This window comes from Cellulomonas sp. WB94, assembly GCF_003115775.1.
In the GTDB taxonomy this organism is placed as follows: Bacteria; Actinomycetota; Actinomycetes; order Actinomycetales; family Cellulomonadaceae; genus Cellulomonas_A.
In genome coordinates this window covers 395937-452466 of record NZ_QEES01000002.1, presented here as the reverse complement: position 1 = coordinate 452466, position 56530 = coordinate 395937, and the positions used below count along the sequence as shown (strand labels likewise).

The 56530-nt window shown below is 73.6% G+C and carries 51 protein-coding genes and 2 pseudogenes (2 of these 53 only partly in view); 34 read left to right on the top strand and 19 right to left on the bottom strand.

The features are described from left to right. The 3 genes in view from DDP54_RS03225 to DDP54_RS03215 are tightly spaced (at most 28 nt apart) and all read left to right on the top strand, a layout consistent with a single transcriptional unit that may run on beyond the window. Nucleotides 1–528, top strand: the 3' portion of a protein-coding gene (locus tag DDP54_RS03225; protein ID WP_109130530.1) for a DMT family transporter. It extends 390 nt beyond the left edge of the window; the window shows 528 of its 918 coding nt (coding positions 391–918); its start codon lies beyond the left edge, outside the window; its stop codon occupies nt 526–528. 9 nt (nt 529–537) lie between these two features. Further along, a complete protein-coding gene (locus DDP54_RS03220) occupies nt 538–1308 on the top strand; it encodes a DUF6390 family protein (protein ID WP_242448193.1) in 771 nt (256 codons plus the stop codon). A 28-nt stretch (nt 1309–1336) separates the two neighbouring features. After that, complete coding sequence (locus DDP54_RS03215) at nt 1337–2302, top strand: HoxN/HupN/NixA family nickel/cobalt transporter (RefSeq protein WP_109130529.1); 966 nt, start codon at nt 1337–1339, stop codon at nt 2300–2302. Nucleotides 2303–2380: 78 nt separating this feature from the next. On the opposite strand, the gene DDP54_RS03210 is transcribed toward DDP54_RS03215, so the two are convergent. From DDP54_RS03210 to DDP54_RS03195, 4 genes are all read right to left on the bottom strand, one after another. Further along, entirely contained in the window at nt 2381–5053 is a 2673-nt protein-coding gene (locus tag DDP54_RS03210; RefSeq protein WP_109130528.1) for a hypothetical protein, read from the bottom strand. A gap of 1 nt (nt 5054) precedes the next feature. Continuing rightward, the gene (locus DDP54_RS03205; protein WP_242448192.1) at nt 5055–5696 is read right to left on the bottom strand and encodes a hypothetical protein; all 642 of its coding nucleotides are present in this window, start codon (nt 5694–5696) and stop codon (nt 5055–5057) included. A 228-nt stretch (nt 5697–5924) separates the two neighbouring features. Then, nucleotides 5925–7088: a M15 family metallopeptidase gene (locus tag DDP54_RS03200; RefSeq protein ID WP_109130527.1), complete on the bottom strand. Its 1164-nt coding sequence runs from the start codon at nt 7086–7088 to the stop codon at nt 5925–5927. Beyond that, complete coding sequence (locus DDP54_RS03195; protein ID WP_197711298.1) at nt 7089–7877, bottom strand: aldo/keto reductase; 789 nt, start codon at nt 7875–7877, stop codon at nt 7089–7091. A gap of 9 nt (nt 7878–7886) precedes the next feature. Between DDP54_RS03195 and DDP54_RS18880 the strand changes: the two are divergent. Both DDP54_RS18880 and DDP54_RS18875 read left to right on the top strand, forming a co-directional pair. Continuing rightward, a pseudogene (locus DDP54_RS18880) lies at nt 7887–9221 on the top strand (proline dehydrogenase family protein); the annotation flags it as partial. Nucleotides 9222–9529: 308 nt separating this feature from the next. Continuing rightward, complete coding sequence (locus tag DDP54_RS18875; RefSeq protein ID WP_347338491.1) at nt 9530–11326, top strand: aldehyde dehydrogenase family protein; 1797 nt, start codon at nt 9530–9532, stop codon at nt 11324–11326. Between the two features lie 39 nt (nt 11327–11365). On the opposite strand, the gene DDP54_RS03185 is transcribed toward DDP54_RS18875, so the two are convergent. After that, complete coding sequence (locus DDP54_RS03185) at nt 11366–11656, bottom strand: hypothetical protein (protein ID WP_109130526.1); 291 nt, start codon at nt 11654–11656, stop codon at nt 11366–11368. 14 nt (nt 11657–11670) lie between these two features. Between DDP54_RS03185 and DDP54_RS03180 the strand changes: the two genes are divergently transcribed. The 12 genes from DDP54_RS03180 to DDP54_RS03125 all read left to right on the top strand — a co-directional run bounded on the left by DDP54_RS03180 (nt 11671) and on the right by DDP54_RS03125 (nt 23949). Then, nucleotides 11671–12447: an alpha/beta hydrolase gene (locus tag DDP54_RS03180; protein ID WP_197711297.1), complete on the top strand. Its 777-nt coding sequence runs from the start codon at nt 11671–11673 to the stop codon at nt 12445–12447. Nucleotides 12448–12535: 88 nt separating this feature from the next. Next, nucleotides 12536–13546 (top strand): glucose-6-phosphate dehydrogenase (coenzyme-F420), encoded by a 1011-nt coding sequence (gene fgd, locus DDP54_RS03175; protein ID WP_109130525.1) that lies wholly within the window; start codon nt 12536–12538, stop codon nt 13544–13546. Nucleotides 13547–13657: 111 nt separating this feature from the next. Beyond that, the gene (locus DDP54_RS03170; RefSeq protein WP_109130524.1) at nt 13658–14815 is read left to right on the top strand and encodes an LLM class flavin-dependent oxidoreductase; all 1158 of its coding nucleotides are present in this window, start codon (nt 13658–13660) and stop codon (nt 14813–14815) included. After that, the gene (locus DDP54_RS03165; RefSeq protein WP_109130523.1) at nt 14812–15444 is read left to right on the top strand and encodes an FMN reductase; all 633 of its coding nucleotides are present in this window, start codon (nt 14812–14814) and stop codon (nt 15442–15444) included. Before DDP54_RS03170 ends, DDP54_RS03165 begins: the two co-directional genes overlap by 4 nt. An 89-nt stretch (nt 15445–15533) precedes the next feature. Next, the gene (nrdI, locus tag DDP54_RS03160) at nt 15534–16010 is read left to right on the top strand and encodes a class Ib ribonucleoside-diphosphate reductase assembly flavoprotein NrdI (RefSeq protein ID WP_109130522.1); all 477 of its coding nucleotides are present in this window, start codon (nt 15534–15536) and stop codon (nt 16008–16010) included. Between the two features lie 158 nt (nt 16011–16168). Further along, complete coding sequence (locus DDP54_RS03155) at nt 16169–17557, top strand: nitrate/nitrite transporter (RefSeq protein WP_109130521.1); 1389 nt, start codon at nt 16169–16171, stop codon at nt 17555–17557. Next, complete coding sequence (locus tag DDP54_RS03150) at nt 17557–19770, top strand: molybdopterin oxidoreductase family protein (protein WP_109132313.1); 2214 nt, start codon at nt 17557–17559, stop codon at nt 19768–19770. The genes DDP54_RS03155 and DDP54_RS03150 overlap by 1 nt, the downstream gene beginning before the upstream one ends. Beyond that, entirely contained in the window at nt 19767–21317 is a 1551-nt protein-coding gene (locus tag DDP54_RS03145; protein ID WP_109130520.1) for an FAD-dependent oxidoreductase, read from the top strand. The genes DDP54_RS03150 and DDP54_RS03145 overlap by 4 nt, the downstream gene beginning before the upstream one ends. 83 nt (nt 21318–21400) lie before the next feature. Further along, nucleotides 21401–22627 (top strand): gephyrin-like molybdotransferase Glp, encoded by a 1227-nt coding sequence (glp, locus tag DDP54_RS03140; RefSeq protein ID WP_109130519.1) that lies wholly within the window; start codon nt 21401–21403, stop codon nt 22625–22627. Continuing rightward, the gene (locus tag DDP54_RS03135; protein ID WP_109130518.1) at nt 22624–23385 is read left to right on the top strand and encodes an NTP transferase domain-containing protein; all 762 of its coding nucleotides are present in this window, start codon (nt 22624–22626) and stop codon (nt 23383–23385) included. Before glp ends, DDP54_RS03135 begins: the two co-directional genes overlap by 4 nt. Continuing rightward, on the top strand, nt 23382–23711 hold the full coding sequence (locus DDP54_RS03130) for a DUF6457 domain-containing protein (RefSeq protein WP_109130517.1): 330 nt from the start codon (nt 23382–23384) through the stop codon (nt 23709–23711). Before DDP54_RS03135 ends, DDP54_RS03130 begins: the two co-directional genes overlap by 4 nt. A 1-nt stretch (nt 23712) precedes the next feature. After that, on the top strand, nt 23713–23949 hold the full coding sequence (locus tag DDP54_RS03125) for a MoaD/ThiS family protein (RefSeq protein ID WP_109130516.1): 237 nt from the start codon (nt 23713–23715) through the stop codon (nt 23947–23949). Nucleotides 23950–24020: 71 nt separating this feature from the next. On the opposite strand, the gene moaA is transcribed toward DDP54_RS03125, so the two are convergent. The 5 genes from moaA to DDP54_RS18495 form a co-directional block, all read right to left on the bottom strand. Beyond that, nucleotides 24021–25010: a GTP 3',8-cyclase MoaA gene (gene moaA, locus DDP54_RS03120; protein WP_197711296.1), complete on the bottom strand. Its 990-nt coding sequence runs from the start codon at nt 25008–25010 to the stop codon at nt 24021–24023. Next, complete coding sequence (locus tag DDP54_RS03115) at nt 25010–25507, bottom strand: MogA/MoaB family molybdenum cofactor biosynthesis protein (protein WP_109130514.1); 498 nt, start codon at nt 25505–25507, stop codon at nt 25010–25012. Before DDP54_RS03115 ends, moaA begins: the two co-directional genes overlap by 1 nt. Before the next feature lie 65 nt (nt 25508–25572). Further along, on the bottom strand, nt 25573–26475 hold the full coding sequence (locus DDP54_RS03110; protein ID WP_109130513.1) for a universal stress protein: 903 nt from the start codon (nt 26473–26475) through the stop codon (nt 25573–25575). Between the two features lie 133 nt (nt 26476–26608). After that, nucleotides 26609–26833: a hypothetical protein gene (locus tag DDP54_RS18500; protein ID WP_242448191.1), complete on the bottom strand. Its 225-nt coding sequence runs from the start codon at nt 26831–26833 to the stop codon at nt 26609–26611. Further along, nucleotides 26830–27129, bottom strand: coding sequence for a flavodoxin domain-containing protein (locus tag DDP54_RS18495; protein WP_242448190.1), 300 nt, complete (start codon nt 27127–27129; stop codon nt 26830–26832). The genes DDP54_RS18500 and DDP54_RS18495 overlap by 4 nt, the downstream gene beginning before the upstream one ends. Nucleotides 27130–27281: 152 nt before the next feature. On the opposite strand from DDP54_RS18495, the gene DDP54_RS03100 reads away from it, so the two are divergent. From DDP54_RS03100 to narI, 6 genes and pseudogenes are all read left to right on the top strand, one after another. Next, entirely contained in the window at nt 27282–28085 is an 804-nt protein-coding gene (locus DDP54_RS03100; protein ID WP_109130512.1) for a helix-turn-helix domain-containing protein, read from the top strand. A gap of 139 nt (nt 28086–28224) precedes the next feature. Further along, nucleotides 28225–29535, top strand: a complete 1311-nt coding sequence (locus tag DDP54_RS03095) for an MFS transporter (protein WP_109130511.1) — start codon at nt 28225–28227, stop codon at nt 29533–29535. A 67-nt stretch (nt 29536–29602) separates the two neighbouring features. Next, nucleotides 29603–33372 (top strand): annotated as a pseudogene (locus tag DDP54_RS03090) (nitrate reductase subunit alpha). After that, on the top strand, nt 33372–35042 hold the full coding sequence (narH, locus tag DDP54_RS03085; protein ID WP_109130510.1) for a nitrate reductase subunit beta: 1671 nt from the start codon (nt 33372–33374) through the stop codon (nt 35040–35042). Before DDP54_RS03090 ends, narH begins: the two are co-directional and overlap by 1 nt. Continuing rightward, complete coding sequence (narJ, locus tag DDP54_RS03080; RefSeq protein ID WP_109130509.1) at nt 35042–35722, top strand: nitrate reductase molybdenum cofactor assembly chaperone; 681 nt, start codon at nt 35042–35044, stop codon at nt 35720–35722. Before narH ends, narJ begins: the two co-directional genes overlap by 1 nt. Next, nucleotides 35719–36468 carry a respiratory nitrate reductase subunit gamma gene (gene narI / locus DDP54_RS03075; protein ID WP_109130508.1) on the top strand — a complete coding sequence of 250 codons (750 nt, stop codon included), beginning with the start codon at nt 35719–35721 and terminating at the stop codon, nt 36466–36468. Before narJ ends, narI begins: the two co-directional genes overlap by 4 nt. Before the next feature lie 30 nt (nt 36469–36498). Here narI and DDP54_RS03070 read toward each other — a convergent pair whose 3' ends face one another. Next, nucleotides 36499–36921 carry a molybdenum cofactor biosynthesis protein MoaE gene (locus tag DDP54_RS03070; protein ID WP_242448189.1) on the bottom strand — a complete coding sequence of 141 codons (423 nt, stop codon included), beginning with the start codon at nt 36919–36921 and terminating at the stop codon, nt 36499–36501. A gap of 57 nt (nt 36922–36978) precedes the next feature. Here DDP54_RS03070 and DDP54_RS03065 point away from each other — a divergent pair, with 57 nt between their 5' ends. Beyond that, a complete protein-coding gene (locus DDP54_RS03065) occupies nt 36979–37476 on the top strand; it encodes a thioredoxin domain-containing protein (RefSeq protein ID WP_242448188.1) in 498 nt (165 codons plus the stop codon). Nucleotides 37477–37482: 6 nt separating this feature from the next. On the opposite strand, the gene nhaA is transcribed toward DDP54_RS03065, so the two are convergent. Together nhaA and DDP54_RS03055 are read right to left on the bottom strand one after the other, a co-directional pair. Next, nucleotides 37483–38856 (bottom strand): Na+/H+ antiporter NhaA, encoded by a 1374-nt coding sequence (gene nhaA, locus DDP54_RS03060; RefSeq protein ID WP_109132311.1) that lies wholly within the window; start codon nt 38854–38856, stop codon nt 37483–37485. A 106-nt stretch (nt 38857–38962) separates the two neighbouring features. Further along, nucleotides 38963–40570, bottom strand: a complete 1608-nt coding sequence (locus DDP54_RS03055) for a molybdopterin-dependent oxidoreductase (RefSeq protein ID WP_109130506.1) — start codon at nt 40568–40570, stop codon at nt 38963–38965. Nucleotides 40571–40623: 53 nt separating this feature from the next. Between DDP54_RS03055 and DDP54_RS03050 the strand changes: the two genes are divergently transcribed. Beyond that, nucleotides 40624–41439, top strand: a complete 816-nt coding sequence (locus DDP54_RS03050) for an SDR family oxidoreductase (protein ID WP_109130505.1) — start codon at nt 40624–40626, stop codon at nt 41437–41439. A gap of 19 nt (nt 41440–41458) precedes the next feature. Here DDP54_RS03050 and DDP54_RS03045 read toward each other — a convergent pair whose 3' ends face one another. Together DDP54_RS03045 and DDP54_RS03040 are read right to left on the bottom strand one after the other, a co-directional pair. Continuing rightward, the gene (locus tag DDP54_RS03045; protein WP_109130504.1) at nt 41459–41905 is read right to left on the bottom strand and encodes an HIT family protein; all 447 of its coding nucleotides are present in this window, start codon (nt 41903–41905) and stop codon (nt 41459–41461) included. An 81-nt stretch (nt 41906–41986) separates the two neighbouring features. Next, nucleotides 41987–42565, bottom strand: a complete 579-nt coding sequence (locus tag DDP54_RS03040) for a DUF1697 domain-containing protein (RefSeq protein ID WP_109130503.1) — start codon at nt 42563–42565, stop codon at nt 41987–41989. A 169-nt stretch (nt 42566–42734) separates the two neighbouring features. Between DDP54_RS03040 and nirB the strand changes: the two genes are divergently transcribed. Genes nirB through DDP54_RS03015 form a run of 5 tightly spaced genes read left to right on the top strand, consistent with a single transcriptional unit; the run spans nt 42735 to nt 48889 of the window. Continuing rightward, nucleotides 42735–45386, top strand: coding sequence for a nitrite reductase large subunit NirB (nirB, locus tag DDP54_RS03035; RefSeq protein WP_109130502.1), 2652 nt, complete (start codon nt 42735–42737; stop codon nt 45384–45386). Continuing rightward, nucleotides 45383–45763, top strand: a complete 381-nt coding sequence (gene nirD, locus DDP54_RS03030; RefSeq protein WP_109130501.1) for a nitrite reductase small subunit NirD — start codon at nt 45383–45385, stop codon at nt 45761–45763. The genes nirB and nirD overlap by 4 nt, the downstream gene beginning before the upstream one ends. Further along, on the top strand, nt 45760–47013 hold the full coding sequence (gene cobA, locus DDP54_RS03025; RefSeq protein ID WP_109130500.1) for a uroporphyrinogen-III C-methyltransferase: 1254 nt from the start codon (nt 45760–45762) through the stop codon (nt 47011–47013). The genes nirD and cobA overlap by 4 nt, the downstream gene beginning before the upstream one ends. A gap of 20 nt (nt 47014–47033) precedes the next feature. Then, on the top strand, nt 47034–48131 hold the full coding sequence (locus DDP54_RS03020; RefSeq protein WP_109132310.1) for a uroporphyrinogen-III synthase: 1098 nt from the start codon (nt 47034–47036) through the stop codon (nt 48129–48131). Further along, complete coding sequence (locus DDP54_RS03015) at nt 48128–48889, top strand: CbiX/SirB N-terminal domain-containing protein (protein WP_109130499.1); 762 nt, start codon at nt 48128–48130, stop codon at nt 48887–48889. Before DDP54_RS03020 ends, DDP54_RS03015 begins: the two co-directional genes overlap by 4 nt. Nucleotides 48890–48893: 4 nt before the next feature. Here DDP54_RS03015 and DDP54_RS03010 read toward each other — a convergent pair whose 3' ends face one another. Beyond that, nucleotides 48894–49463 carry an NYN domain-containing protein gene (locus tag DDP54_RS03010; protein WP_109130498.1) on the bottom strand — a complete coding sequence of 190 codons (570 nt, stop codon included), beginning with the start codon at nt 49461–49463 and terminating at the stop codon, nt 48894–48896. A 441-nt stretch (nt 49464–49904) separates the two neighbouring features. On the opposite strand from DDP54_RS03010, the gene DDP54_RS03005 reads away from it, so the two are divergent. Next, the gene (locus DDP54_RS03005; protein WP_109132309.1) at nt 49905–50411 is read left to right on the top strand and encodes a flavodoxin domain-containing protein; all 507 of its coding nucleotides are present in this window, start codon (nt 49905–49907) and stop codon (nt 50409–50411) included. Nucleotides 50412–50470: 59 nt separating this feature from the next. Here the strand turns inward: DDP54_RS03005 and DDP54_RS03000 are convergent, their stop codons facing one another. Continuing rightward, complete coding sequence (locus DDP54_RS03000; protein ID WP_242448187.1) at nt 50471–51373, bottom strand: serine/threonine-protein kinase; 903 nt, start codon at nt 51371–51373, stop codon at nt 50471–50473. A gap of 209 nt (nt 51374–51582) precedes the next feature. Between DDP54_RS03000 and DDP54_RS02995 the strand changes: the two genes are divergently transcribed. The 3 genes from DDP54_RS02995 to DDP54_RS02985 all read left to right on the top strand — a co-directional run bounded on the left by DDP54_RS02995 (nt 51583) and on the right by DDP54_RS02985 (nt 54032). Next, nucleotides 51583–52833, top strand: a complete 1251-nt coding sequence (locus DDP54_RS02995) for a ferrochelatase (protein ID WP_242448186.1) — start codon at nt 51583–51585, stop codon at nt 52831–52833. After that, entirely contained in the window at nt 52830–53609 is a 780-nt protein-coding gene (hemQ, locus tag DDP54_RS02990) for a hydrogen peroxide-dependent heme synthase (protein ID WP_109130495.1), read from the top strand. The genes DDP54_RS02995 and hemQ overlap by 4 nt, the downstream gene beginning before the upstream one ends. 63 nt (nt 53610–53672) lie before the next feature. Beyond that, on the top strand, nt 53673–54032 hold the full coding sequence (locus DDP54_RS02985; RefSeq protein ID WP_109130494.1) for an META domain-containing protein: 360 nt from the start codon (nt 53673–53675) through the stop codon (nt 54030–54032). Nucleotides 54033–54079: 47 nt separating this feature from the next. Here DDP54_RS02985 and DDP54_RS02980 read toward each other — a convergent pair whose 3' ends face one another. Beyond that, on the bottom strand, nt 54080–55207 hold the full coding sequence (locus DDP54_RS02980) for an LLM class flavin-dependent oxidoreductase (protein ID WP_242448185.1): 1128 nt from the start codon (nt 55205–55207) through the stop codon (nt 54080–54082). 91 nt (nt 55208–55298) lie between these two features. After that, nucleotides 55299–56530, bottom strand: the 3' portion of a protein-coding gene (locus tag DDP54_RS02975; protein WP_109130492.1) for a Glu/Leu/Phe/Val dehydrogenase. Its footprint extends 40 nt past the window's final position; the window shows 1232 of its 1272 coding nt (coding positions 41–1272); its start codon lies beyond the right edge, outside the window — the gene reads right to left on this strand; the stop codon is at nt 55299–55301.

Sequence of the window (56530 nt, the reverse complement as noted above, 5' to 3'; positions counted from 1 at the left end):
CATGTCGGCGCGATCGCCTTGCTCGTCGGGGGCCAGATCGGGCTGGTCGGCGGCGTCTCGGCCGCGCTGGGCTCGGGGGAGCTCATGATCCTGACCGCGACCCTGCTGTGGGCGGTCGAGGTCGTGCTCGCCAAGAAGCTGCTGTCGGGGCTGTCGTCGTGGACGGTCGGCGTGGCCCGGATGGGCGGCGGCTCCGTCGTGCTCGTGGCGTGGGCCGTGGCCCGTGGCCAGGCGGGCAAGCTGCTCACCATGGACGCCACGCAGTGGGGGTGGGTGCTGCTGACCGGGGTGATCCTCGCGGCCTACGTCGCGACGTGGTTCGCGGCGCTGGCCCGCGCGCAGGCGCTCGACGTCACCGCGGTGCTCGTCCTGGCGGCCCTCGTGACCGCCGGCCTGCAGGCGACGGTCGACGGCGCCGCGCTCGGCCCGCAGCTCATCTGGCTCGCGATGCTGCTCGCGGGCGGGCTCATCGTCTCGCTGCAGGCGTGGCGCGCACGCGACCCGCTGACCGCCGTGGCCACGGCCTAGGGGGCGGTCGTGACCGGCGGGCAGGTGAGCGGCGCGCTGCTGTTCACCCGGTACGCCTACCCGCCGAACGCGCTCGGCTACTGCGGCCCGGACGCGTCCCGCCAGCTCCTCGAGCAGGTCAGCGCGGGCCAGGACGACGCCGACCTGCGCCACCTCGCGCGCGGCTTCGAGGGTGCCTGGCCGTACCTCGAGCTCATCGCCGCCGCCAACGGGATCGGCGACCCGCTCGACGCCCGCGTCGTCGAGGCGTACTGGCTGGGCAACGCGCTGCTCGACCACGTGCCGGTCGCCATGACGGGGCGCTCGCTCGACGACAGGTTCCGCGTGCGCGTCGGCCGGTCGTGGTCGCGGCTCGCCGAGGAGATCCCGGGCGCGCAGCCGCACCACAGCTTCCATGTCTTCGGCGTGTACCCGTGGGTGGGGCTGCTGCGTGAGGGACGGCACGACGAGCCGCTCCGGGTGCTCAACCGGTGCCGCATCCGCTGGGGCAAGGTCGTCGAGGTCACGGGGGAGCGTGCGCTCGTGCTCAGCCGTCCCCTCGAGTGGGACGGCCGCGTCCTGCGCGAGGGTGCGCCCCGCCTGGAGCAGGTCGTGACCGCCGTCGACGGGCTCGGCCTGGCGGGGACCGTCGCGCCCGGCGACTGGTGCTCTCTGCACTGGGACTGGGTGTGCGAGCGGCTGGACCGCCCGCGCCTCGTCGCGCTGCGCTCGCGGTCCGCCCGGCAGCTCTCCGCGGTCAACGCGCTGCCGTTCTCCGCCCCGGCTAGCGTGCTCGCATGACCGGGTCGTCCACGAGCGGGACAGGTCGATGAGCGAGGCGGTCCGGGACGAGGCGTTCACGGACGTCGACGTCGCAGCGCGGTCGGACGCCCCTGCCGCGCCCCGGTCGGACGCCGCTCGGATCGTCCCCCTGTACGGCGTCGTGCTCGCGCTGCACGTCGTGGGGTTCGGGCTGTTCGTGCACTACGGGGGACAGCTGCGACTCGGCGGCGCGGGCGGCTCGTCGGCGGTGTATGCGGGCGCGGGGCTCACCGCGTACCTGCTCGGCGTGCGGCACGCGTTCGACGCCGACCACGTCGCCGCGATCGACGACACGACCCGCTACCTGCTGCAGAAGGGCCGCCGCCCGCTCGGTGTCGGTCTCGCGTTCTCGCTCGGGCACTCGACGGTCGTCCTGGCACTGTCCCTGGGGATCGCCTTCGCAGCCCAGGCGGCCGCGCGCGTGCAGGCGGGCTTCGCCGGCGCGAGCGAGGTCCTCGGGCCGGTCGTGTCGGCATGCTTCTTGTACCTGCTCGCGGTGCTCAACGGTGCTGTCCTGGTCGGGCTGGTGCGGACGTGGCGCGCCGCACGAAGCGGCCGGTACGACGACGTCGACCTCGCCGAGCTGCTCGCCCGGCGCGGGCTGCTCAACCGGCTGTTCCGCGGTCGCTACGACCGCCTGATCGACCACCCCTGGCAGGTGTACGCGGTCGGGCTCCTCTTCGGCCTCGGGTTCGACACCGCGACCCAGATCGGCGCGATCGGCCTGGCTGCGGGATCGGCAGCGGGCGGGAGCCTGCCACCGCTCGCGATCCTCGCCCTGCCGTTGCTGTTCGCGGCCGGCATGACCCTGTGGGACACGACCGACGGGGTGCTCATGACGCGTGCCTACGGCTGGGCGGCGGGTCACCCGCTGCGGCGCATCGGCTACAACCTCACCCTGACGGGCCTGTCGGTCGCGCTGGCGGCCGGGATCGCGACGGTCGAGGTCGTGCAGCTCGTGCGCGGCGCATGACAGCACCTGCCGCCAGACCCGGGAGGTCTGGCGGCAGGTGGTCACGGTCGGGCCGATCCCCGACCGAGCGCTCGCGGCTCAGGCGAAGCGGCGCCGGACGAGCGTCGCGACGACCGAGCCGATGCCGAACAGCGCGATCGAGGCGAAGCCCCGGCCCACGTTGCCGGCACCCGCGCCGTCGACCCCGGCGATCTCGATCGAGTAGGCGGTGGCCCCCGCAGCGCCCGACGGCGCCCCGTACGCCATGCCCTCGTCCGTCGCGCGCTGAGCGCCGGCTGCGATGACCGCGTACTTCACGCCGTAGTCGGCCGCGGTCTCCTTCCCGTTCGACACGAGCACCGAGGTGCCCTCCGCCGAGAGCTGCCCGGCGCCGTCGACGAGCGCAGGTGCCCCGTCCGCCGCGGTCGTGAGGCCGTCGGCGAGGGTCGTCGACCCCGAAGCGGCTGTCCGGAGACCGGACGCGAGGCTGCCCGCACCGGTCGCCAGGAGGGCCGTGCCACCTGAGAGCTGCGCGGCGCCGTCGGCGAGCGCGGGTGCGCCGCCGGCCGCCGTCGCGAGTCCCTCGGTGAGCGTCGTCGACCCTGCGGTCGCGGTGCGCAGGCCGGAGGCCAGGGCTCCCGCACCGGTCTCGAGCTGCGCCGTGCCGCCCGAGAGCTGGGCGGACCCGGCCACGAGCTGACCCGTCCCGCCGACCAGCGTGCCCGCACCGGTGCGGAGCGCGGACGCGCCGCTCGAGAGCTGGCCGAGGCCGTCGACGAGCGTCTGGCCGCCTGCCGAGATCTGCCCGACACCGCCGCGCGCCAGGCTGAGGCCGCCGCGCAACGTCGCGGCCTTCGGGTCGGTGGGTGACGTGACCGGGCTGCCGATCGCCGCGATCGCGGAGCTCAGGCCCTCGAGCAGCCCGGGCTTGGCCGGGTCGCAGACGCCGACGTACGACACCGAGCTCAGGCCGCAGCCCATGGTGAGCAGGGCGGTGTTCGCTGCGGGGTCGATCTGGGACTTGAGCGACGTCAGGCCGCCGTTGACTGCCGCCAGGTAGGTGGCTGCGTTGTCGAGCCCGGTGGCGCGGGTCCCGAGCGCCGCTGCGATGGCGAGCAGGGAGTCCTTCGTCGCCGACGACATGGCGGGGTCGGCTGCGGCGGCCGTGACGTCCGTCGCCGTCGCGCGCAGGTCGCTGCCGTTGCCGACGTACGAGGTCGCCGCGCCGGCTGCACCCTGCAGGTTCGTGAGGCCGGTGACCGCTGCCGCGATCTGCGTGCGGAGCTGGTCGATGCCGTACAGGAGTGTCCCGGCCGTCGTCTTCGAGCCGATGCCGGCCGACATCTTGGCCAGCCCCTCGGAGCCCTGGAGCTGAGCGAGCCCCGCGTCGATCTTGGCGAGCCCCCCGTCGACCTGGGTCAGCCCGGCGAGCAGCGCGGGCACCTTGCTGCCTGCCGACTTGAGCCCGTCGTCGAGCTGGGCGCTCCCGGCGGCGAGCTGCTGCGCGCCGGTGTCGACCTGCTTCGCACCGCCGGCGAGAGCCGATGCGCCGGTGTGCGCGGTGGTCAGGCCCGCTGCCAGCTGCGCGGCACCGGGCACCGCTGTGGCGCTCAGCCCCGTGGACAGCTGGGTGGCGCCGTCGCGGAGCCGGAGGAGCCCGCCGGCGAGCGTGGACGCACCGCCGGCCAGCCGGGCGGCACCCGAGTGTGCCGTCGTCAGGCCCGCGGCGAGCTGCGCCGCACCGGGCGCCGCCTCGTCGTTGAGGCCGGCGGACAGCTGACCGGCACCGTCGCGGAGCTGGACGAGGCCGTCGAGCAGGGTCGCGGCGCCGTCGCGCAGCTTGAGGACGCTCGAGTCGATCGTGATCGCGCCCGCGGTGAGGTCGACGCCGGCCTGAGCACCGCTCGCGTAGCTCGCCGAGCCGCCCTTGAACGACGTGCTGGTCAGCGGCGAGACCGGCAGCGCGGTCATCTTGGCGGGCGGGACGAACCCGTGGGTGATCTGCGCCGTGTACCCGAACTCGGCGGTCGCGGAGCCGATCGGCGGGAACAGGGTCATCTGGAATGTCATGAGCGTGCCGCCGCGGCCGTCGCCCGCGATGCTGGCCTCGCCCGACGTGACCGCCGTGAACGTCGAGGGCAGCGTCGTGACGAGCTGACCGATCATCGGCACGACCGTCTCGGCGGTCGTCGAGACCTGCGTCCCGGTGCCGTCGTCGTAGGAGACCGTGTCCTGCCGGGTGGTCTTGTTCGTGACGGTGTACCGGACCTCGAGCGTGCCCGACTTCCCCAGCACGCTGCCGGGGCTGACGACCTTGCCGTCGAGCGTGTAGACGACGGACAGGCCGAGCGGCAGTGCGTGGTCGAGGTCGCTGACGGTGCGCAGGCGCTGCTCGCCGTCGACGGTGACGTCCGTCGTGAGCGCGCCGTCGGCCACCGTGAAGCCGCCGAAGCCGTCGAGGTTGCGCAGGCCCTTGGTCGACACGGGGTTGGTGACGTGGGTCTTGCCCTGGCCCGTGAAGGTGAGCTGCTCGTAGACGCGGGCCTCCTGCTGCTTGCCGGTCGCGTCGAGCCGGGCCTGCACGGTCTCGGTGTTGGTCACGACGACGTCACCGGTAGAGGCTGTGGTCGCCGCACTGGTGGCGCTCGCGGGCGTCGAGGCGACGAGGATCGCGAGGGGCAGGGCGAAGCCGGCTGTCCCGACGCGGCGGAGCGAGCGCGAGCTGACGACGGAACGGCGGGGCGGGCGCGGGGCGGTGGTCCGTGCGGTCACGTCAGGCCTCCGGGGTGGGCTCGAAGGAGCGGAAGACGGGGGAGGGTTCCACCCGCTGGCGGTCGCGGTCCCGGATGGGCTCGCGGGCAGGCTCGCGGACGTCCTCGTGAACCTGCTCGGCCGTGGCTGACGTCGCTCGCTCCTGCGCGCGGTCGTCGGCGACGCTCGGACCCAGGAGTGAGGTGGCCACGAACCCGGCCCCGGCCGTGAGCAGGACGGCAGTCGCCGACGCGGGGGACGACGCGAGGAACGCGGTCGGGTCGGCGGCGTAGGCCGCCTCGTACGAGCCGGCCATCGCACCGGCACCGACGAGCGCGGCCCACAGGGGGAGCCGGCCGCGGGTCGCTGCCGCGACGGCGAGGCACACGAGCAGGACGACGAGGACGGCCACGGCGCGGCCGCTCGGCGCGTCGGGCAGGGTCGCGGCACGCAGCAGGTAGCCGATCCAGGCGGCGACGAAACCGACAGCGAACGCTCCGGCGCGCTGCGCGGGGGAGCGGTCCGGGACGAGGCCCAGCGCGCCGCCGAGGGCTGCGCCGAGCAGCGCGACCCCCTGGACGTCGGGTCCGAGGAATCCGGAGAGCAGGACGATCAGTGCAGCCAGGACGGCGAGGAAGATCCCCGCGAGCACGTGTCGATTCATGACCACCTCGTTGTGGTGAAGGGCGCGGAAGGAGCGGTCGTCCGGGGGCGCGGACCGGCGGCGTTGCCGGTCTCGGGAGCCCCCCGGGGAAGTGGAGCCAATGTCTACCAGCGGCCCAGACACCTAGCACAGTGAGTACTAGGTACTTTGGTCCTAGTGCCCCAGATCGTTATCGGACCGTGACATTCGGCGCGCCCGAGCGCGCTTCCACGCAGGTGGGCGCGTCGGTCAGCTCGTACGGCCCGGGCCGTACTCGTAGTGCCAGTACTCGGGGTACGCGCCGGACTCGCGCACCCGGGCCGGCGCGAACCATCCGAACGTCGGCGCGTTCGCCACGAGCCACGCGTACCGCTCGGTCCCGAACCCGTACACGTCGGGCCACTCCTGGACGTCGAGGGCAGTGCCGAGACCGTGCGACGACGTGCCGGGTTTCGCCGCGAGTGCGCCGTAGTAGGCGGCGATCCGCACCTGCTCGTCGTACGAGCGGTAGGTGAGATCCATCGCGAGCTGCTCGCCGAAGCGGGCGCGGAACGCGTCGTTGAGCCGCGTCAGCGCATCCGCTGCGTCGCAGCGCAGGTACTGCGGGCTGCCGATCTGATCGGTTCCCCAGCCGATCAGGCACATCGACGACATCGGCATGTGGCCGTTCGAGCCGTCGCCGGGCGCCGTGGGGACCGACGTCACCCAGACCGGCACGCCCCGTGCGGCCGCCTTGGCCTTCGCGGCTGCTGCTGCGGCAGCGAGGTCGCCTGCCGACGTGCCGGTCTCGGGCTGCGGGCTCGCGGTCGACGACTTCTTCGCAGCGGCGGCGGCCGCGGCAGCATCTGCGGCCTGCTGCCAGGTTGCCTGAGCGGCCTCGACGGCGGCGCGGGCCGTGTCGACGGCCGTGCCCGCGGCGAGGATCGCTGCGGCGTCGGGTGCCGTCGGGGCCGCCGGTTCGGCGGCGGCCGTGATCGCCGCGCGCGCCGCCTCGATGGCGGTCGCGAGCGCCTGCCGCACGGTGTCGTCCTCGACCTTGCCGTCGGATGCCGTGAGGACCGGCTCGGCTGCCGCGACCTGGGCCTGGACCGTCGTGACGGCGGCGCCGCGCTCGGCGGCGAGGCCGGCCTCGCGCGCGAGCCGAGCCGCCTCGGTGCGCGCAGCGGCCGCCTCGGCGGCGACCTGGGCCGCGAGCGTCGCGTCGGCCTCGGCTGCTCGCTGCGTCGCCGCCCGGACATCCGCCGCACGCGCTGCGCGGACCTGCACCACCGCGAACGACGCCGCGACGACGACGAGCACGACGGCGAGCGCGACGACCGGAGCCACCCACGTCAGCAGTCCGCGCCGCGCGGGGCCGGTCGAGGAGCGCTGAGCGTCCCTCGATGCGGTGTCGGGCCTCTCGTGGCTCGCCATTCAGCCTGCCCGCACGCCGATCTCGTCGATGCGCGCCAGCTCGGCGGCCGTGAGCGCGAACCCGAGGATGTCGAGGTTGGCGGCGATGCGGTCGCGGTGGACCGACTTGGGGATGACGACGACGTGGTGGTCGAGGTGCCAGCGCAGCACGACCTGCGCGGGGCTCACCCCGTGGGTGGCCGCGACCTCGACGAGGGTCGGGTGCGTGAGGTCGGTGCGCCGCAGCGGGCTGTACCCCTCGAGCTCGACCCCGCGTGCGGCATGGTCGGCCACCAGCTGCGCGTCGTAGTCCGTGGGGCTCCACGGGACCTGGTTGATCGCGGGCGCCTCGCCCGTCGCGGCGATGAGCTCGTCGATCTGCGCGACCGAGTAGTTCGACACGCCGATCGCGCGGACGAGGCCCTCGTCGCGCAGCTCGATGAACTTCTCCCACGTGGAGGGCGTGGCCTGCTTGTTCGGCGGCCAGTGGACGAGCCACAGGTCGACGTGGTCGGTGCCGAGGTCGATCAGCGACTCCTCGAGCGTCGCGCGCTCGCGGCCGGCGCGCTCCGGTGGGAGCTTCGTGGTGAGGAACACCTCGTCGGGCGGCACGCCCGACGACCGCAGCCCGCGACCGACCTGGGCCTCGTTGCCGTAGCCGGTCGCGGTGTCGATGTGGCGGTAGCCGAGCTCGAGGGCGGTCGCCGTGGCGAGCACGGCGCCGTCGCCCTCGGCCCGCCAGGTGCCGAGTCCGAGGAGCGGGATGTCGGCGCCTCGCAGCGCCAGGGTCGGGATCGGTGCAGCAGTCACCGGACCATCATGCAGGGTCGGCCCGGTCGGTGTCCCTGGGGGCTGTCGCTCGCGCCGAGCAGCCGCCGAGCAGCCGCCGAGCAGCACCGACCGGGCGCGGCCTCTCGCGGACGGCACCCACAGGGAGTAGAAGAGGTGAGTATGCAGACCAGCCCGACCTCCCTGACCGTGGCCGCCCTCGAGCTCGCCGAGCGGTGGATCGCGGCGAGCGCCGCGGGCCAGACCGCGAGCGAGCAGCGGACGACCGGCCGGCTCGCCGCCCTCGTCTCCGACCCGGCGGGCCTCGAGCTCGCGGTCCGGTTCATCGACCGCGTCGCGCGCCCCGACGACGAGCGCGTCGCCGCGCGCGAGCTCGCCGCCCTGACGGGCTACGCCTCTGCGGCGCGCGGGTTCCTCGGCCCGGTCGACCGGACGCTGCTCACGCTCGGTGCGCCGTTGGCACCGCTGCTGCCCCGGGCCGTCGTGCCGGCGGCGCGGCTCCGGCTGCGGCAGATCGTCGGGCACCTCGTCGCCGATGCGGGCGACGACCTCGCGGTGCACATCGCGCGGGCCGCGTCCGACGGGTTCCGGCTCAACCTCAACCTGCTGGGCGAGGCCGTCCTCGGGGAGACCGAGGCTGTCCGGCGGCTCGAGCGGGTGCAGGAGCTGGTCCGGCGGCCCGACGTCGACTACGTGTCGGTCAAGGTGTCATCCGTGGCGAGCCAGCTGTCCACGTGGGACACCGCGGGCAGCCGAGACCGGGTCGTCGCGCGGCTGCGCCCGCTGTACCTCGCCGCCGCCCGGCACGCGACGTTCCTCAACCTCGACATGGAGGAGTACCGCGACCTCGCGCTCACGGTGCAGGTGTTCGAGCGGCTGCTCCTCGACCCCGAGCTGCTGGGGCTCGAGGCGGGGATCGTCCTGCAGGCGTACCTTCCCGACGCGTCGGGGGCGCTCGACGAGCTGAGCGAGATCGCGGCCCGACGGCGCGCGCTCGGCGGTGCGCGGATCAAGGTCCGTCTGGTCAAGGGGGCGAACCTCGCGATGGAGCAGGTCGAGGCCGAGCTGCACGGCTGGGAGCAGGCGCCCTACCCCGACAAGCCCGACGTCGACGCCAACTACGTGCGCCTGCTCGACCGCGCGCTGCGGCCCGAGCGCACGCGCGACGTCCGGGTCGGTGTCGCGAGCCACAACCTGTTCGACATCGCGCTCGCGCACCTCCTGGCGGACGACCGCGGTGTCTCGGAGGCGCTCGACATCGAGATGCTCCAGGGGATGGCGCCCGCGCAGGCCCGTGCGGTGCGGGACGTCGTCGGTCCCGTCCTGCTCTACACGCCCGTCGTCGCGCGGTCCGACTTCGACGTCGCGATCTCCTACCTGGTCCGGCGGCTCGAGGAGAACGCCGCGCCGCAGAACTTCCTGGCAGCGATGTTCACCCCGGAGGATGAAGCCGGCCACGGGCTCGCGGGGCAGCGCGCAGCCTTCATCTCCTCGGTGCGGCGGCTCGAGGAGCCGGCGACGACGCCGCGGCGCGGTCCGCGTCCCGCACCGGTCGAGGCCGCACCGGGCGACCCGTTCGTCAACGCCGCCGACACCGACCCTGCGGTCGCCGCGTCCCGCGACTGGGCCGCCGACGTGCTCGTGCGCCAGGTCGTCGTCCCCCGGGAACCCCCGTGGCGACGACCGACGACGTCGACGCGGCCGTCGCGCGCGCCGAGCTGCACCAGGAGGTCTGGGCGAGCACGTCGCCCGCCGAGCGCGCCCACGTGCTGCGCCGCGCCGCCGTCCACCTCGAGGAGGCGCGCGGCGACCTCGTCGCGACGATGGTCCAGGAGGCGGGCAAGACCGTCGCCGAGGCCGACCCCGAGGTCAGCGAGGCCGTCGACTTCGCCCGGTACTACGCCGACCAGGCCGAGCTCCTCGCCGACGGGAGCGTGCCCGGGGCGACCTACCGTCCGCACGGCCTGACGGTCGTGACGCCGCCGTGGAACTTCCCGGTGGCGATCCCCGTCGGCTCGATCCTCTCGGCGCTCGTGGCCGGGTCCCCGGTGCTCGTCAAGCCGTCCCACGTGACCCCGCGATGCGTGCAGGTGGCTGTCGGGGCGATCCACCGCGCCATGGACGAGCTCGGGGTGCCGCGCGACCTGCTGCAGGTGCTGCTCGCGACCGAGAGCAGCGCCGGCCGGCGACTCGTGACCCACCCTGCCGTCGCGCGCGTCGTCCTGACCGGGTCGATCGACACCGCGCGGCTGTTCTCGTCGTGGCGCACCGACCTCGACGTGCTCGCGGAGACGTCGGGCAAGAACGCGATCATCGTGACGCCCTCGGCCGACCACGACCTCGCGGTCGCCGACGTCGTGCGGTCGGCGTTCGGCCACGCGGGCCAGAAGTGCTCGGCGGCGTCGCTGCTGATCCTCGTCGGGTCGGCCGGGACGTCCCGGCGGCTGCGCCGCCAGCTCGCGGACGCGGTCGCCTCGCTCGCCGTCGGGCCCGCGACGGACCTGGCGACCACCATGGGCCCGCTCACCGAGCCCGCCGCCGGCAAGCTCCTGCGCGCCCTCACCACGCTCGACCCGGGGGAGCAGTGGCTCGTGCAGCCGCGACAGCTCGACGACGAGGGGCGGCTGTGGACGCCCGGGGTCAAGAGCGGCGTCGAGGCCGGCTCGTTCTTCCACACGACCGAGGTGTTCGGGCCTGTGCTCGGGGTCATGCGGGCCGCGACGCTCGACGAGGCCATCGAGCTGCAGAACGCCGTCGCGTTCGGTCTCACGGGCGGGCTGCACTCGCTCGACGAGCACGAGATCGACCACTGGCTCGACCGGGTCGAGGTGGGCAACGCCTACGTCAACCGGCACATCACGGGGGCGATCGTGAACCGGCAGCCGTTCGGTGGGTGGAAGGCGTCCGTCGTGGGGCCCGGGGCCAAGGCCGGCGGCCCGAACTATGTCGCCCAGCTCGGCCTCTGGTCCGACGCTCCGGACGTCCCGACCGACGACGCGGCCTGGCTGGCGTGGGCCGAGGCCGACGACGAGCGGTGCTGGGACCTCGAGCTCGGCCGCGAGCACGACCCGAGCGGGCTGCGCGCGGAGGCCAACATCTTCCGCTACCGCCCGGTGCCGCACCTGACCCTGCGGGTCGGCGCCGGCGCGCGCGAGCGCGAGGTCATGCGGGTGCTCGCGGCGGCGGCCCGGGCCCGGGTGCCCGTCGCGATCAGCCGCGAGGGCAACGAGGACGATGCGGCGTTCGCGGCACGGGTCGCGGCAGGTCGCGTGCACGGGCGCATCCGGGTCATCGGGACCGCGCCCGGCCTGCGCGAGGCGGCCCGGACCCGGGTCGGCGACGTCACGGTGCTCGACCAGCCGGTCCTGGCGAGCGGTCGCCGTGAGCTGCTGTGCGTCCTGCGCGAGCAGGCGATCAGCCGCACCGCGCACCGGTTCGGGCACATCGCCGAGCGGGTCGACGCGGGCTGACGCCCGACGTGCCGGGGTCTGCGCCCGGCGTCCGGGGGGTCAGCGCACCGGGTACCAGCGTGCTCCCCACCTGCGGGTCAGCTGCGGGGCGAGCACGTCCGCGAGCGTCTCGACGACCGCGTTCGTGTGGCGGCCGACGTGCGTCGCGCCCTCGTCGTCGTCGGCCGTGAAGCGGACGGTGATGCGGGGCTCGCCGCGCACGACGGCCAGGTCCCAGGCCTCGACGACCGTCAGCTCGCGCGCGGCGGCAGCAGCGGCGGGCAGGACGGTCTGCGGGTCGGTCCCGGCGCGCAGGGCGCCGACGCCGAGGGTGATGCGGTACGACGGCATGCCCGCAGGATGCCATGGCACCCAGGGTCCGCCCAGGAGCGCGGCTTACCATCGAGCCAGCAGCCCCGCCAGCCCCCGAGAAGAGCCCCGTCATCCCGCGTCCCGTCATCTTCGTCCACGGAGTCCGCACGTCGTCGGCGATCTGGTCCTCCCAGGTCGACGCGATCGCTCGGCGTGGGCACCGCGGCGTCGCGATCGACCTGCCCGGTCACGGTGCGCGTGCCGGTGAGCGGTTCACGGCCGAGGCTGCGTTCGCGGCGATCGACGAGGCCGTGGCCGGCTGCGCCGTCCCGCCGCTGCTCGTCGGCCTCTCCCTCGGCGGGTACACCTCGCTCGCGTACGCCGCGCGGCGCGAGGGCGCGCTGGCGGGCGTCGTCCTCGCGGGGTGCTCGACGGAGATCCGCGGCAAGCCGATCGGCGCGTACCGCCGGCTCGCCGGCCACGTGACGCGGACCCTCGACATCGGCGGCGACGACTGGTCGGTCGTCACCGACATGCTGAGGGTGCTCACGGGGTACTCGCCGCTCGCGGACCTCCGCGGCCTCGACGTGCCCGTGTGGCTCGTCAACGGTCGGCGCGACCCGCTGCGGCTCGACGAGCGGCGGTACCTCGGCGCCGCCCGGCCGGGGACCCGGCTGTTGGTCGTGCCCGGCGCGGGTCACGACGTCAACACCCACCAGCCGGTCGCGTTCAACCGGATCCTGCTCGACGCGCTCCACGAGCTGCACCTGCCCTCGCTGCACCTGCCGGCTCTGCACCTGCCCGCACCGCACCTGCCCGCGGCGGCCTGACGCCTCCGACGATCCCGGCGTGCAACACGCCGTTCACCTGCGTCGGCGACGATGATGGACGCGACGTCGACGCACGAGGGAGATCACGATGACGGGTCAGGTCCGGTTCGGGTACAAGGCGTCCGCAGAGCAGTTCGGGCCGGCGCAGCTCGCCGACTACGCGGTGCTGGCCGAGCAGGCGGGGTTCGACTCGGTGTTCATCTCCGACCACTTCCAGCCGTGGCGGCACGACGACGGGCATGCGCCGGCGGCGATCCCGTGGCTCGGGGCCGTTGGCGCGCGGACCGAGCGGATCATCCTCGGCACGTCGGTGCTCACGCCGAGCTTCCGGTACCACCCCGCGGTCGTCGCGCAGGCGTTCGGGACGCTCGGCGTGATGTTCCCGGGTCGGATCGTGCTCGGCGTGGGCTCGGGGGAGTCGCTCAACGAGGTGCCGCTGGGCATCGAGTGGCCCGACATGAAGGAGCGGTTCGCCCGGCTGAAGGAGTCGGTGCAGCTCATCCAGCAGCTGTGGCGTGAGGACCGCGTCACGTTCGAGGGCACGTACTTCCGCACCGAGAACGCGACGGTGTACGACCGCCCCGAGTCGCCCGTGCCGATCTACATCGGTGCGTCCGGCCCGGCCGCGACACGGCTCGCGGGGCGGATGGCGGACGGCTTCATCACGACGTCAGGCAAGCCGCGCACGCTGTACGAAGACACGCTCGTGCCGGCCCTGGCCGAGGGGCTCGAGAAGGCGGGACGCGTCGCGGGCGACGTCGACACGCTCATCGAGATGAAGGTGTCGTTCGACGACGACCCCGACCGCGCGCTCGCGGACACGCGGTTCTGGGGCGCGCTCGCGCTCACCCCGGAGGAGAAGACGGGGGTCGAGGACCCGGTCGAGATGCAGCGCCTGGCCGACGCGCTGCCGATCGAGCGCGTCGCGTCCCGCTGGATCGTCTCGACCGACCCCGAGGAGCACGTCCGGCGCGCGCAGGAGTACCTGGACCTCGGGTTCCGGCACCTGGTGTTCCATGCGCCCGGCCCGGACCAGCCGCGGTTCCTCGAGCTGTACGCGACCGAGGTCCTGCCGCGGCTGCGCGCGCTCGTCGTGTAGCCCGCGCGACGGCCCGCCGGACTGCCGATCGGGGAATACCGCCGCAGGGGTTGAGGTTCTGCTGACCAGATGGTTGAATGTTGTACAACATCGGATGGCAGGAGCGGTCACATGCAGTTCGGAATCTTCACCGTCGGGGATCTCACCACCGACCCGGTGTCGGGTCGCACCCCGACCGAGAACGAGCGCATCAAGGCGATGATGACGATCGCCCTGCACGCCGAGGAGGTCGGGCTCGACGTCTTCGCGACCGGTGAGCACCACAACCCGCCGTTCGTGCCCTCGTCGCCGACCACGATGCTCGGCTGGATCGCCGCGAAGACCACGACGCTGCAGCTGTCGACGGCCACGACGCTGATCACGACGAACGACCCGGTGAAGATCGCCGAGGACTACGCGATGCTCCAGCACCTCGCGGACGGCCGCATCGACCTCATCATGGGCCGCGGCAACACCGGCCCGGTCTACCCGTGGTTCGGCAAGGACATCCGCCAGGGCCTCAACCTCGCGATCGAGAACTACGCGCTGCTGCGCCGGCTCTGGGACGAGGAGGTCGTCGACTGGTCGGGCAAGTTCCGCACGCCGCTGCAGTCCTTCACCGCGACCCCGCGCCCGCTCGACGGCGTCGCGCCGTTCGTGTGGCACGGCTCCATCCGCAGCCCCGAGATCGCCGAGCAGGCCGCCTTCTACGGCGACGGGTTCTTCCACAACAACATCTTCTGGCCCATCGAGCACACGCAGCAGATGGTCGCGCTGTACCGCCGCCGCTTCGAGCACTACGGCCACGGGTCCGCCGACCAGGCCATCGTCGGCCTCGGCGGTCAGGTCTTCATGCGCGCGAACAGCCAGGACGCCAAGCGCGAGTTCCGCCCGTACTTCGACAACGCCCCCGTCTACGGCCACGGCCCGACGATGGAGGAGTTCACCGCCCAGACGCCGCTCACGGTCGGCAGCCCGCAGGAGGTCATCGACCGGTACGCCGCGATGCGCGTCCACGTCGGCGACTACCAGCGCCAGCTGTTCCTCATGGACCACGCGGGCCTGCCGCTCAAGACGGTCCTCGAGCAGCTCGACATCCTCGGTGGGGAGGTCGTCCCGGTGCTGCGCAAGGAGCTCGCGATCGGCCGCCCGGCGCACGTGCCGGACGCCCCGACGCACACGTCGCTCGTGGCGGCGGCCGGCGGCTCGAAGGACGCGACGGTCTACGCCGCGCCCGACGACGTCACCGGCGCGTCTCCGGAGCCCGAGAGCGCGGGGGTCTCGCGATGAGCCGCCGCACCATCGCCGTCGTCGCGGGCGGGCTGCGCCAGCCGTCCTCGACGCGGCTGCTCGCCGACCGGCTCGCCGAGGCGACCGCGACCTCGCTGCGTGAGCGGGGGATCGACGTGGACGTCCAGGTCGTCGAGCTGCGCGAGCACGCGCACGACCTGACGAACATGCTGCTGACCGGCCTGGCGTCCGCGGACCTGAAGCGAGCGATCGACACAGTCGTGCAGGCGGACGGCGTCATCGCCGTCTCGCCGATCTTCTCGGGCTCCTACAGCGGGCTGTTCAAGACCTTCTTCGACGTCCTCGAGCCCGGCTCGTTGGCCGCCATGCCGGTGCTGCTCGGCGCGACCGCGGGGACCGCCCGGCACTCGCTCGCGCTCGAGCACGCCCTGCGCCCGCTGTTCACGTACCTGCACGCCGTCGTGGTGCCGACGTCGGTGTTCGGCGCGACCGAGGACTTCGGCGCGACGAGCGCCGAGCAGGTGCCCGACGACGTCCCGCCGCTCCAGGTGCGGGTCGAGCGCGCCGCCGGTGAGCTCGCCGACCTCGTCGCCGCACGGTCGCCGCACCGCGTCTCCGACCCGTTCGCGAACCCCACCTCGTTCGCCGACCTCATCGCGGGGCTCTGAGTCTGCCGGGGCGCTGAGCCTGCCGGGGTGCTGAGTCGAGGACCATCGTCCTCGCGGCGGGGTCCCAGGGCTGGTTTGCTGGGCAGGCCATGCGCCAGACACCGATCTACTACTACTCGTCGTCGAGCGGCCTGGTCCGCTCGTTCGCCGAGCGTCTCGGTCGGCCCGTGTTCAACCTCGCGGACCGGGAGCACCGGCTGAGCGAGGCCGACGGTCCGTGGGTGCTGCTCACACCGTCGTACAAGTCCGGCAACGACCGCAACGACACCGTGCCCGAGGGCGTCCTGCGCTTCCTCGCGTCCGACGTCAACCGTCGGCGCATGGTCGGGGTCATCGGCAGCGGCAACCGGAACTTCGGGGTGCACTACCAGCGCGCGTGCCGGGTCGTGGCGGCGCGCTCGGGCCGGCCGGTGCTCTTCGAGTTCGAGCTGTCCGGGACGCCGTGGGACGTCGAGGAGTGCCGGCGCCTCATGGCCGAGCTGGACGAGGCACTCGCGGCGCACGACGCGGCCCCGGACGCCGTGACCCCGCACGACGAGACCCCGACGGAGCGTCCCGCCGACTGACCCGGCGGCCCCGTGCTCTCGCGGGATCTCACGGACGGCGCGCGCCGGGTGTGCGCGGAGGTTTCCACGCGCGTCACGAGCGAGGGAGCGAGGCGTAACAACCGCTTCCTAACGTCGAGGCGACGGCCCGACCGGGGCCGACCCTCCAGGAGGCAGTGATGGCGACTCCCACCACCGTGACCCCCGTCGGCACGGTCGCCGGACCCACGACGATCACCGACCCCGTCGTCCCGCTCGGCAGGACGCACTCGGCGCGCGGGCGCTGGATCGACCGCTGGGATCCCGAGGACCCGACGTTCTGGGCCGACGGCGGCCGCCGCATCGCCCAGCGCAACCTCGCAGCCTCCGTGTTGGCGGAGTTCCTCGGCTTCGCGGTGTGGGCGGTCTGGAGCATCGTCGTGCCGCAGCTGCCCGCTGCGGGCTTCGCCTTCAGCGTGGACCAGATGTTCTGGCTCATCGCGGTGCCGAGCCTCGTCGGTGCGACGCTGCGGATCCCGTACACGTTCGCCGTCCCGCGCTTCGGCGGCCGCAACTGGACGATCGTGTCCGCGCTGCTCCTGCTCCTGCCGACGTCGGCGATCGCGTGGGCCGTGCAGCGACCCGAGACGCCGTTCGGCGTCATGCTCGCGATCGCGGCGCTCGCGGGGGTCGGCGGCGGCAACTTCGCGTCCTCGATGGCGAACATCTCGTTCTTCTACCCGGCTCGCGAGAAGGGCACGGCGCTCGGCCTCAACGCGGCGGGCGGCAACCTCGGGACCGCCGCGGTGCAGTTCGCCGTGCCGCTCGTGATCGTCGCGGGCGCGGGGCTCTCGCTCGAGCGGGCCGGCCTGATGTTCATCCCGTTCGTGCTGCTCGCGGCGTTCGTCGCGTGGCGGTTCATGGACAACCTGACGAGTGCCAAGGCTGACTACCGGGCGTTCGCCGCGGCGACCCGCACGCGGCACACGTGGATCATCTCGTTCCTGTACATCGGCACGTTCGGCTCGTTCATCGGCTACTCGGGTGCCTTCCCGACGCTTCTCAAGGGCCAGTTCCCCGAGGTCACCGCGTCGATCGCGTTCCTGGGCGCGCTCGTCGGCTCGCTCGCACGGCCCCTCGGTGGCAAGCTGGCCGACCGGCTCGGCGGCACGCGCGTGACGATCGCCTCGTTCGTCGCGATGGCGCTCGGGGCGCTCGGGGCGATCGCCGCGCTGCGGTCGCACTCGTTCGGGCTCTTCCTCACGTCGTTCCTCGTCCTGTTCGTCGCGACGGGAGTCGGCAACGGGTCGACGTACCGCATGATCCCGGCGGTCTTCCGGGCCGGGGTCGTCGGCGCGGCGGCGCTCGACCGGGCTGCCAAGGCGGCCGCCGGGTGCATCGGCATCGCGGGGGCGATCGGCGCGCTGGGCGGCTTCCTCATCCCGCGCGGCTTCGCGATGTCGACGTCGCGCACGGGCGGCCTCGAGGCGGCGCTCTGGGTGTTCATCGGCCTCTATGTCGTCATGTCGGTCGTCGCGTGGGCCGTCTACCACCGGCGTGGCGCGGCGATGGCGGCGGCGGCGGTCTGATGACGGGCGCCGCCGACACGCACTGCCCGTACTGCGCGCTGCAGTGCGCGATGCAGCTCACGCCGGCCGTCTCGACGGACGCCTCCGTCGCGGCGGCCGGCGGGAGCCCGGTCACGGTGTCAGGACGCGACTTCCCGACGAACCGGGGCGGCCTGTGCCAGAAGGGCTGGACGAGCGCGAGCCTCCTGCGCACCCCGGACCGGCTGACGACGCCGCTGCTGCGGACCGACGGCCGGCTGCGTCTCGCGACCTGGGACGAGGCCCTCGGGTTCGTGGCTCGCAGGCTGCGTGAGCTGCGGGCCGAGAGCGGCCCGGAGACCGTGGCGGTGTTCGGCGGCGGCGCCCTGACGAACGAGAAGGCCTACACGCTCGGCAAGTTCGCCCGTGCCGTGCTCGCCACGCCGAACATCGACTACAACGGTCGGTTCTGCATGGCGAGCGCGGCGGCCGGCGCGAACCGGACGCTCGGCATCGACCGCGGGCTGCCGTTCCCGCTCGAGGACCTCGGTGGAGCGCAGGCCGTGCTGCTGCTGGGCTCGAACGTCGCCGAGACGATGCCACCGTCGGTGCAGCACCTGGCGGGCGTCCGGGCCGCGGGCGGGCTCGTCGTCGTCGACCCGCGGCGGTCCGCGACGGCCGACCTCACGTCGGACGGCCGGGGGACCCACGTGCAGCCGGTGCCGGGGACGGACCTTGTCGTCCTGCTCGCGCTCATGCACGTCGTGCTCGCGGAAGGGCTGGAGGACGCGGCGTACGTCGAGCGCCGCACCACGGGGCTGGACGACCTGCGTCGCTCCGTCGCGTCGTGGTGGCCCGAGCGCGCCGAGCAGGTCAGCGGCGTCCCCGCCGAGACGCTGCGTGCGGTCGCCCGGCTGCTCGCGGCCGCGTCGCCGTCGAGCGGCGGAGCGGGCGCCTACGTCCTGACCGGCCGGGGCGTCGAGCAGAGCACGCAGGGCACAGCGACCGTGACCGCGGCGATCGACCTCGCCCTGCTGCTCGGCCTGCCCGGGCGCACGGGCAGCGGGTACGGCGCGATCACCGGTCAGGGCAACGGCCAGGGCGGTCGCGAGCACGGCCAGAAGGCTGACCAGCTGCCTGGGTACCGTTCGATCGAGGACGACGTCGCGCGGGCGCACGTCGCCGGCGTGTGGGGCGTCGACCCCGCGGACCTGCCACGCTCCGGCCTGCCGGCCGTCGAGCTGCTGGCCCGGCTCGGCACCCCCGCCGGTCCGCGCGCCCTGCTCGTGCACGGCTCGAACATCGTTGTCAGCGCGCCCGACGCCGACCGGGTGCGCGAGCGGATCGCGGCGCTCGACCTCCTCGTCGTGTGCGACCTCGTGCCGTCCGAGACCGCGCTGCTCGCCGACGTGGTCCTCCCGGTGACCCAGTGGGCCGAGGAGGAGGGCACGATGACCTCGCTCGAGGGCCGCGTCCTGCGCCGCCGACGCGCGCTCCACGCCCCGGCAGGCGTCCGCAGCGAGCTCGACATCCTCGCCGACCTGGCCCGCCGCCTCGGCTCACCGGTGCGCTTCCCGACGGACCCCGCCGAGGTGTTCGACGAGCTCGCCCGGGCCAGCGCGGGCGGTCGTGCCGACTACTCCGGCCTCAGCCACGCGCGCCTCGACGCGGAGCCGGACCTGTTCTGGCCGTGCCCCGCGACCCCCGAGGGTGAGCCCCCGCACCCCGGCACGCCGCGGCTGTTCACGCGTGACTTCCCGACCGCCGACGGCCGCGCGCGCCTCGTGGCGGTCGACCACACCGGCACCGTCGACGACGTCCACCCCGGCGCGCCCGTCTACCTGGTGACCGGGCGGGTGCTCGCGCAGTACCAGTCGGGGGCGCAGACTCGGCGCGTCCCCGAGCTCGTGCGCGCGGCCCCGGAGCCCCTCGTGGAGATCCACCCGCTGCTCGCCGAGCGGTACGGCATCGAGGACGGTGCGTGGGTCCGCCTCGACTCGGCACGCGGGCGCGCGGTGGCTCGTGCGCGGGTGACCGACGCCGTGCGCATCGACACGGTCTTCATGGCGTTCCACTGGGCGGGCGAGGGCAGCGTGAACCACCTGACGTCGGATGCGACCGACCCGGTGTCGGGGATGCCCGGCCTCAAGGTGTGCGCGGTCTCGATCGAGGCGTGCGACAACCCGTACGACGACGTGTCCGACGACGGTCCGCAGGAGCGTGCGCTCCCCACCGGTGCGGGGGCGGCGGCATGACCGGCGCGACGCGGGTCGTCGTGATCGGGCACGGCATGGTCGGTGCCCGGTTCGCCGACGACCTGCATGCGCGCGACCGCGACGGCCGGTTCGACGTGACCGTGCTGGGCGCCGAGGAGTACGAGCCGTACAACCGGGTGCTGCTCTCGGAGGTCGTCGCCGGGAAGATCGACGTCGCGTCGTTGTCCCTGCCGCGGACGGTCCGTGCGCGCACCCGCGTGCTTCCCGGTCGGGCCTGCGTGGCGCTCGACCGGTCCGGACGCGTCGCCGTCGACTCCGACGGCGGGCTGCACCCGTACGACGTGGCCGTCCTCGCGACCGGCGCACGGGCACGGATCCCTGACCTGCACGGCTTCGGCCCCGACGGCGAGCTGCCGGCCGGGGTGCACGCGCTGCGCACGCTCGACGACGCCCGCGAGATCGTCGCGGCGACCGTCAACGCGCGGGTGGCCGTCGTCGTCGGCGCGGGCGTCCTCGGGCTGGAGGTCGCATGCGGGCTCGCGCGCCGAGGGCTCGCGGTGACGGTCGTGCACGGTGGCCCGCACCTGATGGACCGCCAGCTCGATGCCGGGGCCGCGGCGACCGTCGCGAGCGGGCTCGCGACGCTCGGCATCGGGCTCCGGGTTGCCGCCCGGACGCAGGAGGCGCTCGTGCACGACGCGCGGGTCGCGGGCATCCGGCTCGAGGGTGGCGAGGTGATCGCGTGCGAGCTGCTCGTGCTGGCCGCGGGGACGGTCGCCGAGACGCGGATCGCCCAGCTCGCCGGTCTGGACGTGGGCCGCGGCATCGTCGTCGGGCCCGGTCTCGCGACACCCGCCGACCCGCGCGTGTTCGCGATCGGCGACTGCGCGCAGCCCCCCGAGGGCGGCACCGGGCTCATCGCGCAGGGCTGGGACCAGGCGCGTCGGCTCGCGATCTCCCTGACCGTCGGACCCGTCGGACCCGACGAACCCGGTGGAGCCGTCGACGCGGGCGCGCCGGACCCCGTACCCCTCCGCGCTGGCGGCACCGACGTCGTGCGGCTCAAGGCGGCGGGCCTCGACGTCGTGTCGATGGGGGTCAGCGGGTCTCGTCGGGCCGAGATCTCCGGCTCGCGCTCGGTGCTGCTGTCCGACCCTGTCGCGGGGCGGCACGTCGAGGTCGTCGTGGCCGACGGGCGGGTCGTCGGTGCGACCTGCGTCGGCGCCGGCCCGGTCGCCGCGGACCTCACCGCGGCGTACACGCACGGGACGCCGGCCCCGTCGGACCCCGCTCAGCTCCTCGTGCGCCCGGTCGCGGGCGCCCCCGTGCCGGCCGCCTCGCCGACCCTGATGCCTGACCGGACGACGGTGTGCCGCTGCAACGGGGTGACGAAGGGCGAGGTCGTGGCGTGCTGGCGGGAGGGCCACGACACGGTCGAGGAGGTCGCCCGTGCGACCCGGGCCACGACCGGCTGCGGCGGCTGCACGGACATGGTGTGCGGCCTGCTCGACTGGCTCGCGACGACGGACCCGGAGCGGTCGTCCCGGGTCAGCGGCGGACTGAGCGGGGGACGGGCAGCGCGGTGAGCGCGCCCGCCACGTGGAACCGGTTACCCCCGGAGCCGGTCCCGGGCCGTTAGCGTGGGTGGCTACCGCACCGGGGAGGTTCGATGAGTCGCACGGTCACGGAGCACCGCGAGGCTGTGCTCGACCAGATCACGCCGACACCTGCTGTCACGTTCGCGCTGGAGGACGCCGCCGGGCTGGTCCTCGCAGGTGACGTCACCGCGCACGAGGCGTTGCCGCGCTTCGACGGCTCGGCGATGGACGGGTACGCCGTGCAGTCCGCGGACGTCGCGGGGGCGTCGGCGGCCGCCCCGGTGCGACTGCGCGTCGTCGCCGACCTCGCCGCGGGGACCGACGCGGCGCCCGTCATCGGTGCGGGGACCGCTGCCCGGATCATGACGGGCGCTCCCGTGCCGCCGGGTGCGGACGCCGTCGTGCCCGTCGAGGACACGGACGGCGGTACCGAGCAGGTCGAGGTGCGCGCGCCCGCGTCGGTCGGTCGCCACGTGCGGCGAGTCGCGGAGGACGTCGCGGCAGGCGACGTCGTGCTCCGTGCGGGCCAGGAGCTCACCCCGTACCGGATCGCGGCCGTCGCCGCGGTCGGGCGCCCCGAGGTCCTCGTCCACCGCCGGCCGGTCGTCGTCGTCATCTCGACGGGCTCGGAGCTCGTCACGCCTGGTGTCGCGACGCGGCGCGGGCAGATCCCCGACTCGAACTCCTACCTCCTCGCTGCTGCGGCCCGCGCCGCGGGTGCCCAGGTGCACCGCCTCGGTGCCGTGCCGGACGACGCGCACGCGCTCGCGGAGGCGCTCGAGTCCGCCGGGACCGTGGACCTCATCGTCACGTCAGGTGGCGTGAGCGTCGGCGCGTACGACGTCGTCAAGGAGGTGCTCGCACCGATGGACGGCATGTTCTTCGTGTCGGTCGCGATGCAGCCCGGCAAGCCCCAGGGCTACGGGCGCCTCGCTGACGGCACCCCCGTGATCTCCCTCCCGGGCAACCCGGTCAGCGCGTTCGTGTCCTTCGAGGCGTTCGTGCGTCCGGCGATCCTCGCGCTGCGCGGGCTGACCGGGACGGACCTGCTCCGACCGACCCTGCTCGCTCGCGTCGGGGCCGGCTGGTCCTCGCCCACGGGTCGTGAGCAGCACATGCCGGTGACCCTCGTCACCGACCCCGACGGGACGGTCGTCGCGCGACCGGCCGCCGCGCGCGGGTCGGGCTCCCACCTCGTGGCCAGCCTGGCTGCGGCGGACGGGATCGCGGTCGTGCCCGCCGACGTGACCGAGGTGCGCCCCGGCGAGATGGTGACCGCCTTCCGGATCATCGCGTGACACCTCCGTCGTACGACGCCCTCGTGCTCGCCGGGGGGCGCGCGCGACGGCTCGGCGGCGTCTCGAAGCCCGACGTGGTGGTTGGCGGTCGTCGGTTGCTGGCGCACGTGCTGGGCGCGGTCGATGGGCCCGACGTCCGGCGCGTCGTCGTCGTCGGTCCCGACACGCTCGCTGTGCCGGACGGCGTGACGCGCACCCTCGAGGACCCTCCCGACGGCGGCCCCGTGGCGGGGCTCGCCGCGGGGCTCGCTATCCTCCGCGACGGCGCCGAGCCGGAGTGGGTGCTCGTGCTGGCGTGCGACGTCCCGCGGGTGGCCGGCGCGGTGCCGCTGCTCGTCGGCGCCGTCGACGCCGTCGTCGATGCTGCGGGCCCCGGCGGGACCGGTTCATCGTCCCGGGCGTGCGACGGGGTCGTGCTCGTCGACGACGACGGGCGCGACCAGCCGCTCGTGGGTCTCTACCGGCGGGTCGCTCTCGACGCCGCCGTGGCTCGGCTCGGTGCGGGTGGGGGCGCAGGCGCGGGACGAGACGGGGTGCGTGGGGCGTCCGTCCGGGCGCTCGTCGATGCGCTCGACCTCGTCCGCGTCGCCGACGTCGAGCACCATGGCGTGGACGTCGACACGTGGGCCGACGTGGCGGCGCTCGAGGCCAAGGGTCCTGCCGCGAGCACCACGACGCGTGGCACGATGACGGGACAGGCCGACGCACGACCCGGTCTGATGTCCGAGGCACGGCCCGACGCGGGAGGCGAAGCGTGACCGACCACCAGCTCGACATCGAACCCGGACCGCTCCACCCCGACGCGCCCGCGTCCGCCCTCGACGCCTGGCTGCAGGACCTCGCGGTCGAGCTCGGGGTCGGCCCGGACGTCCTGGACGTCTCGGCGGTGCTCGACGCGGCCGCCGCCGCGGCAGGCTGCGTCGGCAGGCCCGCCGGGTCCTTGACGACGTTCCTCGTCGGGTACGCCGCGGCTCAGGGTCCCGCCGAGGGGCGTCCGGCGGCGCTGCGTGACGCGCTGGAACGCACCACGATGCTCGCTGAGCAGTGGCAGGACCGTCTCGCTCGGCTCGACGGGAGGGTGTGACGTGTCGCTCGTGCGCTACTTCGCCGGAGCCGCCGAGGCCGCCGGTACCGAGGCCGAGCAGCTCGCGGCCCGCACGGTCGGCGAGCTCCGGACCCTCATGATCGCCGCGCACGGTGGCGAGCTCGAGCAGGTGCTCACCCGGTGCTCCATCCTCGTGGACGGGGTGCGGTCGGACGACAGCGCTGCCATCGCGCCGAGCGACGTCGTGGACGTGCTGCCGCCGTTCGCCGGCGGCTGAGCTGTCCCGACCGGCTGTGCCGTCACCGACCAGGTGAGTTGTCCCCGACCAGCTGAGCCGTCACCGACCGGCTAGCCGCCGATCGCGCTCATGGGGCGGTCGGGCTGCAGGAACGTCGGGTCGTCGATGCCGTGGCCCGGCAGCTTCCCCGCGAGGCAGGTGTGGAGCGCTGCGGCGAGCGCCGCGTCGTCGGCGCCGTCGCGCAGCAGGCCCAGCAGGTTGCTCTCGGTGCGCGCGAACAGGCAGGACCGCAGCTGTCCGTCGGCGGTGAGCCGCACGCGGTCGCACGCCCCGCAGAAGGGCGCGGACACCGACGCGATCACGCCGACGGTCGACGGCCCGCCGTCGATGGCCCAGCGTTCGGCGGGCGCCGAGCCGCGGCCGGTGACCTCGGTGAGCGTGAAGGCGGCAGCCAGGCGCTCGAGGATCTCGGTCCCGGTCACCATCGCCTCCCGCAGCCACGTGTGGCCGGGGTCGAGCGGCATCTGCTCGATGAACCGCATCTCGTAGCCGTGGTCGACCGCGTACCGCACGAGGTCGACGACCTCGTCGTCGTTGACGCCACGCATCACGACGGCGTTGAGCTTGATCGGGTGCAGGCCCGCCACGTCGGCTGCGGCGATCCCCGCGAGGGTGTCCGTGAGGCGGTCGCGCCGCGTGAGCTCCTTGAACCGGTCGCGTCGCAGCGTGTCGAGGCTGACGTTGACGCGCGAGAGACCGGCGTCGGCCAACGGCGTGGCGAGGGCCGGGAGCCGCAGCGCGTTCGTCGTGAGCGACACCTCGGGGGGGCCGCTGGGCCCGCTCAGCGCGGTCAGGGCGGCCACGATCTCGACGACGTCGGGCCGCAGCAGCGGCTCACCGCCCGTGAGGCGGACCTCGGTGATGCCCTCCGCGACCGCGACCGTCGCGATGCGCACGAGCTCGGCGGTCGTCATGAGGTCGGGGCCGCGCAGCCACGGCACGCCTTCGGCCGGCATGCAGTAGGTGCAGCGCAGCGAGCAGCGGTCGGTCAGCGAGATGCGCAGGTCGCGGTGCTCGCGGCCGAATCGGTCGACGAGCATCAGTGGTCTCCTCCGGCGAGCTGGTCGAGCAGGTGGGGGAGCAGCGGCAGCAGCACGTCGAGGCCTTGCTCGACGCCGCCCGGTGACCCCGGCAGGTTGACGATCACGGCACCCGACGCGCTGACCCCGGCGAGCCCGCGCGAGAGGACGGCGGTCGCGACGTGGGCCTCACCGTTGCGGCGCAGCGCGTCGGCGAGCCCGGGCAGCTCGCGGTCGATCAGGGGGCGGGTGCCCTCGGGTGTGAGGTCGCGCGGGCCGACGCCGGTCCCGCCGCTCGTCACGACGACGCGGGCGCCGGCGTCGAGCGCGGCGCCGAGGGCGCGGCCCACCGACTCGGCTCCGTCGGGGACGACGACCGGATCGCCGACCTCGAGGCCGGCGGCGCGCAGGATCTCGACGGCGCGCGGGCCGGAGCGGTCGGCCCGTTCACCGCTCGCGCTGCGGTCGGACACGACGACGACTGTCGCGCGCGGTCCGGGCGGCGCGGAAGCAGGCATGCACCGACAGTACAGAACGTCGGCCGGGGGTCTGTGGGCTGAGGGTCCCGGTGACTGGCGCTGGGTCAGTCGGGCGGCCCGTCGTGGAGCCCGTCGTGCAGCACGAGCACCGTGGAGGCTGCGTTGCGGACGACGTCGGAGCTGACCGAACCGAGCAGCATCCCGCGGAAGGCGCCGAGCCCGCGCGACCCGACGACGACGAGGACGGCCTCCTTGGAGGCTTCGACGAGCGCGTGGGCCGGGTCGTCGTCCAGGAGCGCGACACGCACCTCGAGGCCGGGATGCTGGGTGCGGAGCCGGGTGCCGACGGCCTGCGCGGCGCGGTGCGTCGGGTCGTTCACGTCGACGTCGGTGGCGGCCCGGGCAGACAGTGCGGGCATGCCGCGCCCGTACGGGTCGGAGATGGTCGGACGCGCGTGGACGACGACGAGCGGCACCGAGCGCATCGACGCCTCGCGCGCGGCAGCCTCGGCAGCCGCGAGGGACGCGCGTGAGCCGTCGACCCCGGTGACGACCGGCGCGCCGGGCACCGGCCACGACTCCTCGCCGCCGCGCACGACGGCGACGTCGCAGCGCGAGTGCGCCGCGAGATGTGCGGCGATGGAGCCCATCCGCAGGTGACCAGCCCGCCCGCGCGCACCGACGACGAGAAGCTGGGCGGCCGCGCTCAGCTCGCGCAGGACGGGGACCTCTCCGCCGCGCACCGAGCGGGTCGTGACGGTCAGCTCGGGGTAGCGGTCGAGGGCGACGGCCTGCTTCTCGCTCAGGTAGGTGGTGGTCTCGGCGTCGAGCTCGGCGTCGACCATCGGGTACCAGCTCCACTCGACGAGGTCGCGAGGGTCGGTCCATGCGCGCGCGAGCACCACGTCGGCGCCGCGCAGCGAGGCCTCGTGCAGCCCCCACTCGAGCGTGTGCTCACTGTGCGGCGAGCCGTCCAGGGCGATCACCACGGGGCCGTCGGCGCGCATGAGAACCCACCTCCTGATCGGTGCCGGTAGGTGCCGGTCCGTCCACCTTGCCCACAGGTGAGGGGTGTTGTCGAGGGGCCACGGTCCCGGCCTGTCCTGGCTGTGACGTGCGAGATCGCTTGCTCGGCGGCCCTCAGGCGCCGGTTGCCGGGGTGCCCGCGAGTCTGGCGAGCTCGGTGCCCCACGCCCTGGCGCGGTCGAGCTCGCCGGGCGCGAGGGGGCCGGGCTTGTCCGTCACCACGAAGCTGTGGGCGGGCTGATTCGTCTGGACGCCGCGGCGGCGGAGCAGCTTGCTGGCGCTCGCGGCCGCGGAACCCGCCCAGCGGGACTTCATCCGGGTGTCGAACGTCGCGGTCACGACGCCCGGCGCGAGGGCGCGAGGTGCTCGAGCCACTCGCGCATGCCGACGTCGGGCGACCCGCCCGGCGTGCCCGCCTCCTGCAGGGCCTGCGTTCGGCTCGCAGGTCGGCTCATCCCGAACGCATGCGTCGGACCGCCCACGACGAGGAGCCCGACCTCGGGGTCGATCGTCTCGGGGGCCACTCCGACGTCGACGACCTCGGCCTCGACCGTGGGGCGCAGGCCGTCCGCGATCGCCTCGGCGACCTGTCGGGTGTTGCCGAACATCGACTCGACGACCACCACTGCGCGCATCGCTCCACCTCCGTCGCTGGGAACCGGTTCCAGGTTGGCCCCGGCCCGCGGGCCCACACAGGGACGAACGGCCCGACCGCACACCCCAACGTGCCACGTCCGCGACCCGAAGGTCCTGCGGATTCTCGGCGGGCACCGGGAATAATCGGTTGATGGTCAGCCGTCGTGTCAGTGCGTATCGTGCGCTTGCGTCGGACAAGCGCGTGTCCATGCTGCATGCTCTGCAGCGGTCTGATGTCCCCCTCGGGGTCGACGAGCTCGCCGCGGCGGTGGGCCTGCACGTCAACACGGCCCGCGAGCACCTCGAACGACTCATCGACTCCGGCTTCGTCGCGAGCGAGCCCGAGCTGCGCACGACGCGCGGGCGTCCCCGGATCCTGTACAGCGCCGTCGAGCGGATCGCGCCGGCGACGACGGACGGCTGGGCGCGGGACCAGCTCATGCGCGTGCTGGTCGCGGGCTACGGACGTCGACTGCCGTCGGCGACGGGTGCCGCGCAGGACGCCGGCTCGGTCTGGGGCCGGAGCCTCACCGCGACCCGCCCGGAGCTCTCCGAGCGCCGGGGGCATCGGGTCGCCCTTGTCGCCGCCGTGGACCCGGATGCGCCGTGCCCCGACGCGGTCTGCCCCGATCCGGACGGTCCGGTCGCGAGCCACGAGGCCTGCACGATGCCCGCCCCCCTCGACCTGGTCGCCGGGATCGCGCAGCTGGCCGCGCTCGAGGCGCACTTCGACGACCTGGGCTTCGAGCCGGAGGGCGACGCGGAGCGGCTCGAGGTGCACCTGCGTCGTTGCCCGTTCCTCGACCTGGCCCACGAGCGGCCCGAGATCGTGTGCAGCGTCCATCTGGGGCTCGCCCGCGGCGTGCTCGCGCAGGAGGGCGGGCCACTCACGGCCGAGTGGCTCGAGCCCTTCGTCGAACCTCAGCACTGCGTGCTGCACCTCACCCGTTCCTGACGCTAGGGTCAAGCCGGGGACTCGGAGTGGCGCAGGTCACACACGTCGCGATTTGACACGGCGTTTGCCACTTCAAAGTCGTCGTCGTCGCCACCATCCTGGCGAGTGAAGCTGGCCGACCCGAGCGGTGGAGGAATCGATGGCGATCTCGTCCGGAACGTCGCGCGTGGACCTCGCGACGTGGGACCCCGAGAACGAAGCCACCTGGGACAGCCGGTTCGCCTGGCGGACGCTGTGGATCACGACCTACAACCTCACGCTCGCGTTCTGCGCGTGGTACCTCGTGAGTGCCATCGCGCCCCGCCTGAACACCATCGGCTACGACCTGACGAAGCCCGAGCTCTACTGGCTCGTCGCGGTGCCCGGCCTCGCGGGCGGGTTCATGCGGATGATCTACATGTTCCTGCCGCCGATCGTCGGGACGCGCACGCTCGTCGGCGGCTCCGCCACTCTCCTGCTGATCCCCATGCTCGGCTGGACGTTCGCCGTCCGGGACAGCTCGACGCCCTACGCCGTGCTCATCCTGCTCGCGATCGCCGCGGGCGTCGGGGGAGGGGCCTTCGCCGGGTTCATGCCCTCGACGAGCTACTTCTTCCCCAAACGGCTCGCGGGGACGGCGCTCGGGCTGCAGGCCGGCATCGGCAACTTCGGCGTGAGTCTCATCCAGTTCCTCACGCCGTGGGTCGTGGGCTTCGGGCTCCTGGGCGTCACAGCGCTGACCCCGCAGCAGACGCGTGACGGTCAGCACATGTGGCTGCACAACGCGGGCCTCGTGCTCGTGCCGTGGGTCCTGCTCGGCATGGTGCTCGCCGCGGTCTACCTGCGCCGCGTGCCGGTCCAGGCGAACTTCCGTGAGCAGCTCGACATCTTCGGCCTGAAGCACACCTGGGTCATGACCTCGATCTACCTCATGACCTTCGGCGCGTTCAGTGGGTTCGCCGCGCAGCTCGGCCTCCTCATCGTCAACCAGTACGGCACCTTCGCGAACGCCCCCGACCCGCTGAAGTACGCGTTCCTCGGCCCGCTCCTCGGGTCCGCGACGCGAGCCGGCTTCGGTCCGTTGTGCGACAGGTTCGGCGGGGCGCTGTGGACGTTCGTCGCGGGCATCGGCATGACGGCGAGCACGGTGTTCACGCTCTTCTTCCTCGCACCGACCGACGCCAGCCAGTTCACGTACTTCCTCGTCGGGATGCTCGCGATCTTCACGTTCGCCGGCATCGGCAACGCCGGCACGTTCAAGCAGATGCCGATGATCTTCCCCAAGCGCCAGGCGGGCGGCGTCATCGGCTGGACCGCCTCGGTCGCGGCGTTCGGGCCGTTCCTCGTGGGGATGGCGCTCTCGGTCTTCACACCGCGGTCCTTCTTCATCGGCTGCGCGGTCTACTTCACGATCTGCACGGCGCTGACCTGGCACTACTACGTACGTCCCGGAGCGGAGAAGCCGAGCTGACCGCGCACCGGCACCGCCGCGAGGCGAGCCCCACCCCGGACGACCGCTCGACGACGAGGAGCCGACGATGAACCCGACCCGCACCACGACCCAGGTACCGGGGACCGACGGCGCAGCGGCCGACGCCCTGCTCAAGGTCGGGCGGTTCCTGCGCAAGGGCGAGGTCTCGGCCGACCTGCGTTCGCTGTACCTCGAGGGTGGCCGGGCGGGCGACGCGTTCTACCGGGACCGCTGGTCCCACGACAAGGTCGTGCGTTCGACGCACGGGGTCAACTGCACGGGCTCGTGCTCGTGGAAGGTGTACGTCAAGGACGGCATCATCACGTGGGAGACCCAGCAGACCGACTACCCGTCGGTGGGTCCGGACTCCCCGGAGTACGAGCCGCGGGGCTGCCCGCGCGGTGCGGCGTTCAGCTGGTACACGTACTCGCCGACGCGGATCAGGTACCCGTACGTGCGCGGCACGCTCCTGCGCGCCTACCGCGAGGCGAAGGCCCGCACGGGTGACCCGGTCCTCGCCTGGGCGCAGGTCACGGGCGACCCCGTCACGGCCCGCGCGTACAAGAAGGCGCGCGGCAAGGGCGGTCTCGTCCGTGCGACGTGGGAGGAGGCCGCCGAGATCGTGGCGGCCGCACACGTCCACACGATCAAGACCTACGGGCCCGACCGGGTCGCCGGGTTCTCGCCGATCCCCGCGATGTCGATGGTGTCGCACGGCGCGGGCGCCCGCTTCGTGACGATGCTCGGCGGCACGATGCTGTCGTTCTACGACTGGTACGCCGACCTCCCCGTGGCGTCCCCGCAGGTGTTCGGCGACCAGACCGACGTTCCCGAGTCCGCGGACTGGTGGAACGCCGGCTACCTCATCATGTGGGGCTCGAACATCCCCGTGACGCGGACGCCCGACGCGCACTTCATGACCGAGGCGCGCTACCGCGGGCAGAAGGTCGTCGTCGTCTCGCCCGACTACGCGGACTCGACGAAGTTCGCCGACGAGTGGCTCGCGGCGCAGCCCGGCACCGACGGTGCGCTCGCGCTGTCGATGGGCCACGTGGTGCTGCGCGAGTTCTTCGTCGAGCGACGCAGCGAGCCGTTCCAGGCGTACATGCAGCGCTACACGGACGCGCCGTACCTCATCGAGCTCACGCCGCGCGGCGACGGCTACGTGCCCGGCAAGTTCGTGACGGCCGACCAGGTCGACGGGCTCGTGCCTGAAGGCGGGGCGCGGACCGAGGACGCGTTCAAGACCGTCCTGCTCGACGCGGACGGCACACCGGTCGTCCCGAACGGGTCGCTCGGGCACCGGTTCGGCGAGCAGAACGCGGGCCGCTGGAACCTCGACCTGGGCGACGTCGTGCCGCTCATGTCGATCGCGGAGTCGCCGACGTACGACGGCGCGAGCGTCGTGGTCGACCTCCCGCGCTTCGACGTCGCCCCGAAGGCCGGCCACGAGCACGAGGGCGGCGCGGGGGTCGTACGCCGCGGCGTTCCCGTGCAGCGCCTCGGCGACCGGCTGGTGACGACGGTGTTCGACCTGCTGCTCGCGCAGTACGGCGTCGGCCGCGAGGGCCTGCCCGGCACGTGGCCGACGGGGTACGACGACGCGTCGAGCCCCGGCACGCCGGCGTGGCAGGAGGAGCTCACGGGCGTCCCCGCGGCCGCTGCCGAGCGGATCGGACGCGAGTTCGCCGACAACGCGGAGCGCTCGGGCGGTCGGTCGATGATCGTCATGGGCGCCGGTACCAACCACTGGTTCCACTCCGACACGATCTACCGGGCGTTCCTCGCGCTCACGGCCATGACGGGCTGCCAGGGCGTCAACGGCGGCGGCTGGGCGCACTACGTCGGCCAGGAGAAGGTGCGGCCGCTCACGGGGTTCACGCAGTACGCGTTCGGCCTGGACTGGGTGCGTCCGCCGCGCCAGATGATCGGCACCGCGTTCTGGTACCTCGCGACGGACCAGTGGCGCTACGACGGGCTGCCCGCCGACGCGCTCGCGAGCCCGCTCGCCACGGGCGCCTTCGCGGGACGCACGACCGCCGACTGCCTCGTGGAGTCCACCAAGCGCGGCTGGATGCCCAGCTACCCGACGTTCGACCGCAACCCGCTCACGCTCGTGGACGACGCCGAGGCCGCGGGCATGGACCCGGCCGCGTACGTCGTCGACGAGCTGCGGGCCGGCCGCCTGCACTACGCGGTCGAGGACCCGGACGCGCCCGAGAACTTCCCGCGCGTCCTGTCGGTCTGGCGGGCCAACATCCTCGGCTCGTCGGGCAAGGGCAACGAGTACTTCCTCAAGCACCTGCTCGGCACCGACTCGGCCGTGCGCGCCGAGCCGGCCGGTCCGGGCCGCCGGCCCGTGTCGATGACGTGGCACGACGAGGCGCCCGAGGGCAAGCTCGACCTCCTCGTGACGTCGGACTTCCGGATGACGTCGACGACGCTGTTCTCCGACGTCGTCCTCCCGGCCGCGACCTGGTACGAGAAGCACGACCTCTCGAGCACCGACATGCACCCGTTCGTGCACTCGTTCAACCCGGCGATCTCCCCCCGTGGCAGACCCGCACGGACTTCGACACGTTCGGCACGCTCGCGCGGCTCGTCTCCGAGATGTCGGTCGAGCACCTCGGGGTCCGCAAGGATCTCGTCGCGGTCCCGCTGCTCCACGACACGACGGACGAGATGGCGAACCCGCACGGGACGGTCGGCGCGATGCCGGGCGGACCGGACGGCGACCTGATCCCGGGCGTGACGATGGCGAAGCTCGTCGTCGTCGAGCGCGACTACCCCGCTCTCGCGGCGAAGTGGGGTGCCCTCGGCCCGCTCGCCGCCAAGGGCATGGTCACCAAGGGCGTCACGTTCACGCCCGACGTCGAGGTCGCCGAGCTCGGCCGGGTCAACGGCACGGTCGCGACCGGGGTCGCCGCGGGCCGGCCACTGCTCACCCGGGACGTGCAGGTCTGCGAGATGATCCTCGCGCTGTCGGGCACGACGAACGGTCGGCTCGCGACGCAGGGGTTCGAGCGCGTCGAGCACCAGAGCGGCATGCGGCTCGCGGACCTCTCGCGGGACCACGAGGGCAAGCGCGTGACGTTCCCCGACGTGCAGTCGCGTCCGGTGGCCGTCATCACGAGCCCCGAGTGGTCGGGGTCCGAGCACGGCGGACGCCGGTATACCGCGTTCGCGATCAACGTCGAGCGGCTCAAGCCCTGGCACACGCTCACCGGCCGCCAGCACTTCTACCTCGACCACGACTGGATGGTCGAGCTCGGCGAGCAGCTGCCCGTGTTCCGGCCGCCGCTCGACATGCACCGGCTGTTCGGCGACCAGGCCCTCGGGACGACCGACCCGAGCGGCGCGCCCGGGTCGGCAGGCATGGCCGAGGTCACGGTGCGCTACCTGACCCCGCACTCGAAGTGGTCGATCCACTCCGAGTACCAGGACAACCTCTTCATGCTCTCGCTGTCCCGTGGCGGCCCGACGATCTGGATGTCGCCGCTCGACGCCGACCGGATCGGCGTCAAGGACAACGAGTGGGTCGAGGCGTACAACCGCAACGGCGTCGTCGTCGCGCGGGCGATCGTCTCCCACCGCATGCCCGAGGGAACGGTGTACATGTACCACGCGAAGGACCGCACGGTGGATGTACCCCGCTCCGAGACCTCGGGCCTGCGTGGCGGCATCCACAACTCGTTGACGCGCGTGCTGCTCAAGCCGAGCCACCTCATCGGTGGCTACGCGCAGCTGTCTTTCGCGTTCAACTACCTCGGCCCGACGGGCAACCAGCGTGACGAGGTGACGACGATCCGTCGCCGCAGCCAGGAGGTCGAGTACTGATGCGTGTGATGGCTCAGATGGCGATGGTCATGAACCTCGACAAGTGCATCGGGTGCCACACCTGCTCGGTCACGTGCAAGCAGGCGTGGACGAACCGCACCGGCGTCGAGTACGTGTGGTTCAACAACGTCGAGACGCGCCCGGGGCTCGGCTACCCGCGCTCGTACGAGGACCAGGACCGGTGGGAGGGCGGCTGGACGCGCACCAAGCGCGGACGCCTGCGACTGCGGGCCGGCGGACGGTTCGCCAAGCTCGCGCGGATCTTCTCCAACCCGAACCTGCCCTCGCTGCAGGACTACTACGAGCCGTGGACGTACGACTACGACGTGCTGCTGTCCGCGCCGCAGGGCGAGCACACCCCGGTCGCGCGTCCGAAGTCGCTGCTGACCGGCAAGAACATGAAGATCGGCTGGTCGGCCAACTGGGACGACGACCTCGGCGGGTCGCAGGAGACCGCCGCGGACGACCCCATCCTCGCCACGATGAGCGAGCACGTGAAGATGGAGTTCGACGAGACCTTCATGTTCTACCTGCCGCGCATCTGCGAGCACTGCCTCAACCCGTCGTGCGTCGCGTCGTGCCCGTCCGGTGCGATGTACAAGCGCGTCGAGGACGGCATCGTGCTCGTCGACCAGGACGCGTGCCGCGGATGGCGCATGTGCGTGTCGGGGTGCCCGTACAAGAAGGTCTACTTCAACCACAAGACCGGCAAGGCCGAGAAGTGCACGTTCTGCTACCCGCGCCTCGAGGTCGGGCTGCCGACGGTGTGCGCGGAGACGTGCGTCGGGCGGCTGCGGTACATCGGCCTGATCCTGTACGACGCCGACAAGGTCCTCGAGGCTGCGAGCGTCGAGGATGACAAGGACCTCCTCGAGTCGCAGCGCTCGGTGTTCCTCGACCCCATGGACCCGGCGGTCGTCGCGGCCGCCGAGGCCGCAGACATCCCGCGCGACTGGATCGACGCCGCGCAGCGCAGCCCGATCTGGGCGCTCATCCAGAAGTACCGGGTGGCCCTCCCGCTGCACCCCGAGTACCGCACGATGCCGATGGTCTGGTACATCCCGCCGCTGTCGCCGGTCGTCGACATCATCACGAGCACGGGCAGCGACGGGGAAGACGCGCGGACGCTGTTCGCGGCGATCGACAAGCTGCGGATCCCGCTCGAGTACCTCGCCGGGCTGTTCTCCGCGGGCGACGTCGCCCCGGTGGCCGCCACGCTGCGACGTCTCGCGGCCATGCGCTCGTACATGCGCGGCATCAACCTCGACAACGAGCGCGACGAGCGGATCGCCACGGCCGTCGGCATGACGGGCGTCGAGGTCGAGGAGATGTACCGGCTGCTCGCGATCGCGAAGTACGAGGACCGCTACGTCATCCCGTCCGCGCACGCCGAGACCGCGGCCAAGCTCGAGGAGCTCGGCGCGAGCTGCTCGCTCGACTTCGAGGGCGGTCCCGGCATGGGTGGCGCGGGCCCGTTCGGCTCGTCGAGCGGCTCGCCCGTGCCCGTCGCGGTCGAGACGTTCCACGCGCTCAAGGACCGCCAGACGAGCGACGGCCCGTCGACCCCGACCGGCGGTTCGGGTCGCGTCAACCTGCTCAACTGGGACGGCAACGGCACGCCCAACGGGCTGTTCCCGCCGTCTACGGGCAACCAGGGCGGTGAGGTCTGATGAAGACCCCGGTCCTCGCCCCCGTCGTCCCCGTCCGGCTGGACGCCCACGGCCGCGCGGTCGCGCACATGGCCGCGTCGATCCTGCTCGACTACCCCTCGGCCGACGTCCTTGCGCGGTACGACGACGTCCGCGCTGCGGTCGGTGCGCTGCCCGGCGCGGTCCGGATGCGCTTCGAGCGCTTCCTCGACGCGGCCGCCGTGCACCCGGACCTCCCGGCGCACTACGTCGCGACGTTCGACCTCAAGCGCAAGTGCGCGCTCTACCTCACGTACTTCGGTGCGGGGGACACCCGCCGCCGGGGCATGTCGCTCGTCGCGTTCGTCGAGGCGTACCGCGCCGCGGGCTGGGTCGTCGAGGACGGCGAGCTGCCCGACTACCTGCCCGTCGTGCTCGAGTTCTCCGCGCGGGGCGACGCGACGATCGCGGGCGGCCTGCTCGCGACGCACCGGCAGGGCCTCGAGGTGCTGCGGTCGGCCGTCGCCGGGGTCGGCAGCCCGTACGCCGACATCATCGAGGCGGTCTGCCTGACGCTGCCCCCCGTGGACGCCGAGACCGAGCGCCGCTACCTCGAGCTCATCAGCGCCGGACCGCCGACCGAGATGGTCGGCCTGTCGGCGATGGGTCCGCTCGAACCGTTCGCGCCGGGTGGCGCGCAGGACGTGGAGGTCCGTCGATGAGCGCACTGGACGCGGTGCTGTGGGTTGCGCTGCCGTACGCCGCCATCGCGGTGTTCGTCGTCGGGCACGTGTGGCGCTACCGCTACGACCAGTTCGGCTGGACGACGCGGTCGTCCCAGCTGTACGAGAACCGGCTGCTGCGGGCCGGGTCGCCGATGTTCCACGTCGGCATCCTCATGGTCGCCGGCGGGCACGCCGTCGGGCTCCTCGTGCCGGCCACGTGGCTCGACGCGATCGGCATCCACGAGCACGTGTACCACCTGGGCGCCACGGTGCTCGGGTCGTTCGCCGCGGCGCTGACGGTCGCCGGGCTCGTGATCCTCATCTACCGCCGTCGGACCGTCGCGCCCGTCTTCAACGCGACGACGCGCATGGACAAGACCATGTACGTGGTCCTCGCGGCCACGCTCGGCTTCGGGGCACTGGCCGTGCTCCAGCACCAGATCCTCGGCGCGGGCTACGACTACCGGGGCTCCGTCTCACCGTGGCTGCGCTCGATCCTCACGCTGCGCCCGGACGCGTCGCTGATGTCGGGCGTCCCGCTCGCGTTCCAGGTGCACGTGGTCTCGGCGAACCTGATGTTCGCGCTGTGGCCGTTCACGCGGCTGGTGCACGTGTTCTCGGCGCCGCTCGGCTACCTCACACGGCCGTACGTGGTCTACCGGTCGCGGGACGAGCGGCTCGGGACGCGCTCGACGCGCCGCGGCTGGGAGCGCGTGGAACGTCCGGGCACACGGGTGCGCTGACGCGCCCGACCGGTCAGGCCCGGGCCGCGGTCAGAGACCGACCCACGTGTGAGTGCCGTCCGCGAGCTTCTGCCGCTTCCAGATCGGCACCTCGGTCTTGACCCGTTCGACGAGCTCACGGCACACGTCGAACCCGAGCGCCCGGTGCGCCGTCGCGACGCACGCGACGATCGCGAGGTCGCCGACAGCGAGCGCACCCGTCCGATGGGACACCGCGATGCCGAGCACCTCGGGGTCCGCCGCCAGCTCGGTGCAGATCCGGCGCAGCACCAGCTCTGCGTCCGGGTGGGCGGAGTACTCGAGCGCCGTGACCTGGCCGTCGGCGTCGGGGTCGTGGTCCCGGACCTGCCCGACGAAGGTCGCCACGGCGCCCGCGCGCCGGTCCCCGACGGCTGCGAGGTGGGCTGAGACGTCGAGGTCGGTGTCAGCGATGCGGGCAAGGATGGTCGTCACCACGCCAGGCTACGACGAGGGGACCGACGACGCGGAACCGCTGCCATGATGAGCGCCATGGCTGACGACGCGAGGCATGTGCTCGGACGGCTCGACGCGCCGGTCACGGTGGTCGAGCACGGCGACCTCGAGTGCCCGTACTGCCGGGCGGCGGCCCCCCTCCTGCGCGCGCTGGTCGAGCGTTCCGACGGGCGCGTGCGTCTCGTCTGGAAGCACTTCCCGCTGTTCGAGGTCCACCCCCACGCGCTGACCGCCGCGCTCGCGGCCGAGGCCGCCGGGACCCACGGCCTGTTCTGGGAGATGCACGACCTGCTCTTCGCCCACCAGGACCACCTGGCCGACGCCGACCTCCGCGACTACGCGGTCACGCTCGGCCTCGACCCGGCCCAGGTGGCCGGCGAGGGCGCGCAGGTGTTCGCCGACGTCGTGGAGGCCGACTACACCGAGGGTCTGGCCCACGACGTCCGCGGTACCCCGACGCTGTTCATCGACGGGGTCCGGTACCGCGGACCGGCCGAGCTCGACGCGCTCGTCGCTGCGACGACCGCCGGCTGACCGGGCTCACGTCGCGGGCGCCACCCACGGCCGCGGCGGCAGGGACGGTGGCGGCCCGTCGGACTCGGGCGAGCACAGCGGCAGGCGTTCGCCGAGGATCCGCAGCAGCACCGAGCCGAGCACCGCGGCGACGAGCGACCCGGCGAGCACGCCGATCTTGGCCTGCTCGACCAGGGCGGCGTCGGTGAAGGCGAGGTCCGCGATGAACAGTGAGATCGTGAACCCGATCCCGGCCAGCACGGCGCCGCCGAGCAGGTGCCCGTACCGCACCCGACCGGGCAGGACACCGAGCCCGACACGGATGGCCAGGGTCGACGCGCCGAAGATCCCGATCGTGTTGCCGGCCACCAGTGCGACGGCGACGCCGATCGTCACCGACGAGGACGCGGCCGACCGCAGCGTCTCCGGGTCGAGCCGCACCCCGGCGTTCGCGAGCCCGAACACGGGGACGACGACGTAGGCGCTCCACGGGTGCAGCACGCGCTGCAGACGGTCGCTCGGCGGCACGGCGGCCCGCGCGGCGAGCTCGGTCAGGTGCTCGCGCTCCGCCGACGTGTCGTGCGCGAGCCGCTTCGCGAACCGGACGACGTCCTCGACCTCCTCGCGTCGGGACCGCCGCGACGGGAGGAGCAGCCCGATGAGCACGCCCGCGAGCGTCGGGTGCACGCCGGACGACTGGACCGCGAGCCACAGCGCGACGGCCGCGAGCACGTAGGGCGCGAGCTGCCAGACGCCCAGCCACCGCATCGCCAGGATCGCGACGACGACGAGCCCGGCCAGGGCGAGCGCCACCAGGTCGACGTGCTTCGTGTAGAAGACCGCCATCACGGTGATCGCACCGATGTCGTCGACGATCGCGAGCGTCAGAAGGAACAGGCGGAGGCGGTCGGGGCATGCGGGGCCGAACAGCGCGAGGATCCCGACGAGGAACGCGGTGTCGGTCGACATCACGATGCCCCACCCGTGGGCCGCGTCGGTACCGGCGTTGAAGGCGAGGTAGATCAGTGCCGGGACGAGCAGTCCGCCGAGCGCGCCGAGCGCGGGGACGGCGACGGTGCGCCGGGACCGCAGCTCCCCGCTGGTGACCTCGCGGTTGATCTCGAGCCCGACGACGAGGAAGAAGACGGCCATCGCTGCGTCGTTGACCCAGTGGTGCAGGTCGAGGTCGAGGCCGATCGAGCCCACGTGGAACCCGGCCGTCGTCGACCACAGGGAGGTGTAGGTGTCCGCCCACGGCGAGTTGGCCCACACGAGCGCGAGGACCGTCCCGGCGAGCAGGAACACCGCGCTCCCGGCCTCGTTCGCGAGGAACCGCAGCACCGCGGGGTTGACCGCCGGTAGGCGGACGCGCAGCGGCGGACCGGGTACCGGGGTCGTCACCATCCATGCCTCCGGTCGTGGGGAGCTGCGGAACCCCAACGTCGCAGGTCGGAGCCCCCGTGTGCAACCAGCCGGGCGCCGACGGGCGCGCGAGGCACCGGCGGGGTCAGGCCGGCTTCACGTGCACGGGGACGGTGTGCAGGCCCGTGGCACCATCGGGGATCACGTCGGCGACCTCGTCGGTCTGGGGTCCGTCGGGGTCGATCGCCCGGCACTGCAGCGTGTGGTCGCCAGGGGTCGCGTCCCACGCGAGGGCCCACTGGCGCCAGCTGTCGATGCCGCCGTCCGCCGCCAGGGTCGCGGCCTGCCACAGGCCGTCGTCCACCCGCACCTCCACGCCGACGACCCCTCGGTGCTGCGCCCACGCCGTGCCCGCGACCACGACCCGCCCGGCCGTGACGCTGGGGCCCGAGCGGGGCACCTCGATGCGGGACTCGGTCTTGACCGGGCCGTGGTCCGACCAGCCGCGGTCGGTCCAGTAGGCGGTCGCGTCCGCGAACCGGGTCACCTCGAGGTCGACGACCCACTTCGTCGCCGAGACGTACCCGTACAGCCCGGGGACGACCATGCGCACCGGGAAGCCGTGCTGGACCGGCAGCGGGGCGCCGTTCATGCCGACGGCGAGGAGGGCGTCGCGGGAGTCGGTCAACACCTCGATCGGCGTTGAGGCCGTGAACCCGTCGGCGCTCCTCGACAGGACCATGTCGGCGTCCGGGTGCGGCACGGCGCGGGCGAGCACCTCCCGGACGGGCAGGCCCAACCACTTCGCGTTCCCGACGAGGTTCCCGCCGACCTCGTTCGAGACGCACGCGAGCGTGACCCACGACTCGACGAGGTCGGCTGCGAGCAGCTCGGCGAACGTCAGGGTGACCTCGTGCTCGACGAGCCCGTGCACGCGCAGCGACCACGTGTCGGGGTCGATGTCCGGGAACGTCAGCGCGGTGTCGATCCGGTAGAAGTCGGTGCTCGGGGTGACCCACGGATCGAGGCCCGCGACGGGTGCGCCGTCGAGCGCCGCTCCCACGGCGGCGGGCAGGGACACCTGACGTGCGGCGACAGGCAGGCGCAGGGCGGCGCGGGCTGCGACGACGGTGCGGTGTCCCGCGCCCAGGGCCCGTCCGCCGACTGCGGCGAGCACGCCGCCGAGCGCCACGAGCCCGGTCGTGCGCAGGAACGCGCGCCGGTCGGCGTAGCGGGGGAGAGGCTCGTCGGCGTTGACGTCCGACGGTGCAGCGGTGGGCGCGCGCCGAGGCGCGGGGAGCCGGCGGATCAGCGCGTGCAGCGCGAGGAGCCCGACGACCGCGCCGAGCAGGCTCGGCGCCGGTGCGAGCGACCCGGCGCCTGGGCGCGTCGCCGCGGCGATCGCGGCGACGACCCCGAGCGCGACGACGAGTGCCGCACCGAGCTCCCACCGGCGGCGCGCAAGAACCCCCGCCAGAGCGGCGAGCGCCGCGACGACGATCAGCATCCCGACGGTGAGCGCGAGCTTGTCAGACGTGCCGAACGCCCTGACCGCGGCGTTCTTGAGCCAGGCGGGCGTGGCGTCGATGAATGTCCCGCCGAGGGCGACGAGCGGGTCCGACGCTGGCGACACCACGGCGGCGACGAGCGCGGCCACTCCGAGCGTCAGCGCCCCCGCGGCGACCCCGGCGATGCCGGCCGTCGTCGCGGTCCCGGTGAGCCGTGCGCCTGCGGCAGATCCTGGACGTCGCACCCCTCGAGTATGCGGTCGGCCGGTCCGTCGCGTCGCGTCGGTAGCGTGGGGGCATGAGCACCCTTCCTCGTACAGCTCTGGTCACCGGCGCGGGCCGCGGCATCGGCCGGGGCATCGCGCTCGGCCTGGCCAGCGCCGGATGGTCCGTCGGACTCGTGGGGCGGACCCGCGCGCACCTCGACGCGGCCGCGGCCGACTGCCGTGCGGCCAACCCGTCGATCCGCGTCGCGGTCGCGGACGGCGACCTCGTCGACCCGGAGGCTGTCGCAGCGGCGGTCGCCTCGATCGAGCGTGAGCTCGGCGGCCTGGGCCTGCTCGTCAACAACGCGGGAGTCGTCGAGCGCGCGGAGCTGCCGTTCGCGGCGGACGACGTCGCCGACGCCTGGCGGGTCATCGAGACCAACGTGCGGGGCCCGATGCTCGTCACGCACGCGGTGCTGCCCGGCATGCTCGCGCGCGGCGGGGGGCGGGTCGTCAACCTCAGCTCCGGGTCGGCGCACCGCGCCACGGGCACCAGCACGGGCTACGGGATCAGCAAGGGTGCGCTCTCGCGGTTCACGCGGCTCCTCGACCACCAGTACCGCGCGGCCGGGCTGCGGGTGTTCGACGTGGCCCCCGGGGTGGTCGCGACCGACATGACCGCCGGGATGGTGATGCACGAAGGTCGGACCCAGTGGACCCCGGTCGAGGCAGTCGCCGACCTGGTCGTCGCGGTCGGTGAGGGACGCCTCGATGCACTGTCGGGCCGGTTCATGCGGGCGGGAGCGGACACCCCGGACTCGCTCCTGGCCGCGGCCGACCGGATCGTCGCGGCGGACGCCCGGGTCCTGCGTCTGGTGACCGACGGACCGGACGACCCCGCCGCCTGATCGACCGGTCCGGGGTGCGTCAGAGCGCGGGCGAGCCCAGCGCGGCCGGGACCTGCGCAGCGTGACCGGCCGTTCGCAGCGCAGCCCGCAGGCGCTCACTGGCGGCGTCGAGCTCGGGCCCCGGCACACCATGCCGAGCGTTCGCGAACGTCAGGCTCGCCTCGTCCCAGGCCGGCAGGACGTGCACGTGCAGATGGGGGATCTCGAAGCCCGCGACGAGGACGGCCGCCCGGGGGGCGTCCCATGCGGCCCGCTGCGCGAGCCCGATCGTCTTGGTGACCGAGATGAGGTGCGCGAGGAGGTCGTCGGGGGCGTCGGTCAGCTGCTCGATCTCCGCCCGCGGGACGACGAGGGTGTGGCCGTCGGTGATCGGCTCGATCGTCAGGAACGCGACGACCAGGTCGTCGGCCCACACGAACCGGCCGGGGATCGCGCCGTCGATGATCTTCGTGAAGAGCGTCGTCATGACGCCAACGTAGCGGGGCCGGCGCCCGTCGTGGGGGCCGGCAGGCGGCCGCGGTCGGGCTGACGGCCGCGGTCGAGGCCGTCAGTCGCGGTCGTGGAGCAGGTCGCGCAGCGCGAGGACCGTGCGCCAGTTCCGGCCGGTCCCGGCCTGGCCCGCGGCCCGGGTGAGCACGGCCGGTGTGAGCGTGGAGCGCCCGATGCCGTCCGGGTAGTGCACGTAGGCGTCGGCACCCGCCCAGGCGATCTGCTCGCGGCCGTGCGCGGCCACGTCGGACCCCGGGTCGACGCTCACCGGGGTCGCGTGGAACATGACGATGAGGTGCGCCGGGTCGTCGCGCGCGGCCGCGGGGAACGGGTTCGCGTCGATCACCGCGTCGATCTCGGCCCGCGTGCGCACGACGACGTCGACGTCGAGACCGAGCCGCTCGCGCAGGCCGTCCGCGACCTCGGCGGCCAGGCTCACGTGGACGTCGGTGGCCCGGCTCGTGGTGCCCGGCCCGCCGCCGCCGTCCCGCAGCGTGAGCACCACGTTGCCGCTGTTCAGCAGCGTCGCCACGCGGGTGTGGCCGGCGGCCTCGACGGTCGCCCGGAGCTCGGCCATGGGGACCTTGTGGTTCCCGCCCACGTTGATGCCCCGCAGCAGGGCGACGGCCGATGTCATGGCCTCAGCATGGCGGGTGGGTCCGACGACCGGCACCCCGGGACTCACACCCGGCGATCCCTCGGTGTGCGCAGACCGTTCCCGAGGGGAAACGGGGCGGCGACACCGATCGAAACACGCGGTCCCTAGCGTGGTCGCGAGCCCACCCCTCCCCACCCCGGAGCTGACGATGGACGCGAACGACCCGACCGACCGCCCCGCCCCGCCCGACCTGACGTCGTCCCCGCAGGGGCCGCGTCAGCTTCTCGTGGTCGGCGGCGGCATGGTCGCCCAGCGGCTCGTGGAGGCGTTGCGGGCCCGGGATGCCGCGGGCGCCTGGCGGGTGACGGTCCTCGCGGAGGAGCCGCGCGCGCCGTACGACCGCGTGGCGCTGACGAGCTACTTCTCGGGCCGCCGCGCGAGCGACCTCGCGCTCGGTGACGAGTCGCTGTGGGCCGACCCGCTGGTCCGGCTCGTGCGCGGCGACGCAGCCGTCGGCATCGACCGGGAGAGCCAGACGGTGACCACGGCGAGCGGGCGGTCGTGGCGCTACGACCACCTCGTCCTCGCCACGGGTTCGAGCGCGTCCATGCCGCCCATCCCGGGCAACGACCTGCCCGGCGTGTTCGTGTACCGCACGCTTGACGACGTCGCGGCTCTGCGCGGCTGGGTCGAGGAGCAGGCGCAGCGCTGGGGGCGGCCGGTGCGCGGGGCGGTCATCGGCGGCGGGCTGCTCGGGCTCGAGGCGGCCGGCGCGCTGCAGGCGCTCGGCGCACGGAGCACGGTCATCCAGTTCGGCTCGCACCTCATGTCGGCCCAGGTCGACCTGGGTGGCGGCCAGGCGCTGCGGCGGCTCATCAACCAGCTCGGGGTCGCGGTGCGAGTCGACACCGCGACGACGCACATGCGGCCGAACCGGCAGGGGGCCGTGGGGCGCCTCGAGTTCGCGGACGGGGGACGGCTCGACGTCGACGTCGTCGTCGTCGCGACGGGCGTCACCCCGCGCGACGAGCTCGCCCGGGCGGCCGGCCTGGACGCCGGTCCGCGCGGCGGCGTCGTCGTCGACGACACGTGCCTGAGCGCCGACCCCGCGATCTCGGCGGCGGGCGAGGTCGCGTGCATCCAGGGCGCATGCATCGGTCTCGTCGCCCCGGGCTACGCGATGGCCGAGGTGGTCGTCGACCGGCTCCTCGGCGGTGCGGCGACGTTCCCGGGAGCGGACACCGCGACGAAGCTCAAGCTCGCCGGCGTCGACGTCGCGAGCTTCGGCGACGCGTTCGCGCGGACCCCCGGCGCCCTCGAGATCGTGTGGGCCGACCCGGTGGGCGGCGTCTACAAGAAGCTCGTGCTTTCGGACGACGCCCGGACCCTGCTCGGCGGGGTGCTCGTGGGGGACGCGTCGGAGTACGCGTCGCTGCGGCCCATGCTGGGTCGCGAGCTGCCCGGCGACCCCGCGGCCTACCTCCTGCCCCAGACCTCCGGCGAGGTGCGCCTCGAGCTGCCCGACGACGCGACCGTGTGCTCGTGCAACAACGTCACGGCGGGCACGATCCGCGCGGCCGTCACCGACCACGACTGCACCGACCTGCCGGGCGTCAAGGCCTGCACCAAGGCCGGGACGAGCTGCGGCTCGTGCGTCCCGCTCGTCAAGAAGCTCATGACCGCCGAGCTCGAGAAGGCCGGCGTCACGGTCAGCCGAGCGCTGTGCGAGCACGTCGACATGTCCCGGGCGCAGCTGTACGACGCGGTCCGGGTCACCGGGATCACGTCGTTCAGCGAGGTCATGCGCCGGTTCGGAACCCGCCCCGACGCGCGCGGCTGCGACGTGTGCAAGCCCGTCGTCGCGTCGATCCTCGCGACGACGGCACCCGCCCACGTGCTCGAGGGTGAGCGCGCCACGCTGCAGGACACGAACGACCACGTCATGGCCAACCTGCAGAAGGACGGCTCGTACTCGGTCGTCCCCCGGATCCCGGGCGGCGAGGTCACTCCCGAGGGGCTGCTCGCGATCGGCCAGGTCGCCCTCGACTACGGGTTGTACACGAAGATCACGGGCGGTCAGCGGATCGACATGTTCGGGGCGCGGATCGACCAGCTGCCCGGGATCTGGCGCCGTCTGGTCGACGCGGGCTTCGAGTCGGGCCACGCCTACGGCAAGTCGCTGCGGACCGTGAAGTCGTGCGTCGGCTCGGCATGGTGCCGCTTCGGGGTGCAGGACTCCGCGGCGCTCGCGGTCGAGCTCGAGCTGCGGTACCGCGGCCTGCGCTCGCCCCACAAGATCAAGCTCGGGGTGTCCGGCTGCGCGCGCGAGTGCGCGGAGGCCCGCGGCAAGGACGTCGGCATCATCGCGACCGACAAGGGCTGGAACCTCTACGTGGGAGGCAACGGCGGCTTCACGCCACGTCACGCGCAGCTGCTCGCCGAGGACCTCGACACCGAGACCCTCATCCGCACGGTCGACCGCTTCCTCATGTACTACGTGCGCACGGCCGACCGCCTCCAGCGGACCGCACCCTGGATCGACGACGTCGAGGGCGGGCTCGACGGGGTCCGCGCGGTGGTGCTCGAGGACTCGCTCGGGATCGCGGCGGATCTCGACGCGCAGATGACCCAGCACGTCGACACCTATGAGGACGAGTGGGGCGCGACGCTCGACGACCCCGAGAAGCTGCTGCGCTTCGCGTCCTTCGTCAACGCCCCGACGACCCCCGACCCGTCGCTCGCCTACGTCGAGGAACGCGGGCAGGCCCGCCCGGCCACGGCGGCGGAGCGCGCAGCGCACGACGACGGCACGGGCGGCGCCGTCCTGGTCGCCGGCACGACGCTCGCGGTGCGGTCATGACGGCCCCGGCGGACCTCGCAGCCGCGACGGTCCGGTGGACCGCGGTGTGCACGCTCGATGACCTCGCCCCCGAGCGCGGTGCGGCGGCGCTCGTGGACTCCGAGCAGGTCGCCCTCGTGCGCCTCCTCGACGACCGCGTGCTCGCAGTCCAGCAGCTCGACCCGTTCAGCGGTGCGCACGTCATGTCGCGGGGCATCGTCGGGTCCCGCTCGATCGACGGCGCCGACGTACCGACACTCACCTCGCCGATGTACAAGCAGGTCTTCGACCTCCAGACCGGCCGGTGCCTCGACGGCGCGGGCAAGGCTCCGCTCGACCTGCGGACCTGGCAGGTGGTCGTGACGGACGGCGTCGTGCACGTCGGCGGTGCACGATGACCTCGCTCCTGGGGGTCGATCTGACGGGCCGTCGCGTCGTGGTCGTCGGGGGCGGGCCCGTCGCCGCCCGACGCGTCCAGGCGTTGCTCGTCGACTCCCCGCGCGTCCTCGTCGTCGCGCCGCAGCTGTGCGAGGAGCTCGCGGACCTGGTTCGTGACGGGCTCGTCGAGTGGCGGGCGGGTGAGGTCGCAGCGGACGACCTCGACGGGGCGTGGCTCGTGCAGACGGCGACGGGGGACCGCGCTACAGATGCCGCCGTCGTCGGCTGGGCGTCCGAGCGGCGCATCTTCTGCGTCAACCTCGGCGACGCCGCGTCCGGGACGGCGCGCACCCCCGCGACGACCGTCAGCGGAGACGTCCTCGTCGGGGTCGTGTCGACGGGAGCGGCCGACCCGCGCCGCAGCGCGTCCGTCCGGGACCAGCTCGCCGAGCACCTGCGGGAAGGTCGGGTCGACCTGCGCCGCGGGCGGGCGCGCGTGCCCGGCACGGGAAGCGTCGTCCTCGTCGGCGGTGGACCCGGCGCGGTCGACCTGCTGACCCTGCGCGGGCGACGCGCGCTGGCCGAGGCCGACGTGGTCGTGACGGACCGCCTCGGTCCGACGAGCGTGCTCGCCGAGCTGCCCCGCGATGTGGAGGTCGTCCACGTCGGCAAGACGTCCGGTCACCACCCGGTCCCGCAGGACGAGATCAACCGCATCCTGGTCGAGCGGGCGCAGCGCGGCGAGCGCGTCGTCCGGCTCAAGGGTGGCGACCCGTTCCTCTACGGCCGGGGCGGCGAGGAGGTGCTGGCGTGCCGGGCGGCCGGGGTGCCGGTCGAGGTCGTCGCGGGCGTCAGCAGCGCGTTCGCCGCACCGCTCGCCGCGGGGATCCCGCTGACGCACCGCGGGACGGTCGCAGCCGTCCAGGTGGTGCACGGCCACGAGGCGCTGTCGGGCTCCGCGCTCGCCGGGCTCCGGGAGTCCACCCTCACCCTCGTCGTCCTCATGGGGGTGGGCCTGCTCGCCGAGATGGCCGACGCCGCACTTGCCGCGGGGGTCGACGCCGCGACGCCCGTCGCGATCGTGGAGAACGGGACGATGGCCGCGCAACGCGTCACGCGGGCCCCCCTCGCGCGCATCGCGGCCGTCGCCGCGGCGGTGGGCGTCCGCTCGCCCGCGGTCATCGTGCTCGGCGCCGTCGCGGCCGAAGGTCTGCTCGACGCGCCGGCCGACACGCGCCTGACACATGTTCGCGTCACACTGGCGCCGTGAGCGAACCCATCGACCAGGTCATGGCGGGTTGCGTCGTGCTCGTCACGGCCGACCGTCGGTCCGGCGAGCTCGGCGCCGCCCTGGCCCGCCGAGGTGCCGTGATCCGGTACGCGCCCGCGCTCAGCATGATCCCGAACCAGGACGACGCCGCGCTGCTCGCCGGGACGCGTGCGCTCATCGCCGACCCGCCCGACGTCGTCGTCGTGACGACGGGCATCGGGCTGCGCGGCTGGATCGAGGCGGCCGACGCCGTGGGGCTCGGCGAGCAGCTGACGGCCGCGCTCGCCGCCGCTCGCATCATCGCCCGCGGACCCAAGGCGCGCGGAGCGATCCAGGCGGCGGGGCTCCAGGCCGACTGGGTCGCGGAGTCCGAGACCAGCGCCGAGATCGCTCAGGTCCTGCTCGACGAGGGCGTGCGCGGGCTCAAGATCGCCGTCCAGCACCACGGCGCCGGCGCGGACGGTCTCGACGAGGCGTTCGAGGCCGCGGGCGCGCACGTCCGCAGCCTCGTGGTGTATCGCTGGGGTCCGCCCCCCGACCCGGCGGCGCTCGCCGCGTCGGTCACCGCGACAGCAGCCGGGGAGATCGACGCCGTCGTGTTCACCTCGGCCCCGGGTGCCGCGGCATGGCTCGCTGCGGCCGACGACGCGGGTGTCGCCGAAGCGGTCCGACGCCGGTTCGTCCGCGGCGCGGTCGTCGCCGCGGCCGTCGGACCAGTCACCGCACGCCCGCTCATCGAGCGCGGCATCGTGCCGATCGTGCCCGACCGCGGGCGGCTCGGGTCGCTCGTCCGAACCCTCGTGGCCCACTACGGCGGGCTGCAGACCCTGCAGACGATCGGCGGTGCGCTGCAGGTGCACCGGGGCGCCGCCGTGCTCGACGGGCGCGTGCTGCCACTGTCGCCGTCGGGCCTCGAGGTGCTGCGGCTGCTGGCGGCCGCGCGGGGTGCCGTCGTGCCCCGCTCGGACGTCCTGGCGGTCCTGCCCGGTGTCTCGCAGGACCCGCACGCCGCCGAGGTCGCGATCGCCCGGCTGCGCGAGACCGCGGGTCGCGACCTGATCCGGACCGTGGTCAAGCGCGGCTACCGACTCGAGCTCAAGGAAGCAGGGACTCGATGAGCCCACGTGACCGGGAGGCCGCCACCGTCGAGCGGGACGCCGACGTCGCGACCGCACGAGCCGTCCTCGTGGGTTGCTCGCACGGCACCGACAACCTGGAGGGCCGGGCCGTGATCCGGTCGATCCTCGCGTCGGTCGCCGACGCCCGGCCCGACCTGGTCGTCCGCGAGGCGTTCGTCGACGTCCAGGAGCCCGCCGTGGCCGACGTCGTCGCGAGCGCCGCGGAGCTCGGCCTGACGGCGGTCGTCGTGCCTCTGCTCCTGTCGGTCGGCTTCCACGTGCGTGTCGACATCGCCGCAGCGGTCGAGGACCGGCTCGCGATCGCCGCCCCTCCGCTCGGACCGGACCCCCGTCTCGTCGACGTGCTGGTCGACCGGCTGACCCAGGCGGGCCTGGCGCCCGGCGACTCGGTGGTGCTCGCGGCGGCGGGGTCCACGGACCCCGCGGCGGCGGTCGCGGTCGAGGAGGTCGCCGCGGGGCTGGCCACCCGCCTGGGGCGGCCCGTCACCGTGGGCTACGGCGCCGGCTCCACCCCACGCGTCCCCGAGGCGGTCGCCGCGGCGCGCGCCACCGCCCCCGGACGCGTCGTGGTTGCGTCGTACCTGCTCGCGCCGGGGTTCTTCCACGACCGCGTGCTGGACGCGGGCGCCGACGTGGTCAGCGCTCCGCTCGCACCGGACGACAGGATCGTCGAGATCGTGCTGGACCGGTACGCGTCGGCCGCCGCCGTCCTTGAAGGCAGCGGGGCCCAGACCTAGCCGCTCAGAGGTAGCGCAGCGGGTCGAACTCGGCGAGCGGGATGATCCGCAGGCGCGGGAGCTGCACGTTGAAGGCGTGGACGTCGCCCTCGAGGTCGAACACCTCGAGCCCTCGGTCCGTGAGCTGAGCGAGCGCGCTCGACGTGAACTCGCGGAACGCGAGCAGCCCGACACGTCGGTCTGTACCGAGCAGCGACTCGATCTCCGGCGTGAAGTCGCCGTCGTGGCTCGCGAGCAGGACGTCACCCTGGCGCGCGGCAAGCGCCGTCAGGGTGCGCTTGATGCCGATGTCGACGACCTTCTCGTAGCTCTCGCCCGCGAGGGGGATCGGCTGGTAGCCGATCGCCATGAGCGCCTGCACGAACGACATCGGCATGGTGCCGTTTGAGGCGTTGAGGAAGAACAGCCCCTTGACCGGCTGGTCCCACGTGCGCTGCGCGAAGTCGAGGATGCGTTCCCAGCGCGGTCGCTGCTCGGGCGTCGGGCGGCCGTTGAGGATCGCGGAGCCGAGCGTCGCGTCGATGTTCTCGCCGTCGACCAGGACATACGTGGTGCGGCCGTCCTCGTTCGCCATCCGGTCAGCGTACGGCGTGACAGACCGGCCGAGTCCGTGAACGCGCGACCGTCGGCCGGTGGCGTCACGCCGATCACCTCACCGCGCAGGTTGTCCCGTTGAGGCTGAAGGCGGTCGGGGCGGTGTTGGCGGTCGAGAGCCCGCCACGGAGTAGGACGTTCACACGTCGGGCCAGGCGCAGGGCGACCTTGCCGGCGCCGCGCGCCGCGCGGCGCCGGGGGCTACGGCGCAGCATGCCCTGTCTGTCCCGGTCTGCGTGCCCGGATTCGCGGTGAGATCCCACAATCGTGCTGATTCGCCTCCTGGGGGAGTGGGCTCGGTCACGTCGGCGGGGGGACCTCCGGCCCAAGATATCTTGCACGTCGAAGCGCACGATGGACAACGAGACGCGGTCAGTCGGACCGCGTCTCGTTACGACGAGTCGAGCAGGAGGTGAACCCGATGAAGATCCTGGTCACGGTGGCGTCACGGCACGGTGCGACCAAGGAGATCGGCACGGCGATCGCCGCTGTGCTGTCGGCCGCGGGCCACAGCGTCGACGAGCTCGACCCCACCCTCGTCACGGGGGTCACGGGGTATGACGCCGTCGTGCTCGGCTCGGCCGTGTACACCGCTCACTGGCTCCCTGCCGCCCGCGACTTCGCGGCGCAGTTCGCCGACGACCTCGCACGCCGACCGGTCTGGATCTTCTCCTCGGGCCTGGCCACGCAGCCGTCCGCGCGAGCCAACTCTCCCCACGAGATCCTCGCGCTGCGGGACAATCTGGGCGCTCGCGGCCACCGCAGCTTCGCGGGACGTCTCGACCGCAGCGTCCTCGCGTTCACGGAGCGTTCGATCATCGCCGGTGCTCGGGCCCGCGAGGGCGACCACCGGGACTTCGGTGCGATCTCCGCGTGGGCCGGTCAGATCGCGACCGCACTGGCCGAGATGGTCGTCCGGACGGCCTGACCAGCGCAGTCCAGCTGACCAGCGCAGTCCAGCCGACCAGCTCAGTCCAGCCGACCAGCTCAGTCCAGCCGCGCGGCTACGCGGTCCCACAAGGCTGGGCGGCGCATCTGCCGCAGGGCTTCGGCGACGTCGGACGCGGTCGGGCGGGCCTCGGGCACCATCGTCGTCATCCCACGCAGGAGCGACGACCAGCGCGGGCCGAGACGCTCCGGCACGTCCGGCGTGGCGAGCAGACGAGCCAGTGAGCTCGAGAGCGCGCCTCCCGGGTACGCGCGGACACCCGTGAGGCTCTCGAGCAGGACGAGACCGAGCGAGTAGACGTCCGACGGCGGTCCGAGCGTCTGGGCGAGCGCCTGCTCCGGGCTCAGGTAGCTAGCGGTGCCGCGGGTCCGGTCGCTCAACGTCTCGTCCGCCGCGGCGGTCGGCCCGAGCGCGATCCCGAAGTCGGCGAGCTTGGTTGTGACCGAGGGGCCGGCGATGTGCCCGGACACCACCGGCTCGGCCGACAGGAGGATGTTCGCGGGCTTCACGTCACGGTGCACGATCCCGGCGGCGTGCGCGTGATCGAGCGCCTGCGCGAGCTGCTGGCCGACGTCCGCGGCCTGGCCGGGGTCGAGCGGCCCGCGGTCGAGCATCGTCGCCAGCGTGACCCCCTCGACCAGCTCCATCACGAGGTACGCGAGCGGCTCGCGCGTGGGACCGAGGTCGGCGCCGACGTCGAGCAGCGCCACGAGCCCAGGATGCGCCAGCCCGCCCAGGACTCGCGCCTCGGCCGCGAACCGCCCGATGTCGCGCGGTCGGACGCCGGCCAGGTCGACGACCTTGATCGCGACCGGTCGGGCGAGGCGTTCGTCCATGCCCCGGAAGACCGTGCCGGCCCCGCCTCGACCGATGGGCGAGAGGAGCTGGTAGCGGCGGCCCAGCCACCAGTCGCGCAGGCGTTCGGCGTTCAGGGTGCCCACTGTGCTGCCGACCCCTTCCGAGCGCTCGTCGAGCGGGTGGCCCGTGCCGCGTCCGGTGGGGTGATCGCTCCGGTGGCCCCAGGAAACGCTAAGCCGGGCCGCTCGCTCGCGCATCCCGACGCGAGCTGGGCGGCATGCGACGGATCGTCTCCGACCCGGTCAGCTCGGACGGGCCGCCCAGGGGGCCTCGCCGGTGGGATGATGCTGCCGTGCCCACGACCGTGACCCCGACGTCCGTCGCGCCGTACGACGCGATCCTGCTCTACTCGTTCGGAGGACCCAACGGTCCCGAGGACGTGCTGCCGTTCCTGCGCAACGTGACGCGCGGCAAGAACATCCCCGACGAGCGGCTCGCCGTGGTCGGCGAGCACTACGCCCACTTCGGCGGTCGCAGCCCGATCAACGCGCAGAACCTCGAGCTGCTCGAGGCGCTGCGCGGGGAGCTCGCGCGGCGCGGAGTGAGCGTGCCCGTGGCGTGGGGCAACCGGAACTGGGAGCCGTACACCGCCGATGCGCTGTCCGGTCTTCGTTCCGAGGGTGCCGAGCGGGTCCTGGCGATCGTCACGAGCGCGTACGGCTCCTACTCGGGCTGCCGCCAGTACCGCGAGAACCTCGCGGCGACGCTCGTCGGCCTGGGCGCGACGACGCCCACGGGTGGCGACGGCGGCGCCGGCCTCGTGGTCGACAAGCTCCGGCACTACCTCAACCACCCCGGGTTCGTGCGGGCGAACGCGGACGCGGTCGTGGAGGCGTACACGACGCTCGCGGAGCGCACGGGCTGCTCGCCCGCCGAGGCGGCTGCGGCGCCCCTCGTCTTCGTCACGCACTCGATCCCGACGACCATGAACGACGCGTCCGGTGCGCAGCGTCCCCGCTACCTCGACCAGCACCTCGATGTCGGGGCGCTCGTCGCGGCGCAGGTCGGCGAGAGGCTCGGGCACCCGGTGGAGTGGACGCTCGCGTTCTGCTCACGCTCGGGCCCGCCGAGCCAGCCGTGGCTCGAGCCCGACGTCAACGACCTGCTCGCCGAGCGCGCCGCGGCCGGGATGCGGTCCGTGGTCCTCGCCCCGATCGGGTTCGTCTCCGACCACATGGAGGTTGCGTTCGACCTCGACACCGAGGCGCTCGAGACCGCTCGCGAGCTCGGGGTCGAGGCCGTCCGCGCCGGCACCGCGGGGACCCGGGCACCGTTCGTCGAGGGGCTCGTCGACATGGTGCTCGAGCGCGCCGCCGCCGAGCGGGGCGAGGACGCGGTGCGCGCGACGGTCGGCGCGTTCGACGCCTGGCCCGACGTGTGCCGTCCCGGTTGCTGCCGACTACGCGACGGAGTCGACAGCGGCGTGCCCGCCGCGTGCGGCTCGGACGAACCGGCGTCGCAGGCCGACCCGGCCGCACCGGTCCCGCCGGCGGCTCATGCCGTATCGCACGACGACACCTCGACGACAGGAGCGCGACGATGAGCACGCACACAGGACCCGCCGAGCACGGCACCCCCCGCGGGCCGGCCGAGGCGCACGAGCACGGCGGTGCCCCCGAGGCGGTCAACGCCGCGATCCGCTACGCGATGTTCTCGGTGTTCGCGCTCGAGGAGGCGCTGCCTGAGGACGACGACGAGCGCGCGCAGCTCGTCTCGACCGCCGAGTCCGCGGTGCGTGACGGCGTCCCCGGCCGGCCGGCAGGCGACCTGGTCGTGCGCGGGTGGTACGACGTCTCGGGCCTGCGTGCGGACTCGGACCTCATGGTGTGGTGGCACGGCGACAGCATCGAGGCGGTCCAGGGCGCCTACCAGCGTCTGCGCGCGAGCGAGCTCGGCCGGCACCTGCTGCCCGTGTGGTCGGTCGTCGCGCTGCACCGGCCCGCGGAGTTCAACCGGTCCCACATCCCGGCGTTCCTGGCCGGTGAGGACCCCGGTTCCTACCTCTGCGTCTACCCGTTCGTGCGCTCCTACGAGTGGTACCTGCTGCCGGACGCCGAACGGCGCGACCTCCTCGTCGAGCACGGTCAGGCCGCCAAGGACTTCGCCGACGTCCGCGCCAACACCCTCGCGGCGTTCGCGCTCGGCGACTACGAGTGGATCCTCGCGTTCGAGGCGGAGCAGCTCGACCGGATCGTCGACCTCATGCGCGAGCTGCGCGCCACGCAGGCGCGGCGTCACGTGCGCGTCGAGGTGCCGTTCTACACGGGCCCCCGCGTCAGCCTCACCGAGTGGGCCGACCGGCAGCCGCGCGACGCCTGACCCGACGGCGCCCGGGAGCGGTCGCCCCTGGGCGCGGGTCGGCGCGCGTGCCATGATCGGGCCATGAGGCGTCTCGCGGGGTCGACGTGGCGGTTCGACGACGTCGACGGGGTGCCTGTCGCCCCCGTCCCCGACCGCGCGAGGCCCGAGCTCACGTTCGAGGACGACGGCCAGGTGTACGGCACCGGTGGGATCAACCGGTTCCGCTCCACCTACACGCTCGACGGCGACCGGCTCACGTTCGGCCCGCTCGCGACTACCCAGATGGCGGGGATCCCCGACCACGAGGCCCGCGAGCGCGCCGTCCTCGAGCTGCTGGGTGGCGCGCCCACCATCCGGGTCGACGGTGACGTGCTGGTGCTCGTCGACGCCGCCGGCCACGCGTCACGGCTGACGCGCGTGCGGGCGGAACCCGTCAGCTGAGACCACCGCCGTCGGCTGAGACCGCACCGTCAGCCGAGACGGCACCGTCAGCTGAGACCGCCGCCGTCCAGACGACCGGCGCCGAGCCCGGGCCAGACGTCAGCGAGCGCCTCCAGGGTGTGCACCCGCGTGGCCACGTCGAACGCCGTGGCTGTCACCAGCAGCTCGTCGGCGCCTGTCCGACGCACGAGGTCGCCGAGCTCGGCGGCCGCGAGCTCGGCGGTCGTGGCGATCTGCGTCCCGGGCATCCGGGCGAAGAAGTCCCGCGCGGCGTCCGGGTCGAGCTCGGCGAGGATCCGGGCCGCCTCGTCGGGGCTCACGATCGGGCCGAGCGGGCGGGCCGTCCGCAGGCTCAGCGCCATGACGCGGCTAGGCCCGGCGAGGTGGAAGGCCTCGGCGGCGGTGTCCGCGACGATGACCGACGACGAGACCATGACGTACGGCTCCGAGCGAACCGCTGACGGTCGGAACGCCGACCGGTAGGCGGCGACCGCCTCGCCGGTGTGGCCCGTCGAGAAGTGGTGCGCGTAGCTGTACGGCAGGCCGAGCTCTCCCGCGAGCTGTGCGCTGAACAGGCTCGACCCGAGCAGCCACGCCTGCGGGGTCGAGGTCTGGTGGGGCGTCGCGAGCAGGCGCCGCGCGCGGACCGACGGTGCCCGGCCCCCGGGGGTCTGGCCGAGCAGCGCGAGCACGTCGAGGAGCTCGGCGGGGAAGTCCTCCGCGCCGAGACCCTCGACGGTCCGGCGCAGCGCAGCGGCCGTGGCGGGGTCCGCGCCGGGTGCCCGGCCGATGCCGAGGTCGCTGCGCCCCGGGTGCAGGGCCTCGAGCATCGCGAACTGCTCGGCGACGACGAGCGCCGGATGGTTCGGGAGCATGACGCCCCCGGACCCGACCCGGATGCGTCGGGTCGCGGCGGCGAGATGGGCGATCAGGACGCCGGGAGAGGTCGACGCCACGGCCGGCATGGCGTGGTGCTCGGCGACCCAGAACCGGGAGTAGCCGAGCTCGTCGGCCGCCCGTGCGAGCTGGGTCGTGGCGAGGAGCGCATCTCGGCTCGTCGCGGCCGCCGAGACCGGCGAGGTGTCGAGGACGCCCACCGGGATCGTCCGCGCCGCGCCCGGAAGCGCTGCGCCGGTCGCGGGATCTGCACTCTCGGCGGCTTCGGTGGAGGGCACGGCTGAGGTCGGTCCGACTGAGGTGGTCACCTGGACAGCAACGCTGCGACGGGCCCGACCCATCCCGCCACGCCGAGGTCACCGCCCGGGGTCAGGGGTACAGGCCGCGGATCTGGTGGGCCTCCGCGACGCGTCGGACGCCGATCATCATCGCGGCGTCCCGCAGGGTGAGCCCGTGCGTGCGCGCGGCCTCGGCGACCGCGGCGTACGCCTCGAGCATCCGGTGCTCGAGGCGCTCCTCGATCTCCCGTTCCGTCCACCAGTACGCCTGGTTGGCCTGGACCCACTCGAAGTACGACACGACGACGCCGCCGGCGTTGGCGAGGATGTCGGGGACGACGACGATGCCACGATCGGCGAGGATGGCGTCGGCGCGCGCGGTCGTCGGGCCGTTGGCCGCCTCGACGACCCACGCTGCCTTGACCGACCCCGCGGTCTCGGCGTCGAGCACGCCCTCGACCGCGGCGGGCACGAGGACGTCGACGTCCAGCGCGAGCAGTGTCGTGTTGTCGATCGGGTCCCCGCCGGCGAAACCGACCACCGAGCCCGTCGCGGCGACGTGGGCGAGCAGCGCGGGGACGTCGAGGCCGTCCGAGGCCTGCACCCCGCCGTACTGGTCGCTGACCGCAACGACCGTGGCGCCGGCCTCGGCGAAGAACCGTGTCGCGTGCGAGCCGACCTTGCCGAAGCCCTGCACGGCGACGCGCACCTCGGACAGCGCGACGCCGGCGCTGGCGAGCGCGGCGCGTGCCGTGTGCACGACGCCCCGCGACGTCGCGGTCAGGCGGCCCAGCGAGCCGCCGACGGCGAGCGGCTTGCCGGTCGCGACGGCGGGGATCGTGTAGCCGCGGTTGACCGAGAACGTGTCCATGACCCAGGCCATGGTCTGCTCGTCGGTGCCGATGTCGGGCGCCATGATGTCGCGCTCAGGGCCGATCATCGGCATGATCTCGCTCGTGTAGCGGCGCGTGACGCGCTCGAGCTCCGCCTTGGAGTACCGGCGCGGGTCGATCGTGACACCGCCCTTCGCGCCGCCGTACGGCAGCTCGACGACCGCGCACTTCCACGTCATGAGCATCGCCAGTGCGCGGACCTCGTCGGGGTCGACGCTCGCGGCGTACCGCAGGCCGCCCTTGCCGGGCCCGCGCGAGATGTTGTGCTGCACGCGGTAGCCGGTGAACAGCTCGATCGTGCCGTCGTCGCGGCGCAGCGGGATCGACACCGTGATCTCCCGGCGCGGCGTGGCGAGCATCTCGTGCAGGCCGCCGTCGTAGCCGAGGACGTCGACCGCCTTGGCGAGCTGGGCGCGGGCCGTTCCGAGCG

Bases quoted from the DNA above. Each gene is read 5' to 3' on its own strand.
- DDP54_RS03215 (WP_109130529.1), top strand. From the start codon at position 1,337: ATGAGCGAGGCGGTCCGGGACGAGGCGTTCACGGACGTCGACGTCGCA.
- DDP54_RS03205 (WP_242448192.1), bottom strand. From the start codon at position 5,696: ATGAATCGACACGTGCTCGCGGGGATCTTCCTCGCCGTCCTGGCTGCA.
- DDP54_RS03200 (WP_109130527.1), bottom strand. From the start codon at position 7,088: ATGGCGAGCCACGAGAGGCCCGACACCGCATCGAGGGACGCTCAGCGC.
- DDP54_RS03185 (WP_109130526.1), bottom strand. From the start codon at position 11,656: ATGCCGTCGTACCGCATCACCCTCGGCGTCGGCGCCCTGCGCGCCGGG.
- DDP54_RS03180 (WP_197711297.1), top strand. From the start codon at position 11,671: ATGGCACCCAGGGTCCGCCCAGGAGCGCGGCTTACCATCGAGCCAGCA.
- fgd (WP_109130525.1), top strand. From the start codon at position 12,536: ATGACGGGTCAGGTCCGGTTCGGGTACAAGGCGTCCGCAGAGCAGTTC.
- DDP54_RS03170 (WP_109130524.1), top strand. From the start codon at position 13,658: ATGCAGTTCGGAATCTTCACCGTCGGGGATCTCACCACCGACCCGGTG.
- DDP54_RS03165 (WP_109130523.1), top strand. From the start codon at position 14,812: ATGAGCCGCCGCACCATCGCCGTCGTCGCGGGCGGGCTGCGCCAGCCG.
- nrdI (WP_109130522.1), top strand. From the start codon at position 15,534: ATGCGCCAGACACCGATCTACTACTACTCGTCGTCGAGCGGCCTGGTC.
- DDP54_RS03155 (WP_109130521.1), top strand. From the start codon at position 16,169: ATGGCGACTCCCACCACCGTGACCCCCGTCGGCACGGTCGCCGGACCC.
- DDP54_RS03150 (WP_109132313.1), top strand. From the start codon at position 17,557: ATGACGGGCGCCGCCGACACGCACTGCCCGTACTGCGCGCTGCAGTGC.
- DDP54_RS03145 (WP_109130520.1), top strand. From the start codon at position 19,767: ATGACCGGCGCGACGCGGGTCGTCGTGATCGGGCACGGCATGGTCGGT.
- glp (WP_109130519.1), top strand. From the start codon at position 21,401: ATGAGTCGCACGGTCACGGAGCACCGCGAGGCTGTGCTCGACCAGATC.
- moaA (WP_197711296.1), bottom strand. From the start codon at position 25,010: ATGCTCGTCGACCGATTCGGCCGCGAGCACCGCGACCTGCGCATCTCG.
- DDP54_RS03115 (WP_109130514.1), bottom strand. From the start codon at position 25,507: ATGCCTGCTTCCGCGCCGCCCGGACCGCGCGCGACAGTCGTCGTCGTG.
- DDP54_RS03110 (WP_109130513.1), bottom strand. From the start codon at position 26,475: ATGCGCGCCGACGGCCCCGTGGTGATCGCCCTGGACGGCTCGCCGCAC.
- DDP54_RS18495 (WP_242448190.1), bottom strand. From the start codon at position 27,129: ATGCGCGCAGTGGTGGTCGTCGAGTCGATGTTCGGCAACACCCGACAG.
- DDP54_RS03100 (WP_109130512.1), top strand. From the start codon at position 27,282: ATGGTCAGCCGTCGTGTCAGTGCGTATCGTGCGCTTGCGTCGGACAAG.
- DDP54_RS03095 (WP_109130511.1), top strand. From the start codon at position 28,225: ATGGCGATCTCGTCCGGAACGTCGCGCGTGGACCTCGCGACGTGGGAC.
- narH (WP_109130510.1), top strand. From the start codon at position 33,372: ATGCGTGTGATGGCTCAGATGGCGATGGTCATGAACCTCGACAAGTGC.
- narJ (WP_109130509.1), top strand. From the start codon at position 35,042: ATGAAGACCCCGGTCCTCGCCCCCGTCGTCCCCGTCCGGCTGGACGCC.
- narI (WP_109130508.1), top strand. From the start codon at position 35,719: ATGAGCGCACTGGACGCGGTGCTGTGGGTTGCGCTGCCGTACGCCGCC.
- DDP54_RS03065 (WP_242448188.1), top strand. From the start codon at position 36,979: ATGGCTGACGACGCGAGGCATGTGCTCGGACGGCTCGACGCGCCGGTC.
- DDP54_RS03050 (WP_109130505.1), top strand. From the start codon at position 40,624: ATGAGCACCCTTCCTCGTACAGCTCTGGTCACCGGCGCGGGCCGCGGC.
- DDP54_RS03045 (WP_109130504.1), bottom strand. From the start codon at position 41,905: ATGACGACGCTCTTCACGAAGATCATCGACGGCGCGATCCCCGGCCGG.
- DDP54_RS03040 (WP_109130503.1), bottom strand. From the start codon at position 42,565: ATGACATCGGCCGTCGCCCTGCTGCGGGGCATCAACGTGGGCGGGAAC.
- nirB (WP_109130502.1), top strand. From the start codon at position 42,735: ATGGACGCGAACGACCCGACCGACCGCCCCGCCCCGCCCGACCTGACG.
- nirD (WP_109130501.1), top strand. From the start codon at position 45,383: ATGACGGCCCCGGCGGACCTCGCAGCCGCGACGGTCCGGTGGACCGCG.
- cobA (WP_109130500.1), top strand. From the start codon at position 45,760: ATGACCTCGCTCCTGGGGGTCGATCTGACGGGCCGTCGCGTCGTGGTC.
- DDP54_RS03020 (WP_109132310.1), top strand. From the start codon at position 47,034: ATGGCGGGTTGCGTCGTGCTCGTCACGGCCGACCGTCGGTCCGGCGAG.
- DDP54_RS03015 (WP_109130499.1), top strand. From the start codon at position 48,128: ATGAGCCCACGTGACCGGGAGGCCGCCACCGTCGAGCGGGACGCCGAC.
- DDP54_RS03010 (WP_109130498.1), bottom strand. From the start codon at position 49,463: ATGGCGAACGAGGACGGCCGCACCACGTATGTCCTGGTCGACGGCGAG.
- DDP54_RS03005 (WP_109132309.1), top strand. From the start codon at position 49,905: ATGAAGATCCTGGTCACGGTGGCGTCACGGCACGGTGCGACCAAGGAG.
- hemQ (WP_109130495.1), top strand. From the start codon at position 52,830: ATGAGCACGCACACAGGACCCGCCGAGCACGGCACCCCCCGCGGGCCG.
- DDP54_RS02985 (WP_109130494.1), top strand. From the start codon at position 53,673: ATGAGGCGTCTCGCGGGGTCGACGTGGCGGTTCGACGACGTCGACGGG.